This window comes from Sporosarcina siberiensis, assembly GCF_042681925.1.
In the GTDB taxonomy this organism is placed as follows: domain Bacteria; phylum Bacillota; class Bacilli; order Bacillales_A; family Planococcaceae; genus Sporosarcina; species Sporosarcina siberiensis.
This window is the reverse complement of record NZ_JBHUGI010000005.1, coordinates 1-57,671: the sequence shown is the minus strand read 5'-3', so window position 1 is coordinate 57,671 and position 57,671 is coordinate 1. Positions and strand designations below refer to the sequence as shown.

Genomic DNA, 57,671 nt, shown 5'->3' with positions numbered 1-57,671 from the left:
GATTTGAAAATAGGTGAACGAATTAAGGAAATAGAATCTGTTTTAAGAAAAATGGTGCCACCAGAAGCAATTTATGAGATGCTTAGGAGGGAATCGATTCAACTCAATGAGGAAATTGAAACTTCCACATTTATAAGTTCGAATGTAGATCGTCTAATCCCTTTGTTAACAGAGACAACCTTACTTGTAGACTCTACAAAAGAGAGCTTGAACTTGTTGTTAAGAGAAGCAGGAGCGGAAAACGAAGAGGATCTCTATCTTATATATGATAATTATTTGCAAATAAAACGATTAAAAGATCAGCTGACAGATACAAAAGCTCAATTATCCGCGAATAATCTGTTAGAGTTAAATAAAGGTATGACTGAAGAAGAATTACGGAATAAAGGAAATTCAGCTGAATTAGAACTGTTATCGATTAACGAGCAAATAAATGAACTTATTAATGAAAAAGCAGAACTTGTTCATAAAACAAAACAGCTTCTTACAGATGAAACCTACAGTCAAAAGCTGCAATTATTTGAAATGAAGAAAGCGGAATTTGGTGAACTTGCAATAAAATGGTCACAAAACAAAGCGATATCTGAAGCGATAAAAAGAACGATGAGTGAATTGAAAGAGAAAAAGTTACCTGAAGTGTTGAAAAGCGCAGCTGAGCTGTTTTGTAATTTGACTGATGAAAATTACAGCTCGCTTGTTGTTACGAATGAGGGATATTTTGAAGCGGTACAGTCAAATGGCATTCACTATCCAGTTGTTGAATTGAGTCAGGCAACAAAAGAACAAGCCTATATATCTTTACGACTCGCACTTGCAGCATCATTAAAGGGTTCAGCGCCCTTCCCGATTATTATGGATGATCCGTTCGTTCATTTTGATGGAAAACGCTTATCCAATATAATTGAAACGGTAAGTAAATTAGGTCAACAACGTCAATTCATTTATTTCACTTGTCATAAGGATATGAAAGAGAAATGGCAAGATGCGAATGTTTTAGATATTTCAAGATTAGGAAGAGAACAGGAGGAGTTCATACGATGAAAAAGTTACTTGATTATAAAGTTGGCGAAACAGTTGACTTAAACTTACTCATTAAGCAGTCCATTAAAGGTGTTACAACTACAGGAAAATCATTTATGACACTCATTTTACAAGACAAGAGCGGCGACATTGAAGCCAAACTTTGGGATACAACAGAGGAGCATGAGAAGACATATGCGACATCCACTATTGTAAAAGTGGGTGGTGATGTCCATGATTATCGCGGTAAAAATCAGTTGCGTATTAAAAGTATCCGTCCTGTGAAAGACGAAGAGGGCGTCACCCTTTCTGAACTTGTTCCTTCAGCGTTAAAAAGTAAAGAAGTATTGTATGAAGAGTTAATGCAATATTTCTTTGAAATGGAAAATCCGAATATCCAACGGATTACACGCCATTTATTGAAAAAACATCAAGCGGCATTTATGACATATCCTGCAGCAACGCGTAATCACCATGATTATGTCTCTGGTCTTATCGATCACGTCGTATCCATGTTGAAGCTTGGAAAAGCGATAGCGGAATTGTATCCGACATTGAATAAGGACCTACTGTACGCTGGAATTATCCTTCATGATATTGGAAAGGTAATTGAACTTTCAGGACCAATAGGAACACAATACACAATCGAAGGAAATCTACTTGGCCATATTACAATAATGGTAAATGAAATTTCGAAAGCTGCGGATGAGCTTGAAATTGAAGGTGAAGAAGTGATGTTATTGCAACATATGGTATTATCACATCATGGTAAAGAAGAATGGGGCAGTCCGAAACGACCAATGTTGCAAGAAGCGGAGATGCTTCATTATATAGATAACATTGATGCGAAAATGAATATGTTAAATCGAGCTCTTGGGAAAGCAGAGCCAGGCGAGTTTACTGAAAGAATCTTCCCATTAGAAAATCGTTCATTTTATAAACCTTCTATTGATTAATATGCACTTTATAAAAACCCCGTAGACCAAATTGGTCTACGGGGTTTTTATATTTTATTTTTTTGCATCTGTAGTTATATATTCATTAAGAACGGATTTAAATTCATCATCTTTAATTTCTACACCTACATTTTTTAGAAGAACTACTAGCTTTTCTTCAAATAGCTGTGCTTTAAGGTTGTTTTCAATTTCAGGCTTTAATTCCTCAAACGTTTTTTCGAGTTCTTTTTCTTTTGTTTCAAGTACCTCGATAATGTGAAAGCCGAATGTCGATTGTACAGGTTCACTAATTGTATTGATTTCTAATTCAAAAGCTACATCTTCAAATGGTTGAACCATTTTACCAATGCCAAACCATCCAAGATCCCCACCAGTTTTTTGAGCTACTGGTTCTGTTGAGTATTCTCTTGCTAGTTTCTCAAAGTCTTCGCCATCTTTTAATTTAGCACTGACTTCGTCAGCTGTTTTTTCGTCTGCAACTAGAATATGGCGTGCATGTATTTCTTTTTTCATATTCTCAAACTGTGCTTCAATCTCTTCAGCAGGTACATCATCTAATGATTCAATCATTTTTTGTTGATAGAGTTGGAATTCAACTTTTTTCATAAAAACAGGCTCAGTTGTATTGTTTTGTAGAAGGTACAGGTCAAAACTGTCTCCGTACTTATCTTTTTCAGCTTTTATTGCTTCATCAATCTCTTTTTCAGATACTTTAAATTCATTTTCAATCGCTTTTAGTAGGATGAGATTTTCTAGAACTTCAGTGCCAATAGAATCTTTCATCTCTTCATATAAATCTTCTTTTGTAATGTCACCGGCTTTTGTTGAAGCGATTACATTATTTGTTTCGGCAACTTCTTTATCAGTACATGCTGATACTAAAAGGATAGATGTAGCAAATGCTGAAGCTAGTATTAATTTTTTCATTAAGTATCTTCTCCCCTAACATTTATATGCAACAGGAGATATTATAACATGAAAATACTTTAAAAACAAAATGCTCTTCCCAGATAAACTGCCTACAAATACGACAATGCAGCGCATAAGATACATAGAGAGAGAGGGGGTGCTCCTGTGAGCGGTTATAACCAAGGTTCTTCAGGCTTTGCGCTGATTGTTGTGTTATTTATTCTTTTGATAATTGTTGGTGCAGCATTTATGTACTAATTTAAAAAAGCAGAAGCTACTCAAGAAATATACGCTAAAAAAAGACGATAAAAAAGTCCATTTCCCTTCTAGGGTGAATGGACTTTTTCTCATGTGGATACAAGAACTTGAACAAAAAACGACAAAATCAAAATTGTAATGAGTATATTAACTGTTCTGTAGACTTTAGGTTGCTTATCTTCAGGAATTTCTTTTGATTCACAAAGTGCGAATGTCATTTTATTTATCTGGAATAAATAAAATAATGAAAATAGAACTGCTATAATTAGAATCAAGTTTATTCCCCCTCTTCAGCGTTCTAAATTATCATAGCAGAAGCTGTAAGAAATTGAAATAATTTAAATCTGGGGAATAAAACTAGTGTCAAAGTTCTTCATCGTTCACGATATCTTTGTCGATTAGTATTTGATTGCTTGAATCATCAAATATGCTTTCGATATTTTTAAAACCGAGTTCAAATATTTCCATAAATTCTTCCCCGTAAATATTACGGATAACGGACATTACTTCTAGAAATTCTGGGAATTTACCGTATAGTTCTTTTATTGGTAAAGAACCTTTTAATATACCGTGCTCAGTATCATAGTAGCTTTTGTTCATTTCGACTAAAAGATCTTTTCCTTTTTCAGTTACTGAAACATATGTATTCCTGCGATCATCATCTTTTTTGTAGAACTCTAGATATTCACGCTGTTCTAGTTTTTTTGAAAAGTTGAACGCTGTCGAAACGTGCATAACACCAAATTTAGCTATTTCAGAAATAGTAGCACCTTTAAGATGGAAAGAAATCCATAAAATGTGATGCTCATTAATATTCAAATCATAAGGTTTAATCCACTGCTGCCAATCTTTTTCCACAGCTTTCCAAAGAGCTTTTGACATCTGTGCAACGCGTTGTGTAAAAATCATTGATTCCTTTAGCGGGTATTTCTCATCAATCATGAATAGCACCTACTTTCTGTGATATTTAACTATCTTTTATTATAGCAGTAAAGCATAAAAAAAGAAGTACTAATTATTAAAAAACTTTTTTAACGATAATAATACGGCTACCTATTTTGAAAATAGATAGCCGTAACGAAAAGTCATTTCTGTTGTGGTGTTATAAGTTCTTCTAGTTTTTCGATTGCTGTCCGAATTTCATAAAGTTCTTTTTCCATGCGTTGCTTGTTTGGTTCAGATCCTTGTTGCCAGTCTACTATCGATTCCTTAATGTCATCAATAGCACCAGGGACGGTTTTTTTTGCTTCTGCTGTTAGCTTTGTAATGGACGTTTTTAAATCATTGATTTTTTCTTTAGCGTCTAGAAGTAGTTCTTTCATGTCCGTAGAGGCGCTTTTAACGGATGTGCGCAGTTCACTCCCGGATTTCGGAGTAGAGTATAAAACGGTAACTGCGGCAGCAACGGTTCCTACTGCCAAGCCAATGAAAAATGTAGATGTTTTCATAATTGAGTATTCTCCTCTCGATACTTCTATTATTCCTTAGTATAGTTTAATTAAAACATTTTAAAGATGTCTCGACAACAAAAAAAGCTTTCCGAATTACGATTGGAAAGCTTTAATATCTATAATTAATAGAGGCTGCGATTAAAAACCAAGTCTGTTTTGTAGGTTTAATTACAATTGGATTGATAATAAAAGTACAACTGTAATATGAAAAAATGCAAACAGATTTTCTACTCCTAAAATAAAGAGTACGACATAAAAGGCGATTAAAACTAAGTAGATTTGTATTTATTTCATGAGAGTTGTTTTTGAATATTTGCAGCGATTTCATTTATGCGTTCAGGTGTATACTCTGAAACTTTAGGTTCCCATAATGCTAAGTCGAAACCATCAGATTCATCGTAACGAGGTATAAAATGCAAATGGAAATGAAAAACGGATTGGCCTGCTGGAGCACCGTTGTTTTGAAGTAAATTCATTCCAATTGGATTAAATTCTGCCTTCAATGCATTTGCGATTTTTGGAGCTACTGCGAAGAGCTGACCGGCTTCTTCAGCGGTGAAATTATAGACATTTTCAGTATGTTTCTTAGGAATAAGGAGTACATGTCCTTTAGTTAAGGGCATAATATCCATAAATGCATAAACATGTTCATCTTCATAAATCTTTGCACTTGGAATGGTTCCTTCAATGATTTTACAAAAAATACACTCAGTCATTTTGCCACTTCCTTTCATTATTTAGATAAGTGTATCATATCTTTAAATAATAGATGTGCGGTGGACAAGACATTAAGGGAATGTTTTTGTTATTATAGAAGTAGAACGGGGGATGGACATGGCAATTGTTGAATTGAAAAATGTAACAGGTGGTTATTCCCGCAAACCAGTTTTACACGATTTGTCTTTTGAAATTGGAGAAGGAGAACTCGTTGGTTTAATTGGTCTTAACGGTGCGGGAAAAAGTACAACGATTAAGCATATCATTGGGCTTATGAATGCTCACAGTGGTGAAATTCGGGTAAATGGTGTGACGTTCGGTGAAGATCCAGAAAAATACAGAAGATCCTTCACTTATATTCCGGAAACACCGATTCTCTATGAGGAATTAACACTTAGAGAGCATCTTGAACTTACTGCGATGGCTTATGGAATTGATCAGGATGTTTTTGAAGCTCGTTCAGCAAGTCTTTTAAAAGAATTTATGATGGAAAAGCGCCTAAAATGGTTTCCGTCTCATTTTTCAAAAGGAATGCGACAGAAAGTAATGATTATGTGCGCATTTCTTGTAAATCCATCCTTATATATTATTGATGAACCCTTTGTTGGGCTAGATCCGATTGGTATTAAATCTTTGCTCGAACAGATGTCTGAAAAGAAGGCAGAAGGCGCATCCGTTCTGATGTCCACACATATCTTATCAACGGCGGAACAGCATTGTGATCGAATCATCCTACTGCATGAAGGAAAACTGCGGGCAGAAGGAACAATGGAAGAACTTAGAGAGGCATTTGGACGGCCAAATGCATCCTTAGATGATTTATACATTGCGATGACAGAGGAATCAGATCATGAACAATTTGCGTGAAATATGGGGAACCCGTTTTGTCCATTACATGACAGAGCTTCAGAAGTATTTGAAATATGTATTTACGGGACATTTAGCAATCGTCTTCGTGTTCACAATAGGGGCAGGAGGTTATGCGTATAGTGAGTGGCTAAAGGATGTACCAGCAAATTTTCCAGTTGCATATATTGCGGCCATTCTAATCGGTGCAGCTCTAACGTATTCTCCACCTGTGACGTTAATTAAACAGGCAGATACAGTTTACTTTTTGCCTTTAGAAAAGCAACTGGAAAGTTACTTGAGCCGAGCCTTAAGTTGGACAACCTTTTCTCAGTTACCTTTGCCTTTTATTTTGTTTATTATTATTTTACCTCTTCTTTCTGCTACAGAGACAGGATCGAAAATTATTTATATTTGGATTGCTGTTTTCATAGTTGTTTTTAAGAGGATTTTTGTTGAAACAGAATATTATTTTAGGCATGCACTTAGGGGGCGTTGGGTGTGGCTCGACCGTGCGATCCGGTTCTTGTTGATATCAAGCCTTCTACTAGTGTTGTTAAGTTTTAATCCACTTATCATTGTACCTATTGTTCTTATGATTGGTATTTACTGTGTGTATTGGCGAAATGTTAAAAGTAAAAAACCATTTCCATATGACCATTTCATTGAGTTGGAACAAAATCGTATGATGGCTTTTTATCGATTTGCAAATTACTTTACAGATGTTCCGCACTTGAAAGGGTCTATCAGTAGAAGAGCTTGGCTTAGTTTTCTAACTAGACCAGTGAAAATGGAGAGCGGTATCGCACAATCTTATCTTATTAAACGTACGTTTATTCGTACGGATGATATTTTTTGGTTATGGGTCAGACTTACCGCCATAGCTGTAGTGGGGACTCTCTTTATTCCGTTCCCGATTGTGATATTTATATTTGCTGGGGCACTTGCATTTGCATCCGCGGTTCAGTTGATATATGCACTTCGTTCTGGATATGAGTTCCGAATGGATATGTTGTTTCCAGAAAAAGAAGATACTCGCCCAGGTGCAATCCGAAAGATTGTCCGTAAAGTGCAGTGGATCCAAGCTGGATTTGTATTGATAGCCGCATTGTATTTTTATGGGTTTACAATGACACCATTTCTTCTTCTAGGTATCATTTTATTAATTTCGGAAATAACGATTCGGAACACAGGTGAAAAGAAAGAAGCTTACTAATATGACTATTTAACTGTTCTTGACGTAATAAATAGAATATTTCAAAAAACCTTGCAACTTTGTTGGATAATTATATATACTAATTAAAAGGCATCAGGGGTGAGTGAAATGGAGAACAATTATTCATATGCTGAGTTTATGAAAGCCGTGGGGAGAAACAGTTCTTCGATTGAGGCAGAAAAACTGCTCAATGAAATTTATATGGACTTGTTTCTAAATCGTATTCACAGGGAACAAACGAAGGAAAGACTGATGGTGCTTATTAATCATTCACTAGATTGTCTAGACGAACAATCTTTTCTAAAATATTCCGATCAACTTGCACACTTCAATGAAACTGTTTGAAAATATCGAGGACGCCACATGAGTTATTCATGTGGCGTCCTTTCATTTAACTAAAACAGATGTTCGTTATATATTACTGATTTAGTATATACTATAAATAAGTATATATAATTCATTTTTTGGAGGGACGACTATGGTCGGGAAATTTAATTTGAAAGCTCCATTTACTCCGCAAGGCGATCAGCCGGCTGCTATTGCTAAACTTATAGAAGGACTGCGAAAAGATGAAAAACATCAAACTCTTCTAGGAGCAACAGGTAGTGGGAAGACGTTTACGGTTTCAAATGTTGTCACAGAAATAAATAAACCAACTCTTGTCATGGCGCATAACAAAACATTGGCAGGGCAATTATATAGTGAATTCAAGGAGTTTTTTCCGGATAATGCAGTCGAATATTTTGTTAGTTATTATGATTATTTTCAACCAGAAGCGTATATTGCACATACTGATACGTATATCGAGAAGGACTCAAGTATTAACGATGAAATAGATAAGTTACGACATTCAGCAACATCTTCATTATTCGAAAGAGAAGATGTTCTAATTGTTGCTTCTGTATCTTGTATTTATGGTTTAGGCTCTCCAACAGAATACCGTGATCACGTCGTTTCTTTACGAAAAGGCATGGAAATAGGACGAAATGATCTTCTGCGGAAATTTGTTGATATCCAATATGAGCGGAATGATATAAGCTTCGTTCGCGGAACATTCCGTGTTCGTGGTGATGTTGTCGAAATATTTCCTGCATCACGTGATGAGCGCTGTCTTCGGATTGAATTTTTCGGCGATGAAATTGATCGAATCCGTGAAGTAGAGGCTTTAACAGGTGAAATCATTGCTGAACGCGAGCATGTGGCTATTTTTCCAGCATCCCACTTTGTTACGAGTGAAGAGAAAATGGTAAAAGCCATAGAAAACATTGAAACTGAACTTGAGGAACGTTTAATTGTGTTGCGCAATGAAGACAAGCTTCTTGAGGCTCAGCGACTTGAACAGCGGACACGCTACGATCTGGAAATGATGAAAGAAATGGGCTTTTGTTCGGGGATTGAAAATTACTCCCGTCATTTAACACTTCGACCTTCTGGTGCTACACCATATACACTTATAGATTATTTTCCTGAAGACTTTCTATTAGTTGTCGATGAAAGTCATGTCACGTTGCCACAAGTACGTGGAATGTATAACGGAGACCAAGCTCGAAAAGGAACATTAGTGGAACATGGTTTCCGGTTGCCATCGGCATTGGATAATCGTCCTTTAAAATTCGAGGAATTTGAAAAAAAGGTGCATAATGCTATTTACGTTTCGGCAACTCCGGGACCTTATGAAATCGAACACACCCCCGAAATGATTGAGCAAATTATTCGACCAACGGGGCTGCTTGATCCAACAATTGATATAAGACCTATTAATGGACAAATTGATGATTTAATTTATGAAATAAATGAACGGATTAAAAAGAATGAGCGTGTACTCATTACGACACTTACGAAAAAAATGTCTGAGGACTTGACTGATTACTTAAAAGAAATTGGACTTAAAGTACAGTATCTTCATTCGGAGATAAAAACGCTTGAACGTATTGAGATTATTCGGGAGTTACGGCTTGGAACATATGACGTATTAGTAGGTATAAACCTTTTACGTGAAGGTATTGATATTCCAGAAGTTTCTCTTGTAACAATCTTAGATGCGGATAAAGAAGGATTCCTTCGTTCTGAACGTGCTTTGATCCAAACGATTGGTCGTGCTGCAAGAAACTCTAATGGTCACGTAATAATGTATGCGGATCGAATGACGGATTCAATGACTAAGGCAATCAGTGAGACGCAACGTCGTAGAGATATCCAACATGCGCACAATATTAAATACGGCATTACCCCAACAACAATTATTAAAGAAGTAAGAGATGTAATTCGTGCAACACAAGTGGCAGAAGAAGAGGAGTCTTATTTTGAGAAACTGACGAAGGGTAAAAAGATTACGAAAGATGAAAAAACAAAACTCTTAGCAGTTCTAGACAAAGAGATGAAAGCTGCAGCAAAAGCGCTTGAATTCGAACGGGCTGCACAATTGCGAGATACTATTTTGGAACTGAAAGCAGAGAGGTGAGTCCTATGAGAAATAAAGAAATCATCATACAAGGTGCACGAACACATAATTTAAAAAATATTGACGTAAATATACCGAGAGACCAACTTGTTGTAATGACAGGACTTTCTGGATCTGGAAAGTCCTCTCTTGCTTTCGATACAATTTACGCAGAAGGTCAACGACGATATGTAGAATCATTGTCTTCCTATGCCCGTCAGTTCTTAGGGCAAATGGACAAGCCGGATGTAGATGTAATTGAAGGATTATCGCCTGCAATCTCAATTGACCAAAAGACAACGAGCCGAAACCCTCGTTCTACAGTAGGTACTGTAACTGAAATCTATGATTATTTGCGTTTGCTGTACGCACGTGTTGGTAAACCGATTTGTCCGATACACGGCACAGAAATATCGTCGCAAACAATCCAACAAATGGTTGACCGACTTATGGAGCTGCCGTCACGGTCACGAATCCAAATACTGGCACCAATTGTTTCGGGTCGCAAAGGGGCACACGTAAAACTTCTTGAAGACATCCGTAAAGAAGGATATGTACGTGTAAGAGTGAATGGTGAAATCATTGATTTAGACGATACGATTGAGTTGAATAAAAATAAGAAGCACAATATTGAAGTTGTTATCGATCGTATTGTTATGAATGAAGATATTGCGGCACGTTTAAGCGATTCACTAGAGTCTGCACTACGCCTTGCTGAAGGAACTGCGATAGTAGATGTTATTGACGGAGAAGAAATTCTCTTCAGTGAACACCATGCATGCCCACTGTGTGGATTTTCAATTGGCGAACTTGAACCACGCATGTTTTCATTTAACAGTCCATTTGGTGCATGCGGGGAATGCGATGGACTTGGAACGAAACTCGAAGTAGATATAGAACTTGTCATTCCAGATTACTCTTTATCTTTGAAAAAGCATGCAATTGCACCATGGGAACCGACAAGTTCTCAGTATTATCCAGAGTTATTAAAAACTGTTGCCAAGCATTATGGAATTTCAATGGCAACACCTGTAGGGAAACTTACAGAAGAGCAACTCGATAAAATATTAAATGGTTCCAAAGATGAAAAGATTCGCTTTCGTTATACAAATGAATTTGGCGGGACGCGTGATAGCGATATTTACTTTGAAGGAGTCTTATCGAATATAGCAAGAAGGTATAAAGAAACCTCATCAGATTATATTCGTGACCAAATGGAGAAGTATATGGCTCAACAACCATGTCCATCATGCAACGGATATCGTCTGAAAGAAGAGTCTTTAGCCGTTAAAGTGAATGATGTTCATATAGGAAAAGTAACGGAACTGTCCATAATTGAAGCCGATCGCTTCTTTAAAAGTCTAACGTTATCTGAAAAGGATACCCAGATTGCTGCACTTATTTTGAGAGAAATAGCTGAGCGACTTGGATTTCTAATTAATGTCGGTTTAGATTATTTAACGTTATCAAGAGCATCCGGAACACTTTCTGGAGGAGAGGCTCAGCGAATACGATTGGCAACTCAAATTGGTTCTAGACTAACAGGTGTCCTATACATTTTAGATGAACCTTCAATCGGTCTTCACCAACGTGATAATGATCGTTTGATCGAAACTCTTAAGAACATGAGGGATATAGGAAATACATTAATAGTTGTTGAGCATGATGAAGACACGATGATGGCGGCAGATTACTTGATTGACATGGGCCCTGGTGCCGGTGCTGACGGTGGGGAAGTTGTTTCCGCAGGAACACCAACAGAGGTGATGAACGACCCTAAATCGCTGACTGGTAAGTATTTAAGTGGTGAAAAGTTTATTCCATTGCCTCTGAAAAGACGTAAGTCAGATGGGCGGAAAATAACGATTAAAGGTGCTGCAGAAAACAACTTAAAGAATGTCAATGTGGATATCCCACTTGGCCAGTTTATTGCTATAACAGGAGTTTCTGGTTCAGGGAAAAGTACATTGATCAATGAAGTCCTATATAAAGTACTCGCTCAGAAATTAAACCGTTCAAAACAAAAACCTGGGCAATATAAATCTGCTACAGGTTTAGAAGAACTCGAAAAGGTAATTGAGATAGACCAGTCTCCGATTGGGCGAACGCCTAGATCTAATCCGGCAACATATACAAGTATGTTTGATGATGTGCGTGACGTATACGCTTCTACGAATGAAGCCAAGGTACGAGGCTATAAAAAGGGTCGGTTTAGTTTTAACGTAAAAGGCGGCCGTTGTGAAGCGTGTCGCGGAGACGGTATCATTAAAATTGAAATGCACTTTTTACCAGATGTCTATGTACCTTGTGAAATTTGTCACGGAAAACGCTACAATCGCGAAACACTTGAAATCCGTTACAAAGGGAAAAACATTGCCGATGTTTTAGATATGACTGTAGAAGATGCACTACTCTTTTTCGAAAACATCCCCAAAATCAGTCGGAAACTTCAAACGATTTTAGATGTCGGGCTCGGATATATTAAACTTGGGCAGTCCGCTACAACATTATCGGGTGGGGAGGCGCAGCGTGTAAAACTTGCATCGGAGCTTCATAAACGTTCGAACGGAAAATCATTTTACATTCTTGATGAACCTACGACCGGTCTTCACACGTATGACATTGAAAGACTTCTTGTAGTGTTACAAAGACTCGTTGAAACCGGTAATACAGTACTTGTCATCGAGCATAATTTAGATGTCATCAAAACTGCAGACCACATCATAGACTTAGGACCAGAAGGCGGAGACAAAGGCGGGCAAATAATTGCTACGGGTACTCCGGAAAAAATTGCGAAATCAGAAGCATCGTATACAGGTCATTATTTGAAGATGATTCTTGAACGGGACCGGAAACGGATGGAAGCAAAAGTCGAAGCAGCAGAATTGATTTGAAAATGAAACCTTTTCTAGATTCAATCGTATATATACACATAAGAGAAATACGGAGAAATCCGAAAAAGCTATTAGGAGGCTGAATTATGCAAAGCGAACGTAAACGCATTTTAACAATGCTTGAAGACGGTATTATTACTACAGAAGATGCTTTAACACTTCTTGAAAAGTTAGGGGATTCTCAACCTGCAAGTGATCAAGAAACTACCGGACAAAAAGCTGAAGAATCAAAAATTCCTTATGAAGAATTTGACACTAAAGATTCTAAATCCACTGATGATCAATCGGAAGAACCTTCTATGGACGACTTTTTAGAAGATTTGAAGAAAGACTTTTCTCATGTTGGCGATCGATTTATGCATTTCATGCAATCTGCCGTACAAAAAGTGAAAACATTTGATTTTGAAACACCTTTTGGACACGCATTTTCTTTTAATCACTCAATTTCAAAAGATGGAGATGGAATCGAAGAAATTATCGTGGATATAGATAATGGGAAAGTTATGATTCACTGTGGAGAAGAAGATGAGATTCGAGCGGATTTCACTGTGAAAACCTACAATTCTGAATCTGAGGAAATTGCAAAAAGTGAATTTCTTGATAAAATCCTTTTCGTAAATGAGGATCATAAACTGATGGTTTCTAGTAATATGAAAATGACCCAAGTGAATTTGGATCTTTTTATACCTAAAAAGAATTATGAAAAAATTTCAGCGCGTTTATTAAATGGTTCATTTAAAATGAATGATGTTGAAGCAAATAAAGTTCGCGTCAAAACGGCTAATGGGAAAATTGGTGTTTCCAGACTTACTTTTAAAGATGCAGAATTTGAAACTGTAAATGGTTCCATTGATCTGAATGGATTAGTGGGAACATCATTGGAAGCGGAAACGTTAAATGGACGTGTTTATATTGATGGTCTTCTGAAAAATGTTGAAGCTCAATCTCTAAGTGGACATGTCGTTGTAACTACAACAGATCCTAATGCGGAGAAAATTGAAGCAAAAACGATGAGTGGATCCGTTGAAATATACATTCCTTCTGATAGTTCGTTATCAGGAGAAATTTCGTCGAATATGGGGCGACTTGATTTACAATTAGAGGATGTAAAGCGTACAACCGATCAAAATCAGTTGTTCCAACGAACGATTCGTTTTAAAAAGGAAATCGATGATAAAAACTCATTACACATTTTTGGTGAAGCGAAAACAGGTTCTGTACTTGTTTGCTATAACGCGAAACAACTATAATAATAACCGGTTCACACACATTAGTATTTTGTGTGTGAACCTTTTTTTATCGAATTGCATTCTTACGGTTTCTCCTCACTTTCTACAAAGAATAAATCCGCAAGAAGGAGACATCCTCTCGAGTTATGTTAAAATGAATCAATATGTTTAGTAAATGTAAGTGAATGGAGGAAAGATAATGTCTTATGTACTTGTGAAAAAAATACAGGATCGGTTTTCACTTCAGCTCAAGGCGGGAGAAGAAGGACTTGGGAGGAAAATATATAAAAGTGATATTTCTCGTCCAGGACTTGAGATGGCTGGTTATTTTACTTTTTATCCATCGGAGCGAATACAGGTGCTTGGTAAAACGGAATTATCTTTTTTTAATGGCCTTGAGAAAGCGGATCGTATAGATCGTATGAATCGTCTTTGTACAGAAGAAACTCCGGCCATTATTGCTGCAAATGGAATGGAAGTTCCTGTAGAATTATATGAAGCAGCTGATAAAATGGGGATTCCTGTTTTTCGTACAAGTATTGCAACGACAAGATTTTCAGGGATGTTGGCAAACTTTTTAGAAAGTAAACTTGCTCCAATGACAGCAGTTCATGGAGTTTTAGTGGATGTGTACGGAATTGGAATTCTAATAACTGGGAAAAGTGGTATTGGTAAAAGTGAAACAGCACTTGAATTAGTGAAAAGGGGACACCGCCTCGTAGCTGATGATCTAGTTGAAATTAGACAAGTAGCTGAAAATATTTTAATTGGAACATCTCCGGAACTCATTGAGCATTTGTTGGAAATCCGCGGTGTTGGAATTATAGATATGATGACATTGTTTGGTGCAAGTGCAATAAAGGGTGACATTCGAATTTCAATAGTTCTTGAACTAGAAGACTGGGTACTGGAAAAAACTTACGATCGACTGGGGCTTGATGAAGAGAAAATAAAAATTATTGGTACAGAACTGACTAAATTAACAGTGCCTGTTCGTCCTGGACGCAACTTGGCGGTCATTATAGAAGTTGCTGCGATGGATTACCGCCTAAAAAGACTAGGGGTCAATGCAGCAAGAGATTTTTCTGATAAACTTGACAATGTAATTGGAAGTAAACCGAGCCAGATGGACGAAGAGGAGTGAAATACTACATATGAGTAACTTACTAGCAATTAATCCAATAGCATTTTCTCTTGGATCTTTAGAAGTACGTTGGTACGGAATTTTAATTGCGCTTGGAATTGTACTTGGGTTCATCGTTGTTCAGCGTGAGATGGTGAAGCGGGGAATGCATGTAGATTTCCTAACAGACCTCCTCATTTGGGCGGTTCCTATTGCGATAATTAGTGCGCGGATTTACTATGTTATATTCTCATGGGATTATTATAAAGATAACCTTGGCCAAGTTTTTCAGATTTGGGAGGGTGGAATTGCGATACACGGGGCATTAATTGGTGCTTTTATCACTACTTACTTTTACACGAAGAAGCGTGGAGTTTCTTTCTGGAAGGTAGTTGACATTGCAGCTCCAGGTCTTCTTATCGGTCAAATAATTGGTCGTTGGGGAAACTTTATGAACCAGGAGGCACATGGTGGACCTGTCTCTGAAAACTTTTTAAATAATACACTTATCCCTGATTGGATAATGAACCAAATGACAATAGAAGGTGTAACGTATCATCCAACATTCTTATATGAATCCTTATGGAATGTCGTTGGACTTATTATCATTATTTTATTACGCAGAGTTCATTTGAAAAGAGGGGAAATGTTCCTGTTTTACCTTATTTGGTATTCAGTAGGCCGGTTTTTCATAGAAGGAATGCGGACGGATAGTTTGTATGTCATTGGTGAACTGCGAGCGGCGCAACTTGTGTCTGTAATAACTGTCATTGTTGGTATCGTGATTTTTGTTGTAAGACGATATGTTCAAAAAGTGAAGTTAACTTATCAAGATAAATAAAAGCAGTATATATTAATGCAGACCTATAAAGAAATGGATATCCTGTGTTGCCACTACTTAGAATATATGTTGTGGCAGCATTTTTTCTAACGATAGTAGGTGCAAATGTCTGTAAACGAATTGAACAACATAGAGAGAAAGGGCGATTGTAAATGGTTAAACCAATTAATACTTTATTATTCGATTTTGATGGTACGTTACTGGACACAAATGAGTTGATCATTCAAACTTTTCAGCACGTTCTTGGCAATCATTATCCAGGGAAATACGAAAGAATGGATATATTAAAATTTCTTGGGCCAACGTTGCATGAATCCTTTAATTCAGTGAATCCTGAAAGTACTGAGCAGTTGATTCAAGAATATAGAGCCTGGAATATGATGATGCACGATGAGCTTGCCAAAGAGTTTGATGGTGTATCAGAAACTCTCAACTTGCTAAAAGCCGCTGGTATGAAGATGGCGATTGTTTCGACTAAGAAAAAAGACATGGTCCTTAAAGGCATTGATCTCCTAGATGTAGATGGAGTATTCGATGTTGTAATTTGTATGGATGATGTTACCAAAACAAAGCCGGATCCTGAACCAATTTTACTTGCACTTGAAAAACTGGAAGCTGAAAAAGAGAATACACTGATGATAGGTGATAATTATCATGATATCGAAGGTGGCCAGAATGCTGGAGTACGTACCGCTGGAGTATCGTGGTCTATAAAAGGGGAACAATTTTTACAAAATTATAAACCGGATTATATGCTGCATCATATAACAGACCTATTTGAAATCATAAAACAGGCAGAAAATTGAGAAGGACAGAACGCTACGCTGCAAAAGGTGGAGCAAATTCCCTTTGGCATATATATAAAACGGTGTCCTTTTTTAAAGTGGCTAAAAATTTTGCGGTTATACAGGTGTCGAGATATACACCTTTTATACCTGTAAAGAATTTTTTGTTTCGTTTTTTCTTGAAAATGGAGATTGGAGAAAAGGCTTCATTTGCTTTAATGGTGATGCCAGATGTCATGTTTCCGGAACGCATAAAAGTAGGAGGAAACTCGATTATTGGCTTCAATACAACAATTCTTGCACATGAGTATTTGATTGACGAATATCGAATTGGAGATGTTGTGATCGGAAAGAATGTATTAATCGGTGCGAACTCTACAATTCTTCCCGGAATAGAAATTGGAGACGGAGCGATTATTTCTGCCGCGACACTTGTTAATCGTGATATTCCACCGGGAGTATTTGCAGGTGGAAACCCAGTGAAGATTATTTTTACAAAAGAACAAATGGAAGAACGTTTAGCTTCTTCCAACGCACGTTTAACTCCTGATGAAAGAGGTTAAACAATGAATGGTATCGTGTTCTGTTTTGTAGAAGAGTTGAAAAGGAAATGTATTGACTGAACTTATGGTATAATAGGAATAATAACGGGAAGGAACGTCTGATACGTTCCTTCTTATTTTTTCGGGGGAATATAAATGACCAATAAACGTGCGATGAATGATAAAAAAGTGATTTCGTTCATTCCGGACGGTGAATTTTATTATGAAAAAGCGATTCTTGCAATGCAACGTGATCGACTTGAAGATGCACTTAAATATTTGAAGAGGGCGACGGAGCTCAGTCCAAACGACCCGCGAATTATTATGCAATATGGTGTGCTTGTAATGGAAGAAGGCCGTTTCGAAGAGGCTCATGAACTTCTATTGTATTCTCATGAAATCGATGAAACAAATCTAGAAAACATTTTTTACTTGGCAGAAATCCATGCACATTTAGGGTTGCTTCGCGATGCTAAAGTGTACGCTCAAAAATACATCTCGATGGATTCTGATGGACCTTTTGCGGACGAATCATTGGAAATTATTGATTTTGCAGAGCAAGAGGATGCATTCTACGATGAGGGCGAAGTAAGAGATGGAGAAGTCTATTTCCTACAGGAGAAAGCACGTCGTTTAATGGAATCAGGAGATTTTGATAAAGCAACAGATTTACTCGAATCCATTATTAAGGATCACCCCGATTTTTGGGCAGCATATAATAATTTAGCACTTGCTTACTTTTATGTCGGAAAAACCGAAAAAGCAAGTGTGCTTCTTCATGATGTTTTAAAACAAAACAAAGGCAATCTTCATGCGCTTTGTAATTTGGCTGTTTTTTATTATTATGAAAAGAAAGAAGAAGAACTAGAATCACTTCTAGCGTTACTTGTTAAAATAAAACCTTACGTTATTGAACATAGATACAAATTAGGTGCGACGTTCGCATTAGTTGGAAGACATAAAGAAGCATTTAGTTGGTTGAGAAGTCTTCAAAAACGTGGATTTGAAGGCGATGCTGGTTATTACTTTTGGTTAGCCCATGCTGCTTACTTTTCAGGTCACGAGGACATCGCACGTGAAGCGTTTTCTACACTTATTGATATAGACCCTACTAAAGAGGGTTATGAACCGTGGAAAGACGTGGAGGATGACCTCGGTATTCATTCACTTGAACAAGACCGAGATTTCTTGCTTGCAAAAATACGCAATGAATATCGTAGTGAAAGAATGTTTGGTTTTTACTTGCTTGGAAAGTCAGGTCATAAGCAAGAAATAATTTCGCATCCATCTTACATTGATGTCGATAGTTTGAGTTCATTGGAACAACTTTTCCTAGCAAGTGGTCTTGAGTATGAGTTTATGCCGAGGACAGACTTTGATAAAGAGTTCATGAAAGCACTTGAAACAACAGAAATTCTTTATGAAAAGTATAGACCACTGAATCAGCAGGCGACTCATTTATTTCAAATGTGGTTTACGCTTTGTGAAAGTGCGCTCACTAGATCCTATCCGTTTCGAAATCCTAAAGCTCTTGCAGCAGCAGTGGATTATATGTTTCAATCTGCACGGTACACAGGAATAACGAAAACTAAGATGGCAAAGGAATACGGCATTTCTATTCCGACTTTAACAAAATATGTGAATGAACTGATTGAGTTCTTGCCACACTTTGATGGTGTATAGGCTTTAAGACAGGCAAAAAGTTTGTATAGACCGTCTTAATCTTATACGATTTAGTTGTAAATGTTTTTGAGGAGGAAATCTAAATGACGACAGAAAAAATATATGATGTAATTATTATCGGTGCTGGACCTGCTGGCTTAACAGCTGCAGTTTATACATCTCGTGGAAACTTATCTACACTTATGCTTGAGCGTGGTATGCCAGGTGGTCAAATGGCTAATACAGAAGATATAGAAAACTATCCAGGTTTTGAACATGTACTCGGACCGGATTTATCGACAAAAATGTTTGATCATGCACGTAAATTCGGAGCTGAATATGCGTATGGTGATGTTACTGAAATAATTGATGGTGAAAGTTATAAAACGATTATTGCTGGTGCTAATCAGTATAAAACTCGTGCAATTATTATTACAACAGGTGCAGAATATAGAAAAATGGGTGTTGCAGGTGAAGCTGAGCTTACCGGCCGCGGTGTAAGTTATTGTGCGGTATGTGATGGTGCATTTTTCCGTGGCAAAGAGATTGTTGTTGTCGGTGGTGGAGACTCAGCCATTGAAGAAGGTTCATATTTGACTCGCTTCGCAGATAAAGTAACAGTTATTCATCGTCGCGATGAGCTACGGGCTCAAAAGATTATTCAAGACCGTGCATTTGCTAATGAAAAAATGGATTTTATTTGGAATACAACAGTCAAGCAAGTGAATGACAAGGATGGTAAAGTTGGTTCCGTTACATTGCAATCTACTGTAGATGGTTCTGAAAAAGAATTTGATACAGAAGGAATGTTTGTCTATGTAGGAATGAATCCATTAACGAAGCCATTTGAAAAGCTTGGTATTTTAGACGAAAATGGTTATATTATTACAAATGAAATTATGGAAACATCTGTACCAGGTATTTATGCAGCTGGAGATGTTCGTGAGAAATTGTTGCGTCAAATCGTTACTGCAACAGGCGATGGCAGTATTGCAGCTCAAGCAGTTCAGAAATACGTTGAGGAACTTATGGAAAAAATCGGTGCAGAAGTTTAATCTGCTGAAGATTGATTTAATAAACTCTTAACATGACTGTAACAAGACTGCAACATGGGTGGGGTATAGTAGTATTATCAATTGACCCCCCTTTTGATATAGCAAAAACTATGGCTGCTACCGATTTATTTCGGTTAGCAGCCACTTTTTTGTCTTTCTAATGTCGTTTGGCACATTAAAGATGTATAATGGCACTATACAAGCAAATAAAGTGGGGATATAAAATGCAAAGAATCGCAAATTTACTCGTTCTTAAAAACGATTATGTATTGTTACTGAAAAAACCGAGACGTAACTGGTATGTTGCACCTGGTGGTAAAATGAATCCAGGTGAATCGATATACGATGCGGCGGTTAGAGAATTCACAGAAGAAACAGGAGTCCAACCAATTCATCCACATCTAAAAGGTGTCTACACAATGGTGATTACCGATTCGATTGAAAAACCAACCAAAGACGAGTGGATGTTGTATACATTTCTTGCAAGAGATTTGTCTGGTACTCCTTTCGAGAAAACTGCGGAAGGCATTCTCGAGTGGCATCCTGTAGAAAGCCTACGAACACTTCCAATGGCGGAAGGGGATCGAACGAACTTGCTTTTTGCCGCCTATCAATCAGGAATACAGTATGGAACGTTTATTTATACAGAAGAATTCAAATTGTTGAAAGAGGAAATTCAAAATTCTTTGGAAGGTGATGTGACATGACAGAAGAAAATGTTTACAAGAAAGATATAGAATTAGTCATTATTACCGGAATGTCAGGTGCTGGTAAAACAGTTGCTATACAAAGTTTCGAAGATCTTGGATTTTATTGTATCGATAATTTACCTCCAGAGCTACTCGTTACATTTCTAGATTTGATGATGAAATCGAATAATCAAATGAGAAGAATTGCAGCTGTAATGGATACCAGGGGAGGAGATTTGTTCGACTCTCTTATGGGTGCCTTAGATAATTTGTTGAAAATGAAAGGGCTTTCCTCTCAAATCTTATTCTTAGAAGCAGATGATGAGTCTCTTGTCAGACGTTATAAGGAAAGTAGACGGTCACATCCTCTCTCAGAAGGTGGATTGCCACTAGAAGGAATACGTAAAGAGCGTTTGTTATTATCTGAACTAAAAGGGCGAGCCAGGTCCATTTACAACACATCTAATTTAAAGCCAAGAGAATTTCGCGAGAAAATCGTTGCTGAATTTTCCTCTAGTGGAGAATCTATTTTTACAGTGAATTTTGTTTCGTTTGGTTTTAAACACGGTATGCCAATTGATGCAGACGTTGTTTTTGATGTGAGATTTTTACCAAATCCGTTTTACATTCAGGAATTAAAACATAAAACCGGGTTGCAAAAAGACGTGTCCGATTATGTGCTTAAATGGTCAGAAACTCAAATTCTAATTGAAAAATTAACAGACCTGTTTTCCTTTGTAATCCCTCAGTATAAAAATGAAGGAAAATCACAAGTTGTCTTCGCATTTGGTTGTACGGGAGGTCAACATCGTTCTGTAACACTTGCAGAGTTTTTTGGTAAGCGGTTTGAACATGACTACCGAACTTTAATAACCCATCGTGATGTTGAAAATAGAAAGGTTTGACGTCATGACAGAATCCGAAAAAATAAAAAAAATCGTCATCTTAGGCGGCGGAACGGGATTAGCTACTTTATTACGTGGTCTGAAAAAATATCCTGTAGATTTGACTGCGGTAGTTACTGTAGCGGATGATGGGGGGAGTTCAGGAAGACTTCTTGATGAATACGATATACCTCCCCCGGGTGATGTACGAAACGTAATGGCGGCGTTATCCGATGTAGAGCCCCTCATTGAGAGCATGTTTCAATATCGTTTTTCCAGTTCAGAAGATTTAAAAGGTCACTCTTTAGGTAATTTAATGTTAGCTGCATTAACAGATATTACAGGGGATTTTGCTAGAGCTGTTGAGCAAATGAGCCGTGTTCTTAATATCAAAGGTAAAGTGCTTCCAGCAGCTAACCAAAGAATCACGTTGCACGCTGAACTAGAAGATGGGACAATTGTAACAGGGGAATCGAAAATACCTGTGTACGGTCGTAAAATCCAAAGAGTGTACATGACTCCAGAGGAAGTTGAGCCACTGCCCGAAACGGTTGCTGCCATAATGGCTGCGGACATCGTTATCTTTGGGCCTGGGAGTCTATATACGAGCATATTGCCAACGATTTTAGTTAAAGCCATTCGCGAAGCAGTATTAACATGCAATGCAAAGAAAGTATATATATGTAATCTGACAACACAAGCTGGTGAAACGTATCGCTATACTGCTTCCCAACATGTTCAAGCACTTTATGAACATGCGGGAAAAGCATTTATCGATACCATCCTATTAAATAACGCTGATTTCTCAAGTTATTTTAACGACGGACCCCCTTGGCCGGTTTTAAACGATCATTCCGAATTAGAAAAGTTAGTACCCAATATTGTAATGAAAGATATCGTAGCTTTCATCGATGGCGGAATACGACATAAATCGGACGAAGTTGCAGAATGGATTATCGAATATATGAATGAATCTACAGAGAAGAAATAGACATTATTCTTCGAAGGAAGGTGGGGTATCATGTCTTTCGCATCAAGAACTAAGAAAGAATTGACTCAAATTGAAGCTGATGATTGCTGCGTAAAATCAGAAGTTTCCGCATTCATTCGAATGAATGGGGCTTTATCATTTTCAAATAAGCAACTGAGTCTTGATGTACAAACAGAAAACGCAGCTATCGCAAGGCGTCTATATTCAAACTTGAAGCGTCTTTATCCGTACAAATTAGAACTACTTGTTCGGAAAAAAATGAGACTTAAAAAAAATAACGTCTACATATGTAGAATTCGAGATGGTGCAAAACCACTCTTAGAGGATTTAATGATTTTGAAGGGCGCATTTGAATTTAAAAATGAAATCTCCTCAGAATTGATTAAAAAGAAATGTTGTCAACGTGCCTATTTACGTGGTGCATTCCTTGCAGGAGGATCTGTTAATAATCCAGAGACTTCTTCATATCATTTAGAAATATTTTCGTTTTATAAAGAACATAGTGAAGCACTCGTTGATCTAATGAATACATTCCATTTAAACGCAAAGTCCATTGAGCGAAAAAAGGGATATATCACTTACCTGAAGGAAGCAGAGAAAATATCAGATTTTCTAAGCCTTATTGGTGCCCATGTAGCGCTTATGAAGTTTGAAGACGTGCGTATACTAAGGGATATGAGAAACAGTGTAAATCGACTTGTAAACTGCGACACAGCCAATATGAATAAAACCATTGGAGCTGCGCAGCGTCAAGTTGGAAATATACAGCTCATTGAAAATACGATTGGACTCGATCAATTACCCGATAGGCTACAAGAAATTGCAAGACTTCGAGTTGAAAATCAGGATATTACACTAAGGGAACTTGGCGAGCTTGTTACAAGTGGAACGGTAAGTAAATCTGGAGTAAATCATCGTTTAAGAAAAATAGAAGAAATTGCAGATAACCTCCGTAATGGAGGAATAGGTGTCAGCTAAGCAGATGCCGTAAAGAGGAGTGAAATATAAATGGCGGAGAAAATAGTGGAAGTAAAAATTAAACCGGGTCTACAAGCACGTCAAGCAGCTTTATTTGTTCAAGAGGCGAACCGATTTGTAGCCGATATCTTTTTAAGAAAAGGCGATCGACAAGTAAATGCGAAAAGTATTATGGGTATAATGAGTCTTGCAATTGCGTACGGTACACAAATTACTTTAATAGCAGACGGTAATGACGAAGAACAAGCCTTGCTTTCGTTAGCCGCTCTAGTTGAAAAAGAAAGTTAATGATTCAGTAAATGGTACCGTTTCCAATTATTTAAACGTTTTTCGGAAGCGGTGTTTTGTTGTAATAAAAAAACCGACCTTTTAAAGGATCGGTTTCATTGCAACTTATTTTTCTTTTGTTTCTTCTTTTTTCATATCACTACGTGTGATAATATGATCGATTAAACCATATTCTTTTGCACGTTCAGCAGTCATGAAATTATCACGATCTGTGTCTTTTGCAATAACGTCAACAGATTGCCCAGTACGTTCAGCAAGAATAGCATTCAGTTTTTCACGAAGGAAAAGAATTCGTTTTGCTGCGATTTCAATTTCAGTCGCTTGCCCTTGAGCGCCACCAAGTGGTTGGTGAATCATTACTTCTGCGTTTGGAAGCGAGTAGCGTTTGCCCTTCGTTCCTGCTGCTAAAAGAAAAGCACCCATCGATGCAGCCATACCGATACAAATTGTTTGTATCTCAGGTTTAATAAATTGCATAGTGTCGAAAATTGCCATACCAGCCGTAATGCTTCCGCCTGGGCTATTGATGTAAATGGAGATATCTTTGTCAGGATCTTCAGCTTCTAGGAATAATAGTTGTGCAACGATTGAGTTCGCAACATTATCGTCAATTCCAGTTCCAAGCATGATGATACGGTCTTTCAATAGACGGGAATAAATATCATACGCGCGTTCCCCACGATTCGTTTGTTCAATTACTGTAGGTATTAAAACCATTCCAATTCCTCCTTAAGTTCAACTGTAAGTTTATCATACATAGTATGGTCAATGAAGGTCAAATATAACGCCTACAAAAAAGAACTTGCTTTCAATAGATATCATTAGTATAATAAATCTTGTCGCTTCATTATTAATAGTACAGAGGGCCCTCGTGGTGCAACGGATAGCACGTAAGCCTCCGAAGCTTAAAATGTGAGTTCGATTCTCGCCGAGGGCATACGAAGAAACGCGGTACAATAGCGTTTATACAAGGAATGATACACAGCTTATACGGACAATTACGTGGTGTTTTATACGGGATTTCAGCGTATAAGAATAGCACATAATAAGACGAACCCCTGTTTGATTTACGTTGAAATACGTAATTTGAATGGGGGTTTTTGCGTTGTCTAAAAGAAAGACGATAAATCCCGCGCTGCTTGCAGAAATAAATAAAGCCGCAGGACGCGATAAAGAAGTAGAAACGCCGGTCGTATCGTTTGATGAAGCAGTTGAATCGTTTCTAAATCACGGCGTTATTAAAGGGTTATCGCCCGATACAGTAGCGTCGTATCAGAAGGAGTTGAAGCAGTTACGCCGTGCGTTCGCTGAGTTGAACGTGGGTTTATCCGATATTCGTAATCTAACCACAGACGACTATACAGCGTTTGTAATGAATCAGATAGAAGCGGGATTTGCCCGAACAACAATAAACACGCGTTTACGTAGTGGGAAAATATTCGGCAACTATTGCGTAAGGAAAGGTTTCATTGACGTTAATGTCGCTAGTGAAGTTGCCACGTTGAAAGTACGCCACAAAATCGGGGCCACATTTACACAAGCGCAGTTAAAGCGGTTGTTAAGTGAACCGGACATATCAACGTTTAGCGGTCTACGCGATTTAACAATTATGATGATGTTCACGGATACGGGAATAAGAGTAAGCGAACTTGCTGCAATCAATATGCAAGACGTAATCTTATCGGATCGTTCATTAAACTTACAACGTACAAAGAACCGCTATGCTCGCCGAATACCTTTAACTAAGCGATTACAAGCGATGTTAACAGCTTATATGAAGGTGAGGGGTGTAACAGATTTAACCGACGCTCTATTTATAACAGAAGCAGACACACGTCTTGCAGTCATTACTATTCAGTATCGTATACGTTTACACGGAAGAAATGCAGGCGTTATTAATGAGGTGCAATGTAGTCCGCACGTATTTAGGAGGTCGTTTGCAAAGTTTAAGATACAGGCGGGCGTGGATATATTCACGTTACAAAAGTTAATGGGTCATAGCGATATTAACGAATTAAGAAAATATGTAGCTATTTATTCAACAGATTTAGATGCAGCTATTGAAAAAGGAATCGAATAAAAAAACGCCCCAACCGCAATTAAGCGGAAAGGACGCACACGCCCGCGCTAACGGGACTTATGAAAACAAAGTATGACGTTATTATACCGTAAAAAAAGCGGAATATCAAACGTTTATTTGAGTGCGCACTTTTTAGGGGCTTCGGAATGGAGCCGGTTAATATGAAATTATTAAATACAGTTGAAACGTATATGTCTTTACAGCCTTTTCAAACTATCGAGCAGCTAAACGCAAACACCGCAGAAATAAGAAAGCAGTACGGCGATCAATTAACACGGGCAACTTATCAAGTGCTTGACGTTCTCGCTCGCTATTCGTGTAAATATTACGGAGTGTCTTATCGCAGCAAATCGAAGATAGCTACGGAACTAGGGATTACACGCAGAACAGTAATTAACGCTTGCAACAAACTAGAAAGTCTCGGAGTTATCGTTCAGCACGAATTAAGACGACACTCGGGCGATCGTAGGCAGTCGAGTAATGCGATTGTATTCGTAGCAATTATTACGATTGAAAAAGAGATTAAAAAGGAAGATTTCACACCCAAAGTTCACACCAAAGAAACGCCTTTAAACTCAAATAACATTAACCAATCATTACATGATACGTTTGCTTCGCAGCAGTCGCTATACAACCGTTTCAAGTCGCTGTTATTAAATTCAATTGGTGAAGATACTCTTGCAAGTCGTTTGTACGGTGTTTATAGAGCGCAATCAATTAAGTTGAAACGGTTTGAAATTCACCGGGACAAGTCTGAGTTATTTGAAGAGTTAGCGTTACAGGCATTGAACATTACAACGCAAGCAACACGAAGTAAATCTATTCGAAATATAACCGGCTATTATTCAGGAGTGCTTCAAGAATTGATTGGGAAAGCATTATTTGGCAAGGCTTTTATGGATTATGATATCACTGTTGAATTTGCTACACATTGAGGTAACTTTGCATATATAAAGATAATAATATATACTCAGAATATTGGGATAGTTATATAGTAGGAGGTTTGTAAAATATGTGAATTAAATTTATAGCGCTATTAATCTTTTGATATTTCAACTCGTGTACACAAGGATAGGTCTATTTGTGTACGTTTTTTAGGAATAAATTCGAAAAGGGAGGCGTTACCAATGACGAAGACTAACAACGCAACAACGGCCAACACGATACAAGTACGCACAATGGAGATTCCCCGAAATATGGCGTTCCGATCCGGTGGAATGATGCTAGGACTCGTATTCATTACGATAAGCTTCATTATGATAGCAACGATAATACTCGCAATCCCCGGATTCCTCGGACTACTCGTAGGGTTCATGATAATGTACGCTGGGATGCCTAAAGAGTCCGTAGACTGCGTTGCTTGCGGTGAGTCGTATAAAGTTAAGGTAACCGTCAAGGACTCGAAATGCGATACGTGTGGGACGCTGAATCCGATTAAGTGGGTTAAGGCGGGTAAGAAGAAACGGAAGTAACGCTACTATAGAAGTAACGCTAATTGAATACGCATATTCTGAGGACTCTACGCTTAACTGCGTGGGGTCTTTTGTATTTAGAAAAGAATTTAATTCTGATTCTACAAATTACTTGAATTAACTTTAGGAGATAAATTACTTTCATTACTTCGCTTATTTGTGTTGGAGAATTATTCTGAAACCAAAAGTCCCTCCGTAAATATACGATGGGACTCCAAATGCTTATCGTTATTCTTCTTCTACTAACGTCAGAATCTCGTTAATATCTTTGACGCCTAAAACGTTGGCAATCTTTTCTATTGCCTCTTTTGGATAACGTTTCATTTTACCGTTTATCAACTCGGAGATAGTTCGTTCAGTTAAGCCAGTAGCTATTGCCAATCGTTTTTGGTCGAAGCCTTCAAGTACCATTTTATCGCGCAGCATTACCTTTACTCGTTTGGACAACGATCTCACCCCCGTTATTTCATATTCCGATTGTACCATGAAAGGTAATTACGGTAAATGTAATTATAATGCTTGACAATTACGCCTAACGGAATTATAGTTAACTTAATGATTACGTTTAGCGTAATTAACTATAGGAATGGGGCGAATAATAATGATGTCAGTATCGATGGTTAAGAATGAAGTAGTAGAAGAAGATTTCACGGTTGAGGTAGTAACGTATATTTTAGATACCGGAATAAAGCTAAAGATATATGACGGGAAAGAAGCTACGTTAACCATTAACGGCTATCAATTAAGTTTTACGTGGAATCACGCAACTGAACATTTATTTCATTCTATTGAAACAGTAACAGCTATCGAATTACTTCGTATTATCGCGGGTGCGACGTTATGAGCGCCTTTATGAGCTTACGTCGATATTTCCTAGCGGACGACTCGGAGCAAGTCCATTGGAGCGACTATGCATGGTTAATTGCATTTTACAGCTTACCAATCGCAATCACCGCGTACACACTACTATAGAAGGAGTTGGGCGAAATGAAACAGGTATTCCACGGTGACGATTTCAATAAAGTAACGCTGATATGCAGTAATAAAGAGGTTGCCGATATATGGTTCGCAATATCGCAACAACTCGCACACTTAGAATCGGGGGAACTACAGGAAACAGCGGTGTACCCTCGATTGAAGGCGATTGAGGACGTATTAAGCGGTAAGAATAAGTGACCGAGTGGGCGAATGGATATAGATAGCGGGATCTGATTGGCGTTGGATTCCTTAGTAAGACGGTCATTTGGCGATGGGCGTCTTTTTTGTTGCCGTTTTATGGCGCGATCCCTCCGATTTACAGGTATTGCAAAAACGATAATAGCGTAGGTATGCGATTCCGTAAAATAGTTTATGAAGAAATGTCGCACAAACGCGTTTTAATCGTGTAGGAGAAATAGGAGGTCAATTATTCGTAGAAATAATGACGCGACCCCTTCGATTTTCACCGATTGCAAAAAGTGGAAATGCATAGGTACGGGATTTTGAAAATAAGTTACCGGCGAAATGTTGCAATACCCCGTTTTATTGGTGCGGGTCTAATAGGGAGCGAAATATTCTGTTGTAGCAATCGGTATTTTTTCCGTCGTATAAAGAGTAGGGGTGATGTCGCAATATCCTGTTTTTACTGTGCAGGTCTAATAGGGGGCGAAATAATCGTGGATATTATGTTGCAATTCCGAGTTTCATTTATACAGAAGGAGTAGGGGCGATGTTGCAATTACAAGATTTATTACACAGTGCTTAATAAGTTGGTCCGAATCTGAAAGTATTACCCCCTTCTAATATGAGTGGTTATGTCCCATAAACGGAAATCATTTATACAAAAGAGGTAAGTGAGTGTCCCATATATCGAAATTATTACACAGTTCTTAATAGATGGTCCGAATTTCAAAATCATTTATACAAAGAGAGTAAGAGAATGTCCCACAATCTCTAATAAATGGGGCAAGTCTAGTAGGAGGTTTAATTCCATTGTCGCAACTTCTGAATATATACCCCCTTCTCTAATGAGTGGTCCGAATCATGGGGTTAATGGTGCGTATGTAATAAGGGCAATGTCGCACAATCGAAAGTTTAGTGTCTATTCATAAGTAGGTGGTCCGAATATGGAAAGTCACTGTGGGAACAGAGTGGGTGGTCCGAATTACGATTCTTTTACACAGTAAATAATAGGAAAGTAATTTCGCAGCGAATCACGCCAACGGTTTTAAGCGGAATTGTACAGCAGCAAACAAAACAACTAAAGGGGAGATTTAATTGACGAACAAAACGAAACAAGCAGCGCTAACTCGTAGAATGGCCGAGGCATTGCGTTCTATGCAGTTGAAAATGGATAGTCTAGCGGAATTTGTTGAAGATGAAGACGGCGATTTCAGCACCGAATATTTAGGCGAAGAAACGGCCGTACTAATCGACGTATTAATTCACCGTTTAGGCTTTGCGGAATACAGCTATGAGGGCAACGATCACATGCTCGAAGTAGTTTGCGATTACATTATCGGGAAAATTGAGTATGAGGATGTACTTTCGAATGTAGCGGAAAGCCACAAGTTACACGCTATTTTATTACTCGGTGACGATTGGGAAGGCGTAATTTAACGTATCAAGTCCTGCTACGCGGTAACGGGTTCATTCGCTTATTCCGTGGGAAAGTGCAATCAATCTATATATATAGACGACAATCTTTTAAGGATGCGATATAACCGTCGTAATTAAGATAGTCCCGAAAATAGTGAACTTCTATTTTAGGTATCTTTTGAGGGTTGGTACAACAATCGTATTCAGTCGATAACACAAGAGATAAGACATACCAATTAACTAAAGTTAATCGGAAGTATGTAATATAAAACGTACTCTTTCCTTCTAAGGATGACACGCTATAAACCGCACCACGACAACGTTTGTAAACTATTTTAGGACGCTACCTTCCTAAACGAAGCCATGTAGCAACTACTAAGGGGGACGATTAAATGACGGAAATCACAGTAATTGATTCGATAATGGGCAGCGGAAAGACGCAATACGCAATACAGTACATGAACGAAGCGCAACCGTTCGAAAAGTTTATTTACATTACGCCGTACTTAGCAGAAGTTGAACGCATAAAAGATGGCGTTACTGACCGACATTTCATAGAACCGAATAACGCAAACGACGAAGGGCGTAAGATGCGTAGTTTGAAAGAGTTGATTGTAACAGGCGAAAATATAGCCTCAACTCATTCGTTGTTTCAGACAGCAGACGAGGAACTAATTGAGTTACTTACAGATAGCGGATATACGTTGATTCTTGATGAAGTTATGGATTGCGTTGAACCGGTAAATGTTAGGCAAACGGATATTAGAAGATTAGAAGCGAGCGGAGATATAGAAGTTATAAATAATCGCGTCGAGTGGAAAGGCGATCCCAACGATGACAGTCGATATAAAGACATTCGATTACTTGCACAAGCCGGAAACTTATTCTATCACCGTGGAAAGTTTCTAGTATGGGCGTTCCCTCCGTCGGTATTTAGGGCAGTCGATAAAGTCATTTTAATGACGTATCTATTTAAAGGACAGATGCAACGTTATTACTTCGACTTATTCCGTTTTGAATATGGATACAAGGCGGTAAAGGTTGACGGGGGGCGTTACGAATTAACTGAGCATGATATTAAGAATGAGGGGCGCAAGGAGTTACTCGGATTAATAGATTTATATGAGGGGAAATTGAACGACGTTGCAAATAGAAAGAACGCTTTAAGCGCTACCTTTTTAAGACGTGCAAACGGCGACGTATTAGGCCAATTACAGTTGAACATGTATAACTACTTTCAGAATATCGCCGAAGCGAAGAACGCGGACACATACTTTTCGACGTTAAAAGAAGTAGAAAACATGGTAGCACCTCGCGGATATAAGAAAGTAATGATTCCAGTAAATGCCAGGGCAACGAATGAACACTCGGAGAAGTGGGCGATTGCATACATTTTTAATCGTTACGCTAACCCTAATACTATGTCATTCTTCCAAGATAATGGCGTTTCTGTAAACGAGGATATGCTCGCGGTGTCTGATCTTCTTCAATGGGTATGGCGTTCACGTATCAGAAACGGCGCGGAAATTATGCTTTATTTACCTTCTTCACGTATGCGCGGACTACTAAAAGCATGGGCAAATTACGAAATATAAAACTAAGGAGAGTGCTGATATGAACTTACAACAATACGACGAACTTTTAATAAAGCATGAAGAATTAGAAAGGGAATACTACGAAACGAGTAGCGCCTTTCATGATTTAGAAAATGAATTCCGTAATTACAGGTGCATAGTTGACCAAGTTTGGGGCAATCCTCCGACCGAACCAATACCGGACAAGTTAAAAATAACACCCGATTTAGCCAACGAGATCATAAAAACCATGCAGAAAATAAAAAGAGGGGGCTAATTAATGCCGAACGAATTGAAACCGATTAACCCACGAAAAACAATCTTATCAATGCGAGTTGCTAGGGAACTACTTGCAAGGGGTCACCGGATTATAGATATACAATACTCGCGGAAAGACCCGGGCGCAGCTGCATACCTTTTTGAGAATAGCGAAGAGCTAGAAAACTATCTAACACAACTATAAGGGGGAATTTCATTGACGAAAACAGCCGAACTAAATACAGCAGAATTAATCGAAGTAATTGAAACGATTGAATATGAAGAACCGGGACACGGTGCGGTATTATACGCAGCCCAATTCATGGCCGGATTTACGTTTCACACAGCTATGCCGATAGTTAAGCAGATAATGAACGCAGTCGTTCACGATAAGAAAGAAAGACGTTGTGCATATTGCGAATACTATTACCGTGATATTACGAAGAATAATAGTTCAGTAGTATGTTCGCCGGAGTGTCGTAATTTACGCAAAGCAAAATACACCCGTACAAAGAACGCAGCCAAACCGAAGAAACCTAAAAAACTAACGAATAGAGAAAAGTATTACAACGATCATTTAGAATACCCGTTTTGGACTGACGATTATGAAATGATGAAAATGAGCTGGAAGCATGAACCGTCGTATTCAGTCGATAAAGTTGAATATATCCGTGCGGCCAAAATGCGTGAAATAGAAATGGGCGGTAAAAAACGAGTAGCTGAGGTAATCGACTACAACGGCGATGAAAAGGGCGTCGAAGATATTCGCGTTAGATTTTTGCCGAGTGACAAGAAAGAAAGACCGGCAACAATAACGACAATGAGCGCAGCGGATAGCGTAGTTTACTATGAAGCGAAGTATTCCGATAAACATATGCAAGATGAGCGCCGTCGTTCGGTTATATATTGGGGTGAAATATGGGGAAAACATCAATACATGCGCTAAGTTTAGGTGGTATAGCTAGGGTATAGGTGGAAGACCGGATAAGTCCGGTATTTATTTACGATTATGATGGTAAAACGAATACAAACTAAAGAAAAGGAAGTGGTCTATATGAGTAAAGAAAGGTTTATGGTTCTCCGTCTTTACAATGAAATGACGCAGCATGAAATGGCGGTGTTTTTGAACGTGTCACAGAGTACTATCGACGCGATAGAAAGCGGGGTTCGGGGGTTGTCACCATACATGAGAGGAAGAGTCGCAGCCCGTTTCAAGTTAGATGCCGATTTTGAAGAGTATTATGAGAACTATAAAAGAACATCTATTTAGTTTTATGCTCTTAATTCCGTTTTTGGCAGAGTCCACCATAACGAGCATAACACATATAAAGTCAAATTGCAAGGAGGAAAATCGTTATGACAGAAAAGAAAGGCGTTACTGTATCAGCCGCGCCACTCGGACGCCAAGGCACGGCGATAGGTGGAGATGTTACGACTTACCGCTTGAAAGATATGAGCCCGGTTCTAGTCGACGCTGAGGGCTTAACAAAGTACCTCCGAGAACATTCGGAAGACACGGAAACTACGGAAGAATAGAAAGGAAGAGATTACATTGACGAACAAAAATACAAAATTGACGGCTAGCCCACGGACCTACGGGCGAAACGGAATTGTTCTATATGGGCCAACACGTACACGCTAAAGTTCAGAATTACATTAAAAAGAACTGTGCGACCTATGACAGAAACGGTCTTTGTTTACTCGAAACCGATTCATGCGGCAATCGCCTTTGCCCGTTGATATACGACCTCGGAAAGAAATGCACGTATGCAGAAACCTCCGTCATTCCCGGCAACAAGGAAATCGAAGCGTTATATCTTGCAGGCAGAACCGGCGCCGATCCCAACGTTCATAATTGCGAGCGATGCAATAAGCCGTATACCCGAAACAGTAACCGCCAAATAAGATGTTCACCTTGCGCCGATGCAGTCCGGAAAACTAAACGAATCCTTTACGATGCTAAACGTAGAAGCAAGTAATCTCTTACAACCGTAAAAGCGTGTATTTAGGACGCTAAACACATGCCTACGACCGCACAGCCGTTGATTACATGGCGATGGGATAGTGAAGGGGATAGAAGTTAAGGAAGGCGTCCGGACAGGTTGAACATGTACGCATTAATAGAGGGGGGTGTCGGCTTTACATGACGGGGAAACATCGGATAAGGACGTTTCTAGTTAGGAGTATGCGACACGGGAAAAGTCGATGTGCTGCAATCGTTGAAGTCGATTCGGATAATATCATAATTTACGCATACGCCCTTTACATCGAGGACGCCAGCAGAAGAGAATTGTACCGAGCATATTCGGAATGGTTACTTGATTACGTAAACGACGGGGAACTGATTGAGGTTAGGGTCGCAGACTTAACAGCCAACGATCCCAAACGTGGGCAACCTTATGAACGAATTAAATATTTTAACGATAGAAGGATAATAACGCACAGCTTTTTGAATTGGATTGCTTCAAGGGCATTGCACAGAAAAGAAAGCGAAGAGGTGAAAGTGAATGACGAAAGAACAGAAAAAGAGATACGAGCCAAAGAAGGAAAGACCCCGATCGAAAAACGGGTTCATTCTACAAACAGACCGGCCAGCAAAACCGAAGCCGATCGCGGCAACCCCGGAACAGTAATAAAAACTAAAAATAGAAAAGGAGTGTTTTATATGACAGTTAAATTCGATACAAAAGAAAATGTAGTAAAAGCATTTATGCAATTAGGGGCTGAAGGTGCTGAAATTACTCGGTCTTCTGATGCGGTAAAGTTTCAAACGGAGGCTATTTCACGAGGATATGAAGTCCCCTTTGCCGATTATCTTGCAAAAGCAATCGCTGGAACGTGGACAGCAACAGAAACGCTTGATGCTATTGATGTTTTTATAAACGATAACCCAAAAAAAGAAGAAGAGGGAGCGGATAATAAATGACGAACACACACTTATATATCAAACATGACACGGTGGCAGACGGTAAACAATACACGAGTGGCAATGCTTACCTATTAAGTGAATTGGACGCAAGCCAACTGATTGCAAGCGGTGTAGCCGAGGTTATTTCATTACCAACGCTAAACGCAATCAAACAAGAGGCAACTTTACAGACGGATTCATACAAGGCTAAACGAAAGGAAATCTTGCATAATCCGAGGTTCGCAGATAACCCGGCTGAATTAAATTATCAACTCGCAGAATTAGAAGGAGAAACGGCAAAGGCGATGGACGAAAAGGACATGCACTATAAAGCCGAATTAGCAGCGTTACGGATTGATTCAGCTTCAAGAGCGTTAGACCCCGTGGGCGATCCCGCGGAAATCGAAACAGCACGAGGCAAAGCGGATTCAATAGTAACGCAGTTTCTTATCAGCAGTAACCCCACGGACATATTCCGTATGCTAGACCTCGCAGTTAAGACAATGACGATTCCCGAAAAGGTGGAAACGTTGAAACGATGGGGTGAGATTAGCGGATATGCGAGCAGTCAAGATCCGGAAACTGTGAACTTAGTCGAACGAATACAAAAGAGCTTGAAGACCGTCGAGAATACACACGTTACAACTTTACGACATCTTGCAGCGGTTGAAAACAGCGGTTCAACGGCTTCGGTAGATTACAGGATATTAAAGAATGTTCAGGGGCGTAAATAAATGAGTGAACTAACTCCGGAAGAAATAGAAGAAGAAACAAAGGAAGACGCGATTCTCGAAGCTGAGATACAGAAACGACTAAATGCTAAACGGGGCGTTGTTCAATTCGTTGACCCTAAGCCTATGAACGGGTTTAGAAGTAAGCCGAGCAAGAAAGACGGCACGAAATTGGGTCGGCAAATGTACGAGCGAATTAAGCACAAATTGCACGGCGGTATACAATAACGTAAGAAATAACGGGGTGCGATGGTTAAAGAGAATATAAAGCGACCGCAGAAGCTGATTCGACGCTATCACCCGGGGGAAGCTGAGTTCCCTTAACAAACTAATATCCGACGGAGGCACAAACGTAAAGGGCGCTATGTCATACGATAGGCTGAACGCTAGTCTAATTCGTGGGCATGGCGCTTTCTTTTTATACATAAGTAATACCGAATATGGCCGTAATTTGACGGCTTACTAAAGACGAAAATAACCGCTTTACATGCATCGTAATAATACCGATTTAGTAACTACGTTTGTTGCATAAAATCGGACGGCAGTAGGACATTGCGGAATTAGGGCAACCGCCCAACCATGCACAGTTACGATATTTGAACGCTCTTATAGAAGGAAGTTAAAAGCAGCGTTGGGCATTACTGGGCTTTTATGGGCGATTTGACAACGTTACGAGTACCGAAAATGTCCTACATAGTGCAACGTTTACAGCGATTCCATACCCTCCGAAATCGGTAATATTGCGGTTATTTCATGCGTGTAAATGCACGTTGGGGGGACGTTTAGCAGAGTTGAGTAATGGCGAAGGTTTGGGGTAACGGAGATAACGCAGATTAACAGGTTCGGAGAATATCCGCGTGAAGGTCAAAACGCTTTGAGATGCTGAATATTTCCGATAAGTTCCTAAATACCGCAGATTACTGGGGTCGAGGCGTCGAGGCGTGGCCTACCTCCACATCATGGGGTCACCTATTGACGGATAAATGACGGTTAATTGACGTAATCAATAAGCCTTAACGTAATCATAACTGTTAAGTATTGACGATGATGCCTCGACCGTGCTACAATCGACTTATAACGTAATCATAATACGTAATCATAAGTAGGAGGGCGATTGTATGAGGTACGGATATGCACGGGTTAGCGGTAACACGCAAGACTTTACGGAACAGGTACGCCAGTTAGAAGCAGAGGGTTGCACCGAGGTATACCGCGAGAAGTATACAGGTACGCAGAAGGATAGGCCGGAGTTTACTAAGCTATTGAAGATACTAAAGGAAGGTGACACGCTAACCGTTACTAAGCTTGATAGGTTCGCACGTACCGCAGAGGACGGTATCACAACAATTAAGGAACTGTTAGGGCGTGGCGTCCGTGTTCATATACTTAACATGGGTATGGCGGACAACACTCCGATGGGTCGCTTTATGATTACGATACTAAGCGGTGTAGCCGAGTTTGAAAGGGATATGATCGTTGAACGTTTAGCCGAGGGCAAAGCGATAGCAAGGCAACGCCCGGACTATCGAGAAGGTAGACCGCGTAAGTTTACAAAGAAACAAATAGACCACGCTATGCAACTACTAGACACGCACAGCTATACCGAGGTTGAGCGTATGTTAGACATAAGCAAAGCGACGCTAACTCGATACAGACGAATACAGAAGCAACAGGCGCAAGGCTGAACGATGGCCGAGCGTCTTTCTTATTTATCCGTAAATAATTTAGGCGGGGGGCTTGTATGAAAATGGAAACGATTTACAGCCGGATTACATGCGTGAGATTCGTTGCATCATTTCCGCTATTTTTAACCGCAGAAATTAAACAAACGCTTTAACTTTATTGATACGGGGGCTATGTCGCAGCGTGTCGGTGCTATCGGATAAGCAACGTATTCAGCCGGATTTTTATACTCACGGGGTTCGCAATCCTAGAAAGCGGCCTTCCTTAAAAGCCGTTTCATTCGTAAAAAAATACGCGACTAAATTTTTACACTTCGGGGGTCTTCGTCAGCATTACGTCAGCTTATCGTCGGCATTACGTAATTTACCTTCTATTATATAGTACCGAAATTCGATGGTTTTTTATATCCGTCAAACATACTCAAAACCACTTAAAATTTAGCTTTATGGAAACAGTTATATCCGCATATATTCGACGGTTAACTTATGCGATAGACTTCGTTTTAGAGGGCGAGGTGATAACGTGGGTACAGAAGTATATTATAGTACGACAGAAGTTAAGCGGATTGTTGGGGTTAATATAACGGCAACGAAGGAAATCGCCGGGGTAGTAAGCGAAATAATAACAAGCTTTGGCGCAAAAGAGCGTGGTGCATGGCGCTTCACTCGTAAGGAAATGTGCTTTATTAAGTTTGTTTCCGCTATTACTACGAGGGAACATAAACAAGATGCAGCGATAGTTGAGGCGTTGGATTATTTCTACGGAATAGATCATATTCGCAATTACTGACTAGACGGATTTCAAGCGTCGTGATATGATGTAAATACATAAATCAAACGGGAAAGCACGTATCACTTCCAAGCATATCCGCACAAATGGCGTCATACCAACGGTTACAGCCGTTATTATACGCGAGGGTGCAACGGATAGCACGTAAGCCTCCGAAGCTTAAAATGTGAGTTCGATTCTCGCCGAGGGCATATTCACACTAATTGTGTATAAATTAAGAACTTATAAAAAATCTGCAAACGTTGTTGTATAAGCGTTTGTGGATTTTTTTGATAGCATAAGAATAGAGTGAAATTGGTAATGGTAGTTAGCGTTGGAACTTACAAATACGAATGTTATACTTATTTGTATGCGATTATGATTATTTAGTAAGAAAAATAATTTGCAAACAGGTGTAGATATTTGTGATTCAACACCTAATCTTTAGTTTAAATAAAACAGATGGGTAGTGAAAATATGAGGTTAAAAGCAATCTTAATTTTAGTGTTTATTTCAGCATTATTGGTGGGATGTAGTAGTGGAAATGATAATAATGAAGCAGCGAATATGAATACAACTGAAATTAAGAAATTAGTAAACGATTTTACGGTTAGAAATGTGATGGCTAAATCAGCTTCGATCACATCGTCTGAACTCATCGTAACTGAAGAAAATGATGAAGTAACAACTTATGATCTTCCAGAAGATGAGTTTTTTGTCTCGATTGCTCCATTTATTAACGCGACACATCCATGTGATATTCATAGTTTAACGGGGTGTCAAGGAGAACTTGTCGAAGAGGAATTTAATGTACTTATAAAAGATTCAGAAGGTAATGTTATCTTTGATGAAAAGAAGAAAACAGAAGCTAATGGATTTATAGATTTATGGTTGCCGCGTGATGACCGATTTAGTGTGATTATCACACAAGGTGATAGAGAAACAGCCTCAGAAATTTCTACGTTTGACGGAGATAACACGTGTATCACAACTATGCAATTGGGATAAACTATTATTAAATGATTAATTAATATAACGCACATACAAAAGACTCCGACATTAGACTTGTCGGAGTCTTTTTTGGTTCTTTAACAAATGACGTTGGTGAAGAATTTTAGCCAACTATAATTGAAGTTATTATTTGTTATAGGCCTGTCTAAATAGTCAACAAAAACTGATCTTTGGGCTGTTCTTTTCACATGGTTTTTCAAGTACACCGTTGCTTTCCGTTCCGGGCGGACGCGTTCTGGAGGGCGGGCGGTGAACCAACCCGTTCGCTTCGCTACCGTTGGTTGTTTCACCTGTCCCGCTGATCCTCCCAGAGTCGCCGCCTTGCACTCCAAGCAACTAAGATTGTACATTGAAAAAGAAGGAATATAAGGGAATTTCCCGAAAATGGAATTACAATGTTTTAATGGACGGTTTTACCTTAAAGTATAAAAAAAGATCTTTAATATTCTAAGGACTTCTATATCGATAAGCGACTCAATATAAAACTTTAATTCTATCGTTAATCCCTTTAATTGCTCCATTATTGTATAAGTAAATAAAGCCATTTTCTATATACAGAGGATGTTTCCCACATCTTTTTACTGATCGGAGTGCAGACGCAGTCTAAGTACGCGACGTCCTGTCGCACCGACTGCATAATCAACATCGTGTTGACCACGGCTCAAATACTCCAATGGGATTTAGGAAGAATGAATTTCAATTCTTCCCGGCGAATGTCGAGACCCCGCAGGAGCGTGGTTTTCGCGACGAGTGGCCCTAAGAAAAAGGGTTTGTATTCTTCGACAATGGAACGCGTCCGGTCGGAACGAAAATCAGCGAGTGGCAACAGAACTTTTTTGTTCAGTAAATATTTATTAAAAACTTCACCAACGTCATAAATTGTACAACCTCTTTTTTGATTTCGGCATCAAGCTTATTTAAAATGTTTCAATGCCTCGCGTTTACTCAAAGGTTTCAATGGATGTTCCTCTACAAATGTATGCACAATGTCTGGATTTGTTTTTGCGTATTCTCGCAAAACCCAGCCAATCGCTTTCTGAATAAAAAATTCGTTGGATTCCAAATGTTGTTTAATAATATCAAAAAGTATATGAGTATTCATGGCCTGTTTAAATTTTAATTGATGTAAAATGGCGGCGCGGTTTGTCCACATATTATCAGACTGTGACCACTCCAACATCACTTTTTCCCCACGCTCAGGATCTGCTTTTACAAAATCGCCAACAAACTTTGGTGCAATCGAATCGATGCTATCCCACCAAGACTTTGTTTCAATCAGTTTACGCAATTCAGGTAAATCTTCAATCGTCAAATACTTCTTCATTTTCTCAAGTAATGCAAATGCTGCATATTGATATTCTCGTTTCGGTAAATCATATAGTTTCCATACCTCTTCAAAGAGTCGCTCTGGTTCTGGCAAAGCATATTCCGTGAAATATTCACGCAACAGTTGTTTACGCAAAGGACTCTTAATCCCTAAGAAAGCAAAATTATTTTTCATATAAGCCCCCATTGGACCTGCTTGTTCTTCGTTATAATTGGCCCCGAATTTCTCCATGACACCTTTATGATCCCACGGCTATTTCAATTAAACCACTCCTAACTTAGTTCTAAAAGTGTATCATGTATGAAGAGACTTGAAAATATCTGTTAATGACCTGAGAAAATACTCGAATTTAAAAATAAAGGAGAGAAACTTTATGAAGGTTGAGGTCAGAGAACATAATGAACAATGGCATCAGATGTTCAAGGATGAATCTTGTAGGATTAATGGACTTCTTGGCGATGAGTTAGTTGATATTCACCATATTGGAAGCACTTCGGTTAGCGGTTTAAAAGCTAAGCCAATCATTGATATTATGCCAATAGTAAAAGATATTGAAAAAATAGATTCATTTAATAAGCAAATGGAAGAGATTGGTTATGAGTGTATGGGCGAGTTCGGAATTAAAGGGAGAAGGTATTTTAGAAAGGGATTGGATAATAGAACACATCAAATACACGTATTTCAACTAGATAACAAGAAAGATATTAATCGTCATCTAGCTGTAAGAGATTACCTGCGAACACACTCTGAAGATGCTAAGATGTACGGTGATTTAAAAGAAAACCTAGCTCAACAGTTTCCGAATGACATTGTATCCTATGCGGATGGAAAAGAAACATTTGTTAAGGAACTAGAACAAAAAGCGCTCATTTGGTATGAAATTGGATGAAAAGATAAAGGGTTCCACCAAATATAAAATATGAGGAGAATTTGAATGATTATTAAAGAGATTACTATTCGAAAAATGAAAATGACAATGAAAAATCCATTCACTACGAGTTTTGGCACGTTACAAGAACGAGACTTTCTATTACTTGAAGTAATGGACGAGGATGGAAACACTGGATGGGGTGAATCTGTCGCATTCCGTTCGCCTTGGTACAGCGAAGAAACACTCGAAACAAATCTGCATATGCTCAAGGATTTTTTAATTCCTTTAGTAATCGGAAAAGAAATTGGACATCCGGATGAAGTGAGTTCATTATTCGCGTCAATACGAAAAAACAATATGGCGAAATCGACTGTTGAAGGTGCAATTTGGGACCTTTATGCAAAGCGGAATAAAATGACATTAGCACATGCATTGGGTGGGCAAGCTGAGAAGATTGAAGTCGGAATTAGTATTGGAATTCATGAAAATACTGCCGAATTAGTAGAAACGGTTCGTGGTTTTGTTGAAGAAGGATACAAACGCATTAAAGTGAAAATAAAACCAGGTTATGATGTTGAAGTGATTCGCGAGCTGCGTAAAAACTTCCCTGACGTACCGTTAATGGCAGATGCAAACTCGGCTTATACACTGGAAGATGTACAACTGCTTAAACAACTAGATGAATTCAATTTAACAATGATAGAACAACCACTTGCATCGGATGACATCATAGACCATGCTGCTTTGCAGAAACAAATAGAAACACCAATCTGTTTGGACGAAAGTATACATTCGCTCGAAGATACGCGAAAAGCGATTGAACTTGGAAGTACAAAAATAATTAATATTAAAATTGGCCGTGTCGGTGGGTTAACTGAAGCGAAAAAAATCCACGATTACTGCATGACACATGGAATCCCAGTTTGGTGTGGAGGCATGCTTGAGTCAGGAATTGGTCGCGCCCATAATATTGCACTTACAACATTACCTAACTTTATACTTCCGGGAGACACAGCGGGATCATCGCGCTATTGGGAAGAAGATGTAATCACGCCAGAAGTTGTAGTGGAAGATGGTTACATTACCGTACCGAGCGCATACGGCATTGGGTATGAACCGAACCTCGAAGCTATGGATAAATTCACAGTAGAAGAACTAAATTATAAAGAGAAATGAGTATAGTGGGTGGTAATGTTCACCCATTATACTTTATATAAACTGTAGAAACACCCACAAACGTTGTAAGATAATGTTTGTGGGTGTTCCTTTTGTATGAATGCGATGTTCCAGTGGTCAAGTTTTGGAAATGATACGAAGATGCTTTTATTCGATTTCTGGGCAACTGAAGAGATCGCTATGGGTAAAAGATTTGAAGAGGTTGTTCAAGAAATTGAAAATACAATAAAAAATACACTCATTTATGAAAGTGTGGATTCATTGGAATATCTGGTAAGGTCTGGTCGGTTAAAGAAAATTCATGGTTTTGCAGTAAAGCTTCTTAATATTAAACTAATTGTATCGATAGACAAGGAAGGCAACGCCGTTATTATTTGTTAATGCGAAACTGGGGTAAGCCGGAATATGAAAAGAAAACAAGTATATTTATACTTTTGTCGCCGAAAAGTGTTTGTTTTTACTCACTATGGAGATTAAGAGGAATTGAAGGATAAAGCATTGCAGTAGGATTGTACTTTTTTGTTATTAAAGATTTGTTTGAAATGATGAAACTTTTCTGGATGTTGGACAGTATAGTTTAATACACCCTAAAGTTTTAATATAGTTAAGTTTGGGGTAATGATTAAAGAATCTGAATGAGGAGTGGTGTAATGAAAAAGATACTTGGTCCGATACTAGTAATTGTTGGATTGTTGGTTGTTGCGGCTTTGGTTCTTATTCCAAGCTACAATAAATTTGTCACATTGGAAGAAAATATTAATGAATCTTATGCACAAGTTGAAAATCAGTTGCAAAGAAGATTGGATTTAATTCCAAACTTAGTTGAAACAGTAAAAGGGTTTGCAAGTCATGAGAAAGAAGTAATTTCAGATATCTCAAATGCAAGGGCTAAACTTGCAGGTGCTCAAGGTCCTGACGAGCAATCAGCGGCAAATGGAGAGTTGGAAAGCGCATTAGGACGCCTTCTGGTAGTTGTTGAGAACTATCCTGATTTAAAAGCAAATGAGAACTTTATACAATTGATGGATTCACTTGAAGGCACCGAAAATAGAATTGGCGTTGCGAGACAGGATTATAATACTGAAGTTGGGAAATACAACAAACAAGTAAAGCGTTTTCCTGGAAAATTGACTGCCTCAATATTTGGATTTGAAGAGAAAGAATATTTTCAAGCGGATGCAGCTGCGAGCGATGCACCAAAAGTTGATTTTGGAAATGACAAAGATTGATGCGTTATTTGGTAAACAGCTTTCTACTATCATTGATCGTCGTGCTATCCTTTTTTACATCGGTGACGTTCGCAGCTGAAGTCCCGAAACCAAAAGGAAGTAGCATTTTCATACAAGACTTTGCGAATGTTCTATCCGAAGAACAAGTAAAAGAACTCACTAACTATGCATTTCAATTGGAAGACGCGACAACTGCACAACTTGTTGTACTCATCATGCCGAATATTGGTGACGAAGCTGTCGAAGAATTCTCGGTGAAGGCATACCGTGAATATGGATTAGGTACGAAAGAAGATAATAACGGCGCTCTTTTAGTTGTTACAACTGAAGAAAATTCAGATGGAAATCGTCATTTTTACTTACAAGTCGGTTATGGCCTTGAAGGCGCACTTCCAGATGGGAAAGTAGGAAGAATCATTGATGCGGTAGCTATTCCATATTTGAAAAAGGAACAACCCGATTTAGCAATCATGGAAGCATACAAAACTTTTTTCAATGAAATTGCTAAAGAATATAATTGGGACACCGCAGTTGCACCAGTTACTGTAGTCGATCCTGATGATGATACCGGTTTTGGTATCCCTTTTCCGATAATAGTAATTATTATCCTTTTCGTCATTATGAGTTTTGGTAAAGGTGGCAGAGGAGGAAGAGGCGGCGGGTCTGGCGGTCGTAGAAGTGGCGGACCGATCGTTTATCCGGGTTATTTTGGCGGAGGTGGCCGAGGTGGCGGTGGTGGTTTCCGTGGCGGCGGTGGAGGTTCCACTGGCGGAGGCGGAGCAGGTAGAAGTTGGTAAAGAAAAAAGACAGTATCTCTTGAGCGTCATTTGGGGAATGCTGTCCCTTTTTCATTTATACTCGTAGTAAGAATGAATTGTGTGGAGGGATTGGATATGCATATTGTTTTTTATACAAAGTTGGGTTGTTCGTTATGTGATGATGCTGAAAGAATGATGGAATTGGTTCGGGAAGACTATCCGCTATCATGGACAAGCGTTAATATATTGGAAGATGATGTGGCTCATGAAAAATATATGTTCATGATTCCCGTCATAGAAATGAATAACGAAGTTTTATTATCAGGTAATATTGGATATGTAGACATTGTTGAATTATTTGTAAAGTAAAGCTGAAACGTATATAATGCATGTATAGTATTTTTTTGATTCATGTGGGACGTTTAATGTTCGTTAGGGACTTTAAACGCCCCTCGGTGAATGAGGAGTTGATAATTTGGAAAGTGTTTTTGAAGCTCAAAGTAAACTAGTTCCAGAAATGGTTGAGTTAATGATGGAAAGATACCGATTGTTAAAGTTGGTAAAAGCAGCTGGACCTGTGGGGAGAAGAACTCTCGGAGAAGTATCCAATATGACAGAACGTGAAATTCGAACAATGCTCGATCACCTCAGAGACCAACGATTAATAAACATATCCAAAACAGGTACATCCATTACCAACGAAGGAATAAAAGTTCTACATGCACTTGAAACAACTATAGATAATCTGTCCAGACTATCTTTACTTGCAAAGAAACTAGAAGACTTCCTTGGAATTCGATCCGTAAAAGTTGTGGATGGCTCGACTGAAAATAGTTCGCTTGGCATCGAGGCGGCAAAGCAATTTATGAATGAAATTGGTGATGGGAAAACAGTTGCAGTTACGGGTGGTACGTCTATCGCCCTAATACCTAAATATATTAAGAGTTCTATGCTCCAAAAAGATTTACTTTTCATAGCGGCACGTGGAGGAGTAGGGGAAGAAATTGGTTTGCAGGCAAATGTAATTGCGGCTTCCTTTGCAGAGGCATGCGACAGTTCATATAAAGCATTCTATTATCCCGAAGCGTTAGGCGAAGAAGCTCATAAAGCATTCCTAAAGGATCCTGCTATCTTGAAGATGATTGATCTTTATAATACTACCGATTGTGTCTTGCACGGAATAGGTGACGCACAGACAATGGCCAAACTTCGCAATTCATCAATGGAAGAACAACAACTTTTATTGGAAAAGGGAGCGAAAGGGGAATCGTTTGGTTATTATTTTGACCGGAGTGGTAAAGAAGTTCAACGCTTACGAACAGTTGGAATTCAAACTGAGCAATTACAAGAAGTACCATTGATTATTGCTGTGGCTGGAGGAAAGAATAAGGCGGAAGCGATTCTGTCCTATATGGCAAGTGCACCTAAACAAACGATCCTTGTTACAGACGAAAGTGCAGCCAACGAAATGTTACGCCTTTTAACAGAGTGTGTTAAATAACGAGTAGTGGAGGAATAGAAATGACGATAAAAGTTGCAATTAATGGATTTGGACGAGTGGGTAGAGTTGTTTTAAGGGAAGCATTAAAATCAGGGAAGATTGAGGTAGTTGCAATCAACGATTTAGCGGATGCTGCAATGCTTGCACATTTACTTAAATACGATACAGTTCATGGTGTTTTTGATGCTGAAATTGGTGTAGATGAAAACAATATACTTGTTAATGGTAAAAAGATTCAAGTATTTAGTGAGAAGGATCCTTCTTCTTTGCCTTGGGGTGAACTTGATATAGATTTTGTAATTGAGGCAACAGGTATTTTCCGTACAAGAGAAACGTTACAAAAGCATATTGATGCGGGGGCGAAAAAAGTTATTTTGTCCGCACCTGCACAAGGAGAGTTAACAACGCTTGTTATGGGAGTGAATCATGAAATATATGATCCTGAAAAGGATGACATTATTTCAAATGCTTCTTGCACAACAAACTGCTTAGCTCCTGTCGTGAAAGTTCTTAATGACAAATTCGGAGTGAAACGTGGATTGATGACTACAATTCACTCATACACAAATGATCAAAGGTTGTTAGATTTACCACATTCGGATTATAGACGTGCACGTGCAGCTGCCGAATCCATGATTCCAACGACGACAGGTGCTGCTGCTTCAGTAGCAAAAGTAATCCCTGAAATGAAAGGTAGACTTGATGGAATGGCTGTCCGGGTTCCAACACCCAATGTGTCACTTGTAGATTTAGTTGCGGAGCTTGATAAAACCGTTACAGTCGAAGAGGTAAATAAGGCTTTTAAAGATTCCTCTGAAAATGAATTAAAAGGAATAATGGTGTACAGTGATCTTCCTTTAGTTTCTAGTGATTATAATGGAAATCCTTCTTCATCAACAATAGATGGCTTGTCCACTATGGTTCTTGAAGGGAATATGGTGAAGGTAATTGCCTGGTACGATAACGAAACTGCTTATTCAGTACGGTGTATTGATTTGGCGATTTATATGTATACGAAAGTTTTATCTTAATACCTCTTCCTGAATTTTGAAAAAGCACTGAAATTCGGACACAATTACGTCAAGAAGTAATTGAAAAGCAGTAAAACATAGCCATATAGCTTAATAAACATTATAATGTAAATGGGTATGAGGAACGGTAAATATACCGTTCCTCATTTTTAATTTAATGTGGAGGTGGGCATTTTTCATGATGTCTAAAAAGACAATGAAAGATATGCAGCTTGAAGGAAAACGCGTTTTTTGTCGAGTAGATTTTAATGTACCGACAGAAGATGGAATAATAACGGACGATACTAGAATCCGTGCAGCAATTCCAACTATCAAATACTTAATAGAACATGGTGCAAAAGTTATCCTTGCAAGTCATCTCGGTCGTCCAAAAGGTGAAGTGAATGAGAAACTACGACTTACAGGAGCGGGCGAAAAGCTTGTAGAGTTGCTTGGGAAATCCATTGTAAAACTAGATTCATCTATTGGAGAAGAAGTAGAGAATGCCATTTCTTCTATGCAAAATGGAGATATTGTTCTTCTTGAAAATGTTCGTTTCCATCCTGGTGAGGAACAAAATGATTCGGATTTAGCGAAGAAGTTTGCGGACTTGGCAGATGTATTTGTCAATGATGCTTTTGGAGTTGCACATCGTGCACATGCCTCAACAGCTGGTATCGCAGAACATATTCCAGCAGTTTCTGGTTTTTTATTGGAAAAAGAAATTGATGTATTGGGAAAAGCACGTACAAATCCGGAGCGTCCATTCACAGCAATTATCGGCGGGGCCAAAGTGAAAGATAAGATAGGCGTTATCGATCAATTACTAGATAAAGTAGATAATTTACTAATTGGTGGCGGGCTTTCTTATACTTTTTCAAAAGCACAGGGGTACGAAATCGGCAATTCGCTTGTAGAAGAAGATAAAGTTGAACTGGCTAAGTATTTTATTAAAAAGGCTGAAGAAAAAGGTGTGAAACTCTACCTACCAGTCGATGCTGTAATTGCGAAAGAATTTTCAGCGGACACATTAACGAAAGAAGTCTCAATCGATTCTATTCCAGAAGGATGGATGGGACTGGATATTGGATCTAAAACGATTGAATTGTATTCTGATATTATAAATAAGTCTAAACTAATTATTTGGAATGGACCTATGGGTGTTTTTGAAATGAAACCATTTGAAAATGGGACGAAAAGCATTACAGAAGTTATGGCGAAAACGAATGCGTATACCGTAATTGGTGGTGGTGATTCCGCCGCTGCAGTTAAGAAGTTCGGTGTAGGTGATAAAATGGATCATATTTCTACAGGCGGTGGCGCTTCTCTTGAATTCATGGAGGGCAAAGAGTTACCAGGTGTTACTGCATTAGACGATAAGTAAATGGAGGTGTTTTTTTTGCGGAAACGTATCATTGCTGGGAATTGGAAAATGTATAAAACAATCGATGAAGCAAAGAATTTTGCTCAAGAAGTAAAAGGGAAATTAATTGAATCGGAAATTGTAGAAGCAGTCATTTGTCCACCTGCCCCGTACCTGTACGAGCTTGCAGAAATTACAAAAGGATATTCAATTAAAATTGGTGCACAGACGATGCATGAAGAAATCGAAGGGGCATTTACAGGAGAAATCAGCCCTACAATGCTTAGTAATCTTGGTGTTCAATATGTCATCATCGGTCATTCAGAGCGTCGTATGTATTTTAACGAAACAGATCAGTCGGTAAATAAGAAAGTTAAGGCGGCGTTTGAATCGAACCTAACGCCAATTGTTTGCGTTGGGGAATCTTTAGAGGAACGCGAAAGCAATAAAACAGTTGAAATAGTCTCAAATCAAGTAACAAAAGCATTTCTAAATAGAACAGGTGAGACAATCGAAAAAGCGGTAATTGCTTATGAACCAATTTGGGCAATCGGAACTGGAAAGACAGCTACAGCTGACGATGCCAATGAGGTTTGTCACGCAATCCGAAATACGGTTGAGGAATTGTATGGTGCGGATGTAGCAAATAAAGTCCGAATTCAATACGGTGGTAGTGTTAAACCTGAAAATATAGAAGAACTTCTTACAAAGGAACATATAGACGGTGCACTTGTAGGTGGGGCAAGCTTAGATTCTAATTCGTTTTTAAAACTAATTGAGGCTGCATCGTATGAGTAATGGTCCGGTAGCTTTAATCATTCTTGACGGTTTTGGGTTACGCGGAGAAACTATGGGTAATGCCGTTGCACAGGCAAAGAAACCAAGTTTTGATTTACTCTGGGAAAACTTTCCTCACACGACGTTAACCGCATCAGGTGAGGCAGTTGGTCTCCCCGAAGGGCAGATGGGGAATTCTGAGGTAGGACATTTAAATATAGGTGCTGGAAGAATTGTCTATCAAAATCTGACTCGCATTAACAAATCGATTCGTGAAGCAGACTTTTTCCAAAATACAGCCCTTCATAAAGCAATTGCACATGTAAAAGAAAATAATTCCGCTTTACATTTAATAGGCCTTCTCTCTGATGGAGGGGTACATAGCCATGATGAACATTTATTTGCACTTTTAAAACTAGCAAAATTAAATGATGTAGATCAAGTTTTTGTCCATGTGTTTTTAGATGGACGGGATGTTGCCCAACAATCTGCTCTTGATTATCTACAACAAACCGAAACAATGATAGAAGAAATCGGTGTTGGAAAAATTGCTTCAGTATCCGGTCGTTACTACGCAATGGATCGTGATAAACGATGGGATCGAGTAGAAAAAGCATACAATGCAATCGTTTATGGAACTGCACTTACAGCGGTAACTCCTACAGCAGGTGTGCTTCGTTCGTATGAACAAGACGTCAATGATGAATTTGTCATGCCGTTTATTATAGAAGAACTTGGTCAGCCTGTTGCAACAGTTGAAGATTCGGATGCCGTGGTGTTTTTTAACTTCCGTCCAGACCGTTCGATTCAACTATCTCGGGCATTTACCGACAATACATTTATTGGTTTTGAAAAAGAAGCTAAGAAATTTAAGAATTTGAAATTTGTAACCTTTACCCATTACAGTGATGAAGTTGTGGCAGATGTTGCTTTTAATAATGAAAACCTTGAGGATACATTAGGTGAAGTAATTTCAAACAATGGACTGAGACAGTTAAGAATTGCAGAAACAGAAAAATATCCACATGTCACTTTCTTCATGAGTGGTGGTAGAGAAGAAAAGTTCCTTGGTGAAGAGCGTATACTCATTGCTTCTCCTAAAGTTGCAACTTATGATTTGAAGCCAGAAATGAGTGCGTATGAAGTAACAAATGCATTAATAAATGCAATCGATAATGATTTATTTGACGCGATTATACTTAATTTTGCGAATCCTGATATGGTTGGACATAGTGGGCTTCTTGAACCAACTATAAAAGCAATTGAAACTGTTGATGAATGTCTAGGAATAATTATTGACGCACTCCATGCAAAAGGTGGATCTGCAATTGTTACCGCAGATCATGGGAATGCCGATGAAGTAATTACTATAGAAGGTACTCCAATGACTGCACATACTACGAACCCTGTTCCGGTAATTGTTACGCATCCAGATCTAGTTTTGCGTGAAGGCGGAATACTAGCAGACCTTGCTCCAACAATGCTAAAATTACTTGATTTAAAACAACCAGACAAAATGACAGGAAATTCATTATTTTGATTAAGGGGAGAAAAACATGCCGATTATTACAAATATCCAAGCAAGAGAAGTTCTTGATTCACGTGGAAATCCAACGGTAGAAGTTGAAGTATTTACACTAAGCGGTGCTTTTGGGCGAGCAATCGTTCCTTCAGGTGCGTCAACAGGTGAGTACGAAGCAGTTGAACTACGTGATGGTGATGAAAAACGTTACAATGGAAAAGGTGTTTTAAAAGCCGTTAGTCATGTAAATGAAAACATTGCAGAAGAATTACTTGAAGAAGGCTATTCGGTTCTTGACCAAGTAGTAATTGATAAAGTATTAATTGAACTTGATGGTACACCGAATAAAGGTAAATTAGGCGCAAATGCAATATTAGGCGTATCGATGGCCGTTGCACATGCAGCAGCTGATTATCTTGATGTTCCCTTGTATCAATACTTAGGTGGAGTAAACGCGAAACAATTACCAGTTCCAATGTTGAACATCTTAAATGGTGGCGAACATGCAGATAATAACGTAGACATTCAAGAATTTATGATTATGCCTGTAGGTGCTGAATCATTTAGACATGGTCTTCGTATGGGAGCGGAAATCTTCCATAGTCTACGCACAGTGTTGCAAAGTAAAGGCATGAATACTTCTGTCGGCGATGAAGGCGGATTCGCTCCAAACTTGGCTTCGAGCGAAGAGGCACTGGACACTATACTAGAAGCCATCGAAAAAGCTGGTTACAAACCAGGCGAAGAAATTCTTCTTGCATTGGATGTTGCAGCATCTGAATTTTATAATAAAGATGAAAAAACATACAATCTAGCTGGTGAAGGCGTGAAAAGAACATCTGCTGAAATGGTTGATTGGTATGAGAAGCTTTGCGACAAATATCCAATCATTTCGATCGAAGATGGACTCGATGAAAATGACTGGGCTGGACATAAACTATTAACTGAACGATTAGGGGATAGAGTTCAACTTGTTGGTGATGATCTGTTTGTTACAAACACAGAGAAATTGGCACGTGGAATTAAAGAAGGCGTAGGCAACTCGATTCTCATTAAAGTGAATCAAATTGGTACACTAACAGAAACATTTGATGCAATCGAAATGGCGAAACGTGCCGGCTTTACAGCTATCATTTCCCATCGTTCTGGTGAATCTGAAGATACAACGATTGCTGATATCGCAGTTGCAACAAACGCAGGACAAATTAAAACAGGTGCACCGTCACGTTCAGACCGTGTTGCAAAATACAATCAGTTGCTTCGAATTGAAGACCAACTCGACAATACGGCAGAATATTATGGATTGAAAACATTTTATAATTTGAAGAAGTAATACTTAAAAGCCCGCATATGCGGGCTTTTTTTTATCCAAAAAATACGGCAATAAGTTATACATCTTTGAAAATTGGACTAAAAAAGTTTGAATCCGCATAAGATGCATTGAGAAAGCAAGAACTGGGACAACTTATAAATATGATTCATTAAGTAGAGTACAAGTCGGATTAAAGAAACTCATAATCCAATAGCTTTCTAAGTATATTATGAGAAAGATTGGTTAACAATAGTAATGCCGTGAAGAAGGGGATGTGGTTGCATTTGGAAGAAACATTAAGTTTACAAGAACTCTTTAAAACGATTCGCAAAAGACTTTTACTTATTACATGCATCGTTTTATTCGCAGTAGGAGCCGCTGCAGTTGTTAGTTACAACTATTTAACACCCATTTACGAATCATCCACACAAATACTTATAAATCAGCCGAAAGAGTCTACAAGTTCAGGAAGTACACCTGATATCCAAACGAATTTACAACTCATTAATACGTATAATGTCATAATAAAAAGTCATGCAATTTTATCAATAGTAATAGAGAAAATGGAGTTGAACACGACTCCTTCTGAACTTCATTCAAAAGTGTCTGTAAATAGTGCTCAAAATTCACAAGTAATTAATGTTAGTGTCCAAGATATAAATTTAGAAAGATCCGTTCAAGTTGCAAATACGATTGCAGAGGTATTTCAAGAAGAAATCAAGATGTTGATGAACATGGATAATGTAAATGTCCTCTCACCAGCTATTTACAATGAAAATCAATCACCAATTAAGCCGAGTCCCATATTAAATATTGCGATTGCTGCTGTTATGGGATTAATGGTTGGTACTGGAATTGCATTCATGCTCGAATACTTAGATACAACGATAAAGACGGAACAAGATATTGAAGAATTTCTTGGATTGCCAATGCTGGGTTTTGTGAGTCCGATTTCTCCAGTGAAAATGAAGAAAATAAAGAAAAGTAGTAGCGAAAAGGGAAAGGGGCGATTAATGAATGTTTAAAAAGAAAAAGTTGCTACTGCAAATTTCTCCAAGAAGTCTTGTGACAAGGGATAATACACAATCAATTGTATCGGAACAATATCGAACGATACGTACAAATATCAACTTTTCAATGCCAGATAAAGACTTGAAAACGATTTTAATTACATCAGCTACTTCAGGAGAAGGAAAATCTACTTCTGCTGCAAATATTGCGATTGTGTTTGCTCAAGAAGGAAAAAAGGTGTTGTTGGTGGATGGGGATATGAGAAGACCTACCATGCATTATACTTTTCGCACAACAAACACAGCAGGACTATCCAACTTGCTTACAAGGCAATGGAATGTGGATGATGTCGTAAAGCAGACCGGGGTTGAAGGATTAAATTTAATAACTTGTGGTCAAATCCCTCCAAATCCTGCAGAGCTACTAGGATCAAAATCAATGGATCTGTTAATTAAAGAACTAAAGTTGAAATACGACGTTATCGTTTTTGACGCACCTCCAGTTCTTTCTATAGCTGATGCACAAATATTGGCGAATAAATGTGATGGTACCATTCTCGTTGTAAATTCGGGAGTTACAGATAAAGAAAGTGCTAAAAAAGCAAAGGAAGTATTACAAGCTTCTAAAGCAAATATTATTGGAACATTGTTAAATAATTTTAAATTGGAGAAAAGTCATTATTATTCTGAAAACTATTATCCGGTATCAAAAGTATAGAGAAATTATAAAAAAATCTAGAGGAGGTGATGCTAAGTGATTGATATACACAGTCACTTTTTATTTGATGTAGATGACGGAGCCAAATCAATTGAAGAGACACTTCGAATTCTTAATCATGCTGAAAAAGAAGGAATAAAAGAAATTATCGCTACACCACATGCTTTTGGGTCTCGGTATCATGTGACAAGAGAAATTGTCATGAAAAAGATAGGGGATCTAACGAAGCTTTTGCAAGAAGAAAATGTACAGATTACTGTACATTTTGGCCAGGAAATACGACTCCATGAAAAAATCATACAAAACTTAAAAACTGGAGAGGCAATGACACTAGCGAACTCTAGATACGTTCTTCTGGAACTTCCATCAGACTCAGTCCCAGCTTATACTACCAGAATTATTCAGCTAATAATTGCCGATGGAAAAGTCCCGATCATTGCACATCCAGAACGTAATCGCGGGATTGCGGAAAATCCTGAGCGACTTGAAAAACTTGTTCGGCATGGTGCGACAGCACAAGTAACAGGCGGTAGTTTGTCAGGTCATTTTGGCAAAGATGTGCAAAAACTGGCACTCCGACTGATAGAGGCAAACCTGATTCATACGTATGGTTCGGATGTGCATAACTTGGAAACACGCCCACTATTATTTAATGAAGGTCTCAAATACCTTAAGAAAAAAGGGCATCATGAAATGATAGAAGTTTTACTTGAAAACAATAAACGTATTCTAACAGATACGCCGTTTATCATTTTGGAGCCTGCAATACCTTCTGGAAAGAAGTGGTGGGGTCTTGTTCGCATGTAAATAAGGTTAGAAGAGAGTGAGAAGATGAAGAAAGATGTAGCGATACTTTGTCAATACTTTTACCCTGAACCAATCTCGTCAGCTACCTTACCTACAGAACTTGCTATTGGATTAAGAGAAAGAGGGTTATCAGTGGGAGTATTAAGTGGAAATCCTGGATCTAAACGAGCAGTAAGTTATGACAAAGAAATAAATGGAGTAACGATAAAAAGGGTTACTTATGCGACATTTAATGACAAAAAAAAGGTTGGTAGAATTCTAAATTTCTTTACATTATTCGTTGCAATGCTTTCCAAGACTAACTATTTAAGAGGGTTTAAAACAATTATCGTCTATTCAAATCCTCCAATCCTTCCACTAATTCCTTACTACTTAAACAAGTTTTTTGGAAACAAATTCATATTTGTTTCTTTTGATGTGTATCCAGACAACGCTTTAAAAATGGATTTAATAAAAAAAGGCGGAGTCATTCATAGACTTATGAATTTTATAAATAAAAGAGTGTATAGAAAAGCACATAAAGTGATTCTATTGGGCAGTGAGATGAAGGATTATGTTGTAGAAAATGGACTGGCGCAGACTACTAAAAATCTTGAAGTCATTCCGAATTGGTACTCCAATGAAGCCTCTGTTGTGAATCAGGAAATAATAAATGAAGAGTATATAAAAATTTATGAGGAAAATACATTTGTAGTCTTATATTCAGGAAATATGGGCTTATTTCAAGATATGAACACAATACTAGAAGGTCTATTAACATATAAAAACAATTCGGAGATTCTCTTTATATTTTGTGGTCATGGTACGAAAATGCAAGAAGTTAAAAACTACATCGAACAACATAATATCAACAATGCAAAGGTGTATGGATTTTTAACGGGATCGGAATATGCAGATGTATTAAAAATCAGTGATTTATGTATTGTCAGTTTGGAACAAGGGGTTGAAGGAATGGGTGTTCCAAGTAAGACATATGGTTATCTTGCAGCAGGCAAACCAATTATTGCAATTATGTCATCCAAAACCGATATCGCAATAGACGTTTTGACTTATGAATGTGGAGAAAGTATTCTTCAAGGCGATGTTCAAGGTCTAACAAATGCTATTGAGCAATATAAAGAAGATACAGTACTAAAGCAAAAACACTCTATTAATGCTAAAAAACTTTATACAACAAAATATACAAAAGAAATGAATATCGAAAAATACTATGAACTAATTATAGAAAAACTACCTAATAGTATAAGAGTATGATTTAGAGGTTGGACAATAAAGTAATGTATAAAAAGGACTAGCACAAGACTTTCCAGGTAGTATATGGAAAACGCTTAACTTATCTTTAGCATGATATTTTATAAATACGTTTGAAAGAAGGCGTGATGGCATGAATATACTGGTTATTAATGTCCCTGCTAATAGCGGAGGTGCTTTATCCGTATTAAATGACTTTTACAATCAAGTTTTAAATTATGAAGATAAAACTGTGAACTGGATTTTTGTAATTAGCACTCCACAATTAAAAGAAAATAATAATATCAAAGTGCTAAACTTTCCTTGGGTAAAAAAAAGTTGGGGACATAGATTTTATTTTGATAGTATGATAGCGCCCATTTTGGTTAAGAAATACAATGTGGATAAAGTATTTTCACTTCAAAATGTAAATATCCCCAGGATTAGTTGTGAACAAATATTGTATGTACATCAATCGTTGCCATTTGTAGATTATAAATTTAATTTCAAAGAAAATAAATTACTTTGGATGTATCAAAATGTCATTGGAAAGAGAATTATAAGCTCAATTAAAAAGGCCGATAAAGTAATTGTGCAAACAGAGTGGATGAAAAATGCGTGCATAGAAAAAGCACAAGTAAAAGAAAATAAGTTTCAAGTTATTTCCCCTGAATTTAATCTATACCCAAAATCCTTTTACAAGAATATAGGAGAATCTCGAAATACATTTTTCTATCCAGCGAATGAGATGGAATATAAGAATCATTTAATTATTATTAAAGCCTGCATAGAGTTAAAAAGACACTCAGTTTTGGACTATAAAGTTCTATTAACCTTAAATGGGAATGAAAATGAGCATATTTCCAACCTGAAAAAACAGGTCCTTAAAGAACAACTACCTATCCACTTCATAGGATCTATGACCCGTGAAGAAGTATTTGAAATGTATACGAAATCAATACTTTTATTTCCCTCTTATGTCGAGACTTTTGGATTACCATTGTTGGAGGCTAAATTACATAATGGGGTAATATTTGCTTCAGATTGTCCATTTTCACAAGAGATTTTAAAAGGATATAAAAATGCATATTTTTTCAACCCATTTAATGGTGAGCAACTAGGTGATTTAATGAAAGAAATGTTAAACAACAATATGGAGTACAGGCTCATAACGGATTATGGATTTAAAGAAGAGGTAGGGGAAACGGCTTCGATAATTGACGTCGTTTTAACATAGGTGGAAACTATGTTTTACATTGTTTTTATTTTGGGTGTGCTGTTCTCTTTCTTTGGAAATAACAAAAAAAGTTCCTAATTCTTTTTACATTAATATTGGCATTAATCTCATTCTTTAGATACGGAATTGGAGCGGATTATTTCGCTTATGAATTTTTATATTCAAGATTAAGTGACTCATTAATAACGGAAATTAAATATGGTTTAGATAATCAAGAACTTGGATTTAAGATTATGGGATCTATTTCAAGAAGTATGGGAATTCCTTATCAATCATACTTAGCCATTATTGCTGCAATAAATTTATTTTATATATATAAAATGTCAGTTAAATATAGTAAGAACCCTACGTTAGCAATGTTCCTGTATTTTTCTATGTTTTATCTAGTTTGGACTTTTAGCGGGCTTAGACAGGGACTAACAATAGCGATTGGTCTTTATTACTTATTAAAGTGTATCAAAGAAAACAAGCCCTATAAAATTGTTTTAATTTCGATTGCATTGGCTTTTATTGACTACACTGCATTAGTCCTAATATTACTGTATTTCATATCTAATATTAACTTTAAGAAGAATCATTTAATCTTACTAACAGTTATAAGTGTAATATTTTCTATATTGCCTTTAGGTTTTATCTTTAATTACATTCCAATTCCATTTATCACTGAAAAGTTAGGGCCTTATTTACAATCAGGTTTATCATTTAATTTAATTGATTTTCAAAGTTTTTCTAGAATTGTTTTATTAATAATAATGTTTGTATTTTACGACTGGTTAGTATTGGATAATTATTTTAACAAAAGAATCTTAAATGTTTATATAATAAGCATGTTGTTTTATTTTATATTGCAATTCACAGGTGAGCTAACTGCTGCCAGGCTATCGAGAGTGTAAAATATCTTGTGTAAATGAATAAATACAAAAAGGAAGACCTTTTCTTGGTAGAATTAAGTCACCACAACCAATCCTAGAAAAGAGGCCTTCCCTA

64 protein-coding genes and 2 tRNA genes (1 of these 66 running past the window's edge) are annotated in these 57,671 nt (G+C 38.0%); 58 read left to right on the top strand and 8 right to left on the bottom strand.

The features are described from left to right. Positions 1–1,041, top strand: partial view of an ATP-binding protein gene (locus tag ACFSFY_RS02705; RefSeq protein WP_381535645.1) — the end only. Its footprint begins 1,863 nt before the window's first position; the window shows 1,041 of its 2,904 coding nt (coding positions 1,864–2,904); the start codon falls outside the window, past its left edge; the stop codon is at positions 1,039–1,041. Continuing rightward, on the top strand, positions 1,038–1,976 hold the full coding sequence (yhaM, locus tag ACFSFY_RS02700; RefSeq protein ID WP_381535644.1) for a 3'-5' exoribonuclease YhaM: 939 nt from the start codon (positions 1,038–1,040) through the stop codon (positions 1,974–1,976). Before ACFSFY_RS02705 ends, yhaM begins: the two co-directional genes overlap by 4 nt. Before the next feature lie 54 nt (positions 1,977–2,030). Here the strand turns inward: yhaM and ACFSFY_RS02695 are convergent, their stop codons facing one another. Next, positions 2,031–2,903 (bottom strand): peptidylprolyl isomerase, encoded by an 873-nt coding sequence (locus tag ACFSFY_RS02695; RefSeq protein ID WP_381535643.1) that lies wholly within the window; start codon positions 2,901–2,903, stop codon positions 2,031–2,033. Between the two features lie 147 nt (positions 2,904–3,050). Here ACFSFY_RS02695 and ACFSFY_RS02690 point away from each other — a divergent pair, with 147 nt between their 5' ends. Continuing rightward, on the top strand, positions 3,051–3,143 hold the full coding sequence (locus ACFSFY_RS02690; RefSeq protein ID WP_381535642.1) for a YjcZ family sporulation protein: 93 nt from the start codon (positions 3,051–3,053) through the stop codon (positions 3,141–3,143). A gap of 89 nt (positions 3,144–3,232) precedes the next feature. Here the strand turns inward: ACFSFY_RS02690 and ACFSFY_RS02685 are convergent, their stop codons facing one another. From ACFSFY_RS02685 to ACFSFY_RS02670, 4 genes are all read right to left on the bottom strand, one after another. Continuing rightward, positions 3,233–3,418 (bottom strand): hypothetical protein, encoded by a 186-nt coding sequence (locus tag ACFSFY_RS02685; protein ID WP_381535641.1) that lies wholly within the window; start codon positions 3,416–3,418, stop codon positions 3,233–3,235. An 88-nt stretch (positions 3,419–3,506) separates the two neighbouring features. Beyond that, entirely contained in the window at positions 3,507–4,085 is a 579-nt protein-coding gene (locus ACFSFY_RS02680) for an HTH-type transcriptional regulator Hpr (protein ID WP_381535640.1), read from the bottom strand. Between the two features lie 143 nt (positions 4,086–4,228). Then, positions 4,229–4,591: a YtxH domain-containing protein gene (locus ACFSFY_RS02675; protein WP_381535639.1), complete on the bottom strand. Its 363-nt coding sequence runs from the start codon at positions 4,589–4,591 to the stop codon at positions 4,229–4,231. Positions 4,592–4,884: 293 nt separating this feature from the next. Continuing rightward, a complete protein-coding gene (locus ACFSFY_RS02670) occupies positions 4,885–5,310 on the bottom strand; it encodes an HIT family protein (protein WP_381535638.1) in 426 nt (141 codons plus the stop codon). Between the two features lie 118 nt (positions 5,311–5,428). On the opposite strand from ACFSFY_RS02670, the gene ACFSFY_RS02665 reads away from it, so the two are divergent. The 17 genes from ACFSFY_RS02665 (at position 5,429) to ACFSFY_RS02585 (ending at position 23,774) form a co-directional block, all read left to right on the top strand. Then, on the top strand, positions 5,429–6,178 hold the full coding sequence (locus tag ACFSFY_RS02665; protein ID WP_381535637.1) for an ABC transporter ATP-binding protein: 750 nt from the start codon (positions 5,429–5,431) through the stop codon (positions 6,176–6,178). Next, a complete protein-coding gene (locus tag ACFSFY_RS02660) occupies positions 6,162–7,373 on the top strand; it encodes an ABC transporter permease (protein WP_381535636.1) in 1,212 nt (403 codons plus the stop codon). Before ACFSFY_RS02665 ends, ACFSFY_RS02660 begins: the two co-directional genes overlap by 17 nt. A gap of 108 nt (positions 7,374–7,481) precedes the next feature. Next, a complete protein-coding gene (locus ACFSFY_RS02655; protein WP_381535635.1) occupies positions 7,482–7,718 on the top strand; it encodes an IDEAL domain-containing protein in 237 nt (78 codons plus the stop codon). Between the two features lie 133 nt (positions 7,719–7,851). Then, positions 7,852–9,834, top strand: a complete 1,983-nt coding sequence (uvrB, locus tag ACFSFY_RS02650; RefSeq protein ID WP_381535634.1) for an excinuclease ABC subunit UvrB — start codon at positions 7,852–7,854, stop codon at positions 9,832–9,834. A 5-nt stretch (positions 9,835–9,839) separates the two neighbouring features. Next, positions 9,840–12,707, top strand: coding sequence for an excinuclease ABC subunit UvrA (gene uvrA / locus ACFSFY_RS02645; protein WP_381535633.1), 2,868 nt, complete (start codon positions 9,840–9,842; stop codon positions 12,705–12,707). A gap of 86 nt (positions 12,708–12,793) precedes the next feature. Further along, positions 12,794–13,957, top strand: coding sequence for a DUF4097 family beta strand repeat-containing protein (locus ACFSFY_RS02640; RefSeq protein ID WP_381535632.1), 1,164 nt, complete (start codon positions 12,794–12,796; stop codon positions 13,955–13,957). A gap of 178 nt (positions 13,958–14,135) precedes the next feature. Beyond that, complete coding sequence (hprK, locus tag ACFSFY_RS02635) at positions 14,136–15,080, top strand: HPr(Ser) kinase/phosphatase (RefSeq protein ID WP_381535631.1); 945 nt, start codon at positions 14,136–14,138, stop codon at positions 15,078–15,080. 10 nt (positions 15,081–15,090) lie between these two features. Continuing rightward, positions 15,091–15,900 (top strand): prolipoprotein diacylglyceryl transferase, encoded by an 810-nt coding sequence (lgt, locus tag ACFSFY_RS02630; RefSeq protein WP_381535630.1) that lies wholly within the window; start codon positions 15,091–15,093, stop codon positions 15,898–15,900. A 152-nt stretch (positions 15,901–16,052) separates the two neighbouring features. Further along, the gene (ppaX, locus tag ACFSFY_RS02625) at positions 16,053–16,706 is read left to right on the top strand and encodes a pyrophosphatase PpaX (protein WP_381535629.1); all 654 of its coding nucleotides are present in this window, start codon (positions 16,053–16,055) and stop codon (positions 16,704–16,706) included. Then, positions 16,703–17,248 carry an acyltransferase gene (locus ACFSFY_RS02620; RefSeq protein WP_381535628.1) on the top strand — a complete coding sequence of 182 codons (546 nt, stop codon included), beginning with the start codon at positions 16,703–16,705 and terminating at the stop codon, positions 17,246–17,248. The genes ppaX and ACFSFY_RS02620 overlap by 4 nt, the downstream gene beginning before the upstream one ends. Before the next feature lie 135 nt (positions 17,249–17,383). After that, positions 17,384–18,910 (top strand): tetratricopeptide repeat protein, encoded by a 1,527-nt coding sequence (locus tag ACFSFY_RS02615; RefSeq protein WP_381535627.1) that lies wholly within the window; start codon positions 17,384–17,386, stop codon positions 18,908–18,910. A gap of 83 nt (positions 18,911–18,993) precedes the next feature. Then, positions 18,994–19,944 carry a thioredoxin-disulfide reductase gene (gene trxB, locus ACFSFY_RS02610; protein ID WP_381535626.1) on the top strand — a complete coding sequence of 317 codons (951 nt, stop codon included), beginning with the start codon at positions 18,994–18,996 and terminating at the stop codon, positions 19,942–19,944. Positions 19,945–20,168: 224 nt separating this feature from the next. Next, positions 20,169–20,651 carry an NUDIX domain-containing protein gene (locus ACFSFY_RS02605; RefSeq protein WP_381535625.1) on the top strand — a complete coding sequence of 161 codons (483 nt, stop codon included), beginning with the start codon at positions 20,169–20,171 and terminating at the stop codon, positions 20,649–20,651. Next, entirely contained in the window at positions 20,648–21,538 is an 891-nt protein-coding gene (gene rapZ, locus ACFSFY_RS02600; RefSeq protein WP_381535624.1) for an RNase adapter RapZ, read from the top strand. Before ACFSFY_RS02605 ends, rapZ begins: the two co-directional genes overlap by 4 nt. A 4-nt stretch (positions 21,539–21,542) precedes the next feature. After that, positions 21,543–22,508: a gluconeogenesis factor YvcK family protein gene (locus ACFSFY_RS02595; RefSeq protein ID WP_381535623.1), complete on the top strand. Its 966-nt coding sequence runs from the start codon at positions 21,543–21,545 to the stop codon at positions 22,506–22,508. A 30-nt stretch (positions 22,509–22,538) separates the two neighbouring features. Then, positions 22,539–23,486: a DNA-binding protein WhiA gene (gene whiA, locus ACFSFY_RS02590; RefSeq protein ID WP_381535622.1), complete on the top strand. Its 948-nt coding sequence runs from the start codon at positions 22,539–22,541 to the stop codon at positions 23,484–23,486. 30 nt (positions 23,487–23,516) lie between these two features. Then, the gene (locus ACFSFY_RS02585) at positions 23,517–23,774 is read left to right on the top strand and encodes an HPr family phosphocarrier protein (RefSeq protein ID WP_381535621.1); all 258 of its coding nucleotides are present in this window, start codon (positions 23,517–23,519) and stop codon (positions 23,772–23,774) included. A 105-nt stretch (positions 23,775–23,879) separates the two neighbouring features. Here the strand turns inward: ACFSFY_RS02585 and clpP are convergent, their stop codons facing one another. Further along, positions 23,880–24,491, bottom strand: coding sequence for an ATP-dependent Clp endopeptidase proteolytic subunit ClpP (gene clpP / locus ACFSFY_RS02580; protein WP_381535620.1), 612 nt, complete (start codon positions 24,489–24,491; stop codon positions 23,880–23,882). Positions 24,492–24,639: 148 nt separating this feature from the next. Between clpP and ACFSFY_RS02575 the strand changes: the two genes are divergently transcribed. From ACFSFY_RS02575 to ACFSFY_RS02560, 4 genes are all read left to right on the top strand, one after another. Beyond that, a tRNA-Arg gene (locus ACFSFY_RS02575) sits at positions 24,640–24,711 on the top strand. Positions 24,712–24,879: 168 nt separating this feature from the next. Next, positions 24,880–25,854 carry a tyrosine-type recombinase/integrase gene (locus ACFSFY_RS02570; RefSeq protein ID WP_381535619.1) on the top strand — a complete coding sequence of 325 codons (975 nt, stop codon included), beginning with the start codon at positions 24,880–24,882 and terminating at the stop codon, positions 25,852–25,854. A gap of 161 nt (positions 25,855–26,015) precedes the next feature. After that, positions 26,016–26,789 (top strand): MarR family transcriptional regulator, encoded by a 774-nt coding sequence (locus tag ACFSFY_RS02565; RefSeq protein ID WP_381535618.1) that lies wholly within the window; start codon positions 26,016–26,018, stop codon positions 26,787–26,789. 192 nt (positions 26,790–26,981) lie between these two features. Continuing rightward, positions 26,982–27,326: a hypothetical protein gene (locus ACFSFY_RS02560; protein WP_381535617.1), complete on the top strand. Its 345-nt coding sequence runs from the start codon at positions 26,982–26,984 to the stop codon at positions 27,324–27,326. Between the two features lie 228 nt (positions 27,327–27,554). On the opposite strand, the gene ACFSFY_RS02555 is transcribed toward ACFSFY_RS02560, so the two are convergent. Further along, positions 27,555–27,773, bottom strand: coding sequence for a helix-turn-helix domain-containing protein (locus tag ACFSFY_RS02555; protein ID WP_381535616.1), 219 nt, complete (start codon positions 27,771–27,773; stop codon positions 27,555–27,557). 154 nt (positions 27,774–27,927) lie between these two features. Between ACFSFY_RS02555 and ACFSFY_RS02550 the strand changes: the two genes are divergently transcribed. The 16 genes from ACFSFY_RS02550 (at position 27,928) to ACFSFY_RS02475 (ending at position 38,833) form a co-directional block, all read left to right on the top strand. Continuing rightward, positions 27,928–28,170 carry a hypothetical protein gene (locus ACFSFY_RS02550; protein WP_381535615.1) on the top strand — a complete coding sequence of 81 codons (243 nt, stop codon included), beginning with the start codon at positions 27,928–27,930 and terminating at the stop codon, positions 28,168–28,170. 143 nt (positions 28,171–28,313) lie between these two features. Further along, positions 28,314–28,502 (top strand): hypothetical protein, encoded by a 189-nt coding sequence (locus ACFSFY_RS02545; protein WP_381535614.1) that lies wholly within the window; start codon positions 28,314–28,316, stop codon positions 28,500–28,502. A gap of 1,080 nt (positions 28,503–29,582) precedes the next feature. Next, positions 29,583–29,924, top strand: a complete 342-nt coding sequence (locus tag ACFSFY_RS02540) for a hypothetical protein (RefSeq protein ID WP_381535613.1) — start codon at positions 29,583–29,585, stop codon at positions 29,922–29,924. A 371-nt stretch (positions 29,925–30,295) separates the two neighbouring features. After that, positions 30,296–31,498, top strand: a complete 1,203-nt coding sequence (locus tag ACFSFY_RS02535) for a hypothetical protein (RefSeq protein ID WP_381535612.1) — start codon at positions 30,296–30,298, stop codon at positions 31,496–31,498. A gap of 19 nt (positions 31,499–31,517) precedes the next feature. After that, positions 31,518–31,754: a hypothetical protein gene (locus tag ACFSFY_RS02530; RefSeq protein ID WP_381535611.1), complete on the top strand. Its 237-nt coding sequence runs from the start codon at positions 31,518–31,520 to the stop codon at positions 31,752–31,754. 3 nt (positions 31,755–31,757) lie between these two features. Next, positions 31,758–31,940, top strand: coding sequence for a hypothetical protein (locus tag ACFSFY_RS02525; RefSeq protein WP_381535610.1), 183 nt, complete (start codon positions 31,758–31,760; stop codon positions 31,938–31,940). Between the two features lie 12 nt (positions 31,941–31,952). Next, a complete protein-coding gene (locus tag ACFSFY_RS02520; protein WP_381535609.1) occupies positions 31,953–32,681 on the top strand; it encodes a hypothetical protein in 729 nt (242 codons plus the stop codon). Positions 32,682–32,789: 108 nt separating this feature from the next. Continuing rightward, positions 32,790–33,005, top strand: coding sequence for a helix-turn-helix domain-containing protein (locus ACFSFY_RS02515; protein ID WP_381535608.1), 216 nt, complete (start codon positions 32,790–32,792; stop codon positions 33,003–33,005). Positions 33,006–33,091: 86 nt separating this feature from the next. Beyond that, positions 33,092–33,271 carry a hypothetical protein gene (locus tag ACFSFY_RS02510; RefSeq protein WP_381535607.1) on the top strand — a complete coding sequence of 60 codons (180 nt, stop codon included), beginning with the start codon at positions 33,092–33,094 and terminating at the stop codon, positions 33,269–33,271. A gap of 649 nt (positions 33,272–33,920) precedes the next feature. Then, entirely contained in the window at positions 33,921–34,661 is a 741-nt protein-coding gene (locus tag ACFSFY_RS02505) for a hypothetical protein (protein ID WP_381535606.1), read from the top strand. Further along, on the top strand, positions 34,658–35,377 hold the full coding sequence (locus tag ACFSFY_RS02500) for a hypothetical protein (RefSeq protein WP_381535605.1): 720 nt from the start codon (positions 34,658–34,660) through the stop codon (positions 35,375–35,377). Before ACFSFY_RS02505 ends, ACFSFY_RS02500 begins: the two co-directional genes overlap by 4 nt. Beyond that, positions 35,378–35,602, top strand: a complete 225-nt coding sequence (locus tag ACFSFY_RS02495) for a hypothetical protein (RefSeq protein WP_381535604.1) — start codon at positions 35,378–35,380, stop codon at positions 35,600–35,602. An 890-nt stretch (positions 35,603–36,492) separates the two neighbouring features. Then, positions 36,493–37,059 (top strand): recombinase family protein, encoded by a 567-nt coding sequence (locus tag ACFSFY_RS02490; RefSeq protein ID WP_381535603.1) that lies wholly within the window; start codon positions 36,493–36,495, stop codon positions 37,057–37,059. Between the two features lie 520 nt (positions 37,060–37,579). After that, positions 37,580–37,846: a hypothetical protein gene (locus tag ACFSFY_RS02485; RefSeq protein ID WP_381535602.1), complete on the top strand. Its 267-nt coding sequence runs from the start codon at positions 37,580–37,582 to the stop codon at positions 37,844–37,846. Positions 37,847–37,973: 127 nt separating this feature from the next. After that, positions 37,974–38,034: transfer RNA gene (locus tag ACFSFY_RS02480), tRNA-Arg, on the top strand. A gap of 268 nt (positions 38,035–38,302) precedes the next feature. Then, a complete protein-coding gene (locus ACFSFY_RS02475; protein WP_381535601.1) occupies positions 38,303–38,833 on the top strand; it encodes a CueP family metal-binding protein in 531 nt (176 codons plus the stop codon). Between the two features lie 916 nt (positions 38,834–39,749). Here the strand turns inward: ACFSFY_RS02475 and ACFSFY_RS02470 are convergent. Further along, positions 39,750–40,394 (bottom strand): DNA alkylation repair protein, encoded by a 645-nt coding sequence (locus ACFSFY_RS02470; RefSeq protein ID WP_381535600.1) that lies wholly within the window; start codon positions 40,392–40,394, stop codon positions 39,750–39,752. Between the two features lie 142 nt (positions 40,395–40,536). Here ACFSFY_RS02470 and ACFSFY_RS02465 point away from each other — a divergent pair, with 142 nt between their 5' ends. The 18 genes from ACFSFY_RS02465 (at position 40,537) to ACFSFY_RS02380 (ending at position 57,577) form a co-directional block, all read left to right on the top strand. Continuing rightward, positions 40,537–41,052, top strand: coding sequence for a GrpB family protein (locus ACFSFY_RS02465; protein ID WP_381535599.1), 516 nt, complete (start codon positions 40,537–40,539; stop codon positions 41,050–41,052). A 45-nt stretch (positions 41,053–41,097) separates the two neighbouring features. Then, a complete protein-coding gene (gene menC, locus ACFSFY_RS02460; RefSeq protein WP_381535598.1) occupies positions 41,098–42,210 on the top strand; it encodes an o-succinylbenzoate synthase in 1,113 nt (370 codons plus the stop codon). A 96-nt stretch (positions 42,211–42,306) separates the two neighbouring features. Further along, a complete protein-coding gene (locus ACFSFY_RS02455; protein WP_381535597.1) occupies positions 42,307–42,591 on the top strand; it encodes a DegV family protein in 285 nt (94 codons plus the stop codon). A 269-nt stretch (positions 42,592–42,860) separates the two neighbouring features. Beyond that, complete coding sequence (locus ACFSFY_RS02450) at positions 42,861–43,439, top strand: LemA family protein (protein ID WP_381535596.1); 579 nt, start codon at positions 42,861–42,863, stop codon at positions 43,437–43,439. Next, on the top strand, positions 43,439–44,236 hold the full coding sequence (locus tag ACFSFY_RS02445) for a TPM domain-containing protein (RefSeq protein ID WP_381535680.1): 798 nt from the start codon (positions 43,439–43,441) through the stop codon (positions 44,234–44,236). Before ACFSFY_RS02450 ends, ACFSFY_RS02445 begins: the two co-directional genes overlap by 1 nt. A gap of 96 nt (positions 44,237–44,332) precedes the next feature. Further along, positions 44,333–44,566, top strand: coding sequence for a glutaredoxin family protein (locus tag ACFSFY_RS02440; protein WP_381535595.1), 234 nt, complete (start codon positions 44,333–44,335; stop codon positions 44,564–44,566). Between the two features lie 106 nt (positions 44,567–44,672). After that, positions 44,673–45,698, top strand: a complete 1,026-nt coding sequence (locus ACFSFY_RS02435; RefSeq protein ID WP_381535594.1) for a sugar-binding transcriptional regulator — start codon at positions 44,673–44,675, stop codon at positions 45,696–45,698. Positions 45,699–45,718: 20 nt separating this feature from the next. Then, positions 45,719–46,729: a type I glyceraldehyde-3-phosphate dehydrogenase gene (gap, locus tag ACFSFY_RS02430; RefSeq protein ID WP_381535593.1), complete on the top strand. Its 1,011-nt coding sequence runs from the start codon at positions 45,719–45,721 to the stop codon at positions 46,727–46,729. Positions 46,730–46,907: 178 nt separating this feature from the next. Next, positions 46,908–48,092, top strand: coding sequence for a phosphoglycerate kinase (locus ACFSFY_RS02425; protein ID WP_381535592.1), 1,185 nt, complete (start codon positions 46,908–46,910; stop codon positions 48,090–48,092). Between the two features lie 15 nt (positions 48,093–48,107). Beyond that, positions 48,108–48,869, top strand: coding sequence for a triose-phosphate isomerase (gene tpiA / locus ACFSFY_RS02420; RefSeq protein WP_381535591.1), 762 nt, complete (start codon positions 48,108–48,110; stop codon positions 48,867–48,869). Next, positions 48,862–50,388 carry a 2,3-bisphosphoglycerate-independent phosphoglycerate mutase gene (gene gpmI / locus ACFSFY_RS02415; protein ID WP_381535590.1) on the top strand — a complete coding sequence of 509 codons (1,527 nt, stop codon included), beginning with the start codon at positions 48,862–48,864 and terminating at the stop codon, positions 50,386–50,388. Before tpiA ends, gpmI begins: the two co-directional genes overlap by 8 nt. 16 nt (positions 50,389–50,404) lie before the next feature. Further along, complete coding sequence (eno, locus tag ACFSFY_RS02410) at positions 50,405–51,703, top strand: phosphopyruvate hydratase (protein ID WP_381535589.1); 1,299 nt, start codon at positions 50,405–50,407, stop codon at positions 51,701–51,703. Positions 51,704–51,966: 263 nt separating this feature from the next. After that, complete coding sequence (locus ACFSFY_RS02405) at positions 51,967–52,707, top strand: YveK family protein (protein WP_381535588.1); 741 nt, start codon at positions 51,967–51,969, stop codon at positions 52,705–52,707. Beyond that, entirely contained in the window at positions 52,700–53,410 is a 711-nt protein-coding gene (locus ACFSFY_RS02400; RefSeq protein WP_381535587.1) for a CpsD/CapB family tyrosine-protein kinase, read from the top strand. Before ACFSFY_RS02405 ends, ACFSFY_RS02400 begins: the two co-directional genes overlap by 8 nt. 36 nt (positions 53,411–53,446) lie before the next feature. After that, complete coding sequence (locus ACFSFY_RS02395; protein ID WP_381535586.1) at positions 53,447–54,217, top strand: tyrosine-protein phosphatase; 771 nt, start codon at positions 53,447–53,449, stop codon at positions 54,215–54,217. A gap of 24 nt (positions 54,218–54,241) precedes the next feature. After that, the gene (locus ACFSFY_RS02390; RefSeq protein WP_381535585.1) at positions 54,242–55,471 is read left to right on the top strand and encodes a glycosyltransferase family 4 protein; all 1,230 of its coding nucleotides are present in this window, start codon (positions 54,242–54,244) and stop codon (positions 55,469–55,471) included. 130 nt (positions 55,472–55,601) lie between these two features. Then, entirely contained in the window at positions 55,602–56,684 is a 1,083-nt protein-coding gene (locus ACFSFY_RS02385; RefSeq protein WP_381535584.1) for a glycosyltransferase, read from the top strand. Between the two features lie 77 nt (positions 56,685–56,761). Next, a complete protein-coding gene (locus tag ACFSFY_RS02380; RefSeq protein WP_381535679.1) occupies positions 56,762–57,577 on the top strand; it encodes an EpsG family protein in 816 nt (271 codons plus the stop codon). Positions 57,578–57,671: the final 94 nt, after the last annotated feature.

Coding starts and splice junctions, on each gene's coding strand:
- yhaM (WP_381535644.1), top strand. CDS start 1,038: ATGAAAAAGTTACTTGATTATAAAGTTGGCGAAACAGTTGACTTAAAC.
- ACFSFY_RS02695 (WP_381535643.1), bottom strand. CDS start 2,903: ATGAAAAAATTAATACTAGCTTCAGCATTTGCTACATCTATCCTTTTA.
- ACFSFY_RS02680 (WP_381535640.1), bottom strand. CDS start 4,085: ATGATTGATGAGAAATACCCGCTAAAGGAATCAATGATTTTTACACAA.
- ACFSFY_RS02675 (WP_381535639.1), bottom strand. CDS start 4,591: ATGAAAACATCTACATTTTTCATTGGCTTGGCAGTAGGAACCGTTGCT.
- ACFSFY_RS02670 (WP_381535638.1), bottom strand. CDS start 5,310: ATGACTGAGTGTATTTTTTGTAAAATCATTGAAGGAACCATTCCAAGT.
- ACFSFY_RS02665 (WP_381535637.1), top strand. CDS start 5,429: ATGGCAATTGTTGAATTGAAAAATGTAACAGGTGGTTATTCCCGCAAA.
- ACFSFY_RS02660 (WP_381535636.1), top strand. CDS start 6,162: ATGAACAATTTGCGTGAAATATGGGGAACCCGTTTTGTCCATTACATG.
- ACFSFY_RS02655 (WP_381535635.1), top strand. CDS start 7,482: ATGGAGAACAATTATTCATATGCTGAGTTTATGAAAGCCGTGGGGAGA.
- uvrB (WP_381535634.1), top strand. CDS start 7,852: ATGGTCGGGAAATTTAATTTGAAAGCTCCATTTACTCCGCAAGGCGAT.
- uvrA (WP_381535633.1), top strand. CDS start 9,840: ATGAGAAATAAAGAAATCATCATACAAGGTGCACGAACACATAATTTA.
- ACFSFY_RS02640 (WP_381535632.1), top strand. CDS start 12,794: ATGCAAAGCGAACGTAAACGCATTTTAACAATGCTTGAAGACGGTATT.
- hprK (WP_381535631.1), top strand. CDS start 14,136: ATGTCTTATGTACTTGTGAAAAAAATACAGGATCGGTTTTCACTTCAG.
- lgt (WP_381535630.1), top strand. CDS start 15,091: ATGAGTAACTTACTAGCAATTAATCCAATAGCATTTTCTCTTGGATCT.
- ppaX (WP_381535629.1), top strand. CDS start 16,053: ATGGTTAAACCAATTAATACTTTATTATTCGATTTTGATGGTACGTTA.
- ACFSFY_RS02615 (WP_381535627.1), top strand. CDS start 17,384: ATGACCAATAAACGTGCGATGAATGATAAAAAAGTGATTTCGTTCATT.
- trxB (WP_381535626.1), top strand. CDS start 18,994: ATGACGACAGAAAAAATATATGATGTAATTATTATCGGTGCTGGACCT.
- ACFSFY_RS02605 (WP_381535625.1), top strand. CDS start 20,169: ATGCAAAGAATCGCAAATTTACTCGTTCTTAAAAACGATTATGTATTG.
- rapZ (WP_381535624.1), top strand. CDS start 20,648: ATGACAGAAGAAAATGTTTACAAGAAAGATATAGAATTAGTCATTATT.
- ACFSFY_RS02595 (WP_381535623.1), top strand. CDS start 21,543: ATGACAGAATCCGAAAAAATAAAAAAAATCGTCATCTTAGGCGGCGGA.
- whiA (WP_381535622.1), top strand. CDS start 22,539: ATGTCTTTCGCATCAAGAACTAAGAAAGAATTGACTCAAATTGAAGCT.
- ACFSFY_RS02585 (WP_381535621.1), top strand. CDS start 23,517: ATGGCGGAGAAAATAGTGGAAGTAAAAATTAAACCGGGTCTACAAGCA.
- clpP (WP_381535620.1), bottom strand. CDS start 24,491: ATGGTTTTAATACCTACAGTAATTGAACAAACGAATCGTGGGGAACGC.
- ACFSFY_RS02565 (WP_381535618.1), top strand. CDS start 26,016: ATGAAATTATTAAATACAGTTGAAACGTATATGTCTTTACAGCCTTTT.
- ACFSFY_RS02560 (WP_381535617.1), top strand. CDS start 26,982: ATGACGAAGACTAACAACGCAACAACGGCCAACACGATACAAGTACGC.
- ACFSFY_RS02550 (WP_381535615.1), top strand. CDS start 27,928: ATGATGTCAGTATCGATGGTTAAGAATGAAGTAGTAGAAGAAGATTTC.
- ACFSFY_RS02545 (WP_381535614.1), top strand. CDS start 28,314: ATGAAACAGGTATTCCACGGTGACGATTTCAATAAAGTAACGCTGATA.
- ACFSFY_RS02535 (WP_381535612.1), top strand. CDS start 30,296: ATGACGGAAATCACAGTAATTGATTCGATAATGGGCAGCGGAAAGACG.
- ACFSFY_RS02530 (WP_381535611.1), top strand. CDS start 31,518: ATGAACTTACAACAATACGACGAACTTTTAATAAAGCATGAAGAATTA.
- ACFSFY_RS02525 (WP_381535610.1), top strand. CDS start 31,758: ATGCCGAACGAATTGAAACCGATTAACCCACGAAAAACAATCTTATCA.
- ACFSFY_RS02515 (WP_381535608.1), top strand. CDS start 32,790: ATGAGTAAAGAAAGGTTTATGGTTCTCCGTCTTTACAATGAAATGACG.
- ACFSFY_RS02510 (WP_381535607.1), top strand. CDS start 33,092: ATGACAGAAAAGAAAGGCGTTACTGTATCAGCCGCGCCACTCGGACGC.
- ACFSFY_RS02505 (WP_381535606.1), top strand. CDS start 33,921: ATGCGACACGGGAAAAGTCGATGTGCTGCAATCGTTGAAGTCGATTCG.
- ACFSFY_RS02500 (WP_381535605.1), top strand. CDS start 34,658: ATGACGAACACACACTTATATATCAAACATGACACGGTGGCAGACGGT.
- ACFSFY_RS02495 (WP_381535604.1), top strand. CDS start 35,378: ATGAGTGAACTAACTCCGGAAGAAATAGAAGAAGAAACAAAGGAAGAC.
- ACFSFY_RS02490 (WP_381535603.1), top strand. CDS start 36,493: ATGAGGTACGGATATGCACGGGTTAGCGGTAACACGCAAGACTTTACG.
- ACFSFY_RS02475 (WP_381535601.1), top strand. CDS start 38,303: ATGAGGTTAAAAGCAATCTTAATTTTAGTGTTTATTTCAGCATTATTG.
- ACFSFY_RS02470 (WP_381535600.1), bottom strand. CDS start 40,394: ATGGAGAAATTCGGGGCCAATTATAACGAAGAACAAGCAGGTCCAATG.
- ACFSFY_RS02465 (WP_381535599.1), top strand. CDS start 40,537: ATGAAGGTTGAGGTCAGAGAACATAATGAACAATGGCATCAGATGTTC.
- menC (WP_381535598.1), top strand. CDS start 41,098: ATGATTATTAAAGAGATTACTATTCGAAAAATGAAAATGACAATGAAA.
- ACFSFY_RS02455 (WP_381535597.1), top strand. CDS start 42,307: ATGAATGCGATGTTCCAGTGGTCAAGTTTTGGAAATGATACGAAGATG.
- ACFSFY_RS02450 (WP_381535596.1), top strand. CDS start 42,861: ATGAAAAAGATACTTGGTCCGATACTAGTAATTGTTGGATTGTTGGTT.
- ACFSFY_RS02445 (WP_381535680.1), top strand. CDS start 43,439: ATGCGTTATTTGGTAAACAGCTTTCTACTATCATTGATCGTCGTGCTA.
- ACFSFY_RS02440 (WP_381535595.1), top strand. CDS start 44,333: ATGCATATTGTTTTTTATACAAAGTTGGGTTGTTCGTTATGTGATGAT.
- gap (WP_381535593.1), top strand. CDS start 45,719: ATGACGATAAAAGTTGCAATTAATGGATTTGGACGAGTGGGTAGAGTT.
- ACFSFY_RS02425 (WP_381535592.1), top strand. CDS start 46,908: ATGATGTCTAAAAAGACAATGAAAGATATGCAGCTTGAAGGAAAACGC.
- gpmI (WP_381535590.1), top strand. CDS start 48,862: ATGAGTAATGGTCCGGTAGCTTTAATCATTCTTGACGGTTTTGGGTTA.
- eno (WP_381535589.1), top strand. CDS start 50,405: ATGCCGATTATTACAAATATCCAAGCAAGAGAAGTTCTTGATTCACGT.
- ACFSFY_RS02400 (WP_381535587.1), top strand. CDS start 52,700: ATGTTTAAAAAGAAAAAGTTGCTACTGCAAATTTCTCCAAGAAGTCTT.
- ACFSFY_RS02390 (WP_381535585.1), top strand. CDS start 54,242: ATGAAGAAAGATGTAGCGATACTTTGTCAATACTTTTACCCTGAACCA.
- ACFSFY_RS02385 (WP_381535584.1), top strand. CDS start 55,602: ATGAATATACTGGTTATTAATGTCCCTGCTAATAGCGGAGGTGCTTTA.